Here is a 57,671-nt window from a genome sequence, read left to right on the forward strand (position 1 = left end):
CTGTTCAAGGTCGAGCTGCCCTTCGCCCTGCCCCAGGTCATGGCGGGCCTGAACCAGACCATCATGCTGTCGCTGTCCATGGTGGTAGTTGCCGCACTGGTCGGGGCGGATGGTCTCGGGGTGCCGGTGGTGCGGGCACTCAATTCGGTCAATACCGCGCTCGGCTTCGAGAGCGGACTGGTGATCGTGGTCGTGGCCATCGTGCTCGACCGCATGCTGCGCATCCGGAAGGAATAGAGCGATGGACGACGCCGTCATCTTCGACAAGGTCAATATCGTCTTCGGCGCCCATCCGACCCTGGCGCTGCCGCTGATGGACGAGGGCAAGACGCGCCAGGAAATCCAGCAGGAGACGCGGCAGATCCTGGGCGTGCATGACTGCTCGCTGAGCGTCAAGAAGGGCGAGATCCTGGTGCTGATGGGCCTCTCGGGCTCGGGCAAATCGACCCTGCTGCGGGCGGTGAACGGGCTCAACCCGGTGGTGCGCGGCTCGGTCACCGTCATCGATCAGGGCCGGTCGGTCAATCCGGCCGCCTGTACGCGCGAGGAACTGCTGCAACTGCGGCGCAAGTCGGTGGCCATGGTGTTCCAGCAGTTCGGCCTCCTGCCCTGGCGCAGCGTACTCGACAATGTCGCGCTGGGCCTGGAACTCGATGGGCTGTCGAAATCGCAGCGCGAGGCCAAGGCGCGCGACCAGCTCGAGCTGGTGGGCCTGACCGATTGGGCGGACCGCAATGTGGGTCAGCTGTCGGGCGGCATGCAGCAGCGCGTCGGGCTGGCGCGGGCCTTTGCCACCGAAGCGCCGATCCTGCTGATGGACGAGCCCTTCTCGGCGCTCGATCCGCTGATCCGGTCGCGGCTGCAGGACGAGCTGCTCGAGCTGCAGGCCAAGCTCAAGCGCACCATCATCTTTGTCAGCCATGACCTCGACGAGGCGTTCAAGCTGGGCAATCGCATCGCGCTGATGGAGGGCGGGCGGATCGTGCAATGCGGCACGCCGCAGGAGATCATCGCCAATCCGGCCGATGACTATGTCGAAGATTTCGTGGCCCATATGAACCCGCTCAACGTGCTGCGCGCCATGGACATTATGTCGCCGCCGATCGGCAATGGCGAGAACGCAGTGGCGGCGGACAGTTCGCTGGCCGGGGTGATCGAGCAATTGTCTGCCGGCGCGCCATCGGTCTGCGTGCGCGGGGCAGACGGGCAGCTGGTGGGCAGCATCTTCAACGCCAACGTCGTGTTGGCGCTGCGGCGCAAGCCGGCGCGCGACAATGCCGGCGTGCACTGATCGGCAGCGCTTATTTCAGGTAGCCAGAGCATGACCCTTCCGGATCCGTCCGCCGCACTCGCCGCGCTGTTTGCCCGGCTTGGCATCACGCCCATCATGATCGAGCACCCGCCCGTGCATACGGTGGAGGAGGCCCTGCCCTACTGGTCAGCGCTGGAGGGCATGCATACCAAGAACCTGATGCTCAAGGGCGCCAAGGGCGGGCTGTGGCTGGTCTGCGTGCCGACCGACCGGCGCCTCGACCTCAAGGCGCTGGCGGCGCATCTGGGCGCCAAGAAGTTCTCCTTTGCCAGCGCGGAGACGCTGGATGCGGCTTTGGGCGTGGTCCAGGGCTCGGTGAGCCCACTGGCCCTGACCAACGACAAAGATCACGCTGTGCAGCTGGTGCTGGCCGCCGACATGATGGCGCAGCCCCGCATCACCTGTCACCCGCTGACCAATCTGGCGACGGTGTCGCTGAGCAGCGCCGAGCTGCTGCAGGTGCTGGACGCACTGGGCCACCGGCCGGAAATCGTCGACTTCGATGCGCTGGCGACGCCGGCAGGATGAGGTATCCGGCGGCCGGAGCCGCCGAGCACAGGGATCAGCCCTTGACGCCGGCCGAGAGCATGATGGCCTGGGTGACGCGGCGCTGGAAGATCAGGTACAGCACGGCCACCAGCAAGGCCGCCATCATGGCGCCGGCCAGTTCGCGGGCATATTGCACGCCAAAGGCGTCGTTGACCTGGGTGATGCCGACGGCAACGTTCATCATTTCCGGCTTGGATACGGCGAGGAACGGCCAGAGGAAGTTGTTCCAGGCGCCGATGAAGATGACGATGGACAGGGCAGTGGTGACGCCCCAGTTCATCGGCAGGTAGATGCGGCTGAAGATGCGCCATTCGCTGGCCGAGTCCATCATGGCGGCTTCGCGATATTCCTTGGGCACGGAGTCAAAGAAGTTCTTGTAGACGATGATCACCACGGGGTGGATCAGCTGGGGCAGGATGACGCCCATCCAGGTATTGATCAGCGACAGCTGCGCCATGAGGATGAAGTGGTTGACGATCAGGGCGGTGAGCGGAACCATGAAGCTGGCCAGGATCAGGTACCACAGCACGGTGCGGCCGGGAAAGCGGAGCTGGGACAGGGCATAGGCGGTGAGTGCGCTGGTGGCCAGGGTGATGACCGTGACGCCCAGCGAGGTCACCAGCGAGTTGATGTACCAGCGGCCGATCATGGTGTTGACCATGACATGCCAATAGGCCTCGATCGACCAGGTGCGCGGCAGGAATTCCACGGTGTCGGAAATGACCTGGGATTCCGGCTTGAGCGACGTCACCACGCCCCAATAGATCGGGAAGGCCCAGAGCAGGGCAAAGATCACCGTGATCGCGGTCAGGACCAGGCCGCCGATATCGAGCGACCGGCCGGTACCAAAGCGGGCTGGAGCGGCTGCCGCGGCGCGCGGGGTTTCAAGGACGCTCATTTCTCACCTCGCGCACGCAGGAACTGGAACTGCAGGATGGAAAAGACAATGACGATGACAAACAAAGCCACCGAGATCGCCGCGGCATAGCCGCCCTCGTTCTTCTGGAAGGCCTGGCTGTAGATATATTGCACCAGAACCATGGAGGGGTCGGGACGGCCACCCTGGACGAAGAGATAGACCTGATCGAAGATCTTGAGCTGCAGGATCAGCTGAATGGTCAGCACCAAAGCGGTGACCGGCCAGATCAGAGGCCAGGTGATGCGGCGGAAAATGGTCCAGCGATTGGCATTGTCGAGCGCCGCCGCCTCATAGATATCGGTCGAGATCGAGCGCAGCCCGGACAGGAAGAGCAGGATATTGAAGCCGCAAGTCCACCAGATGGTGACGAAGGCCACGGCCGGCATGAACATCCACTGGGTGCGGAAGACAGGCGTCTTCTCGCCAAATATCCAGGTCAGTGGATATTGCATGATGCCGAACTGCAAGTTGAACATCCAGTTCCAGATCCGGTAGACGACCGAAACCGGCAGGATATATGGCAGGAAGAACATGGCCAGGATGATGCTCTGCTGCCAGCCCTTGAGGCGCGACACCATCATGGCAATGGCCAGTCCGATCAGCGTATTGGGGACCACCGTCAGGGCGACGAAATAGGCGGTGTTGCGCACCGACGTCCAGAAGCGGCGGTCATCGAACATTTCGATGTAGTTTTCCAGCCCGATCCAGCTGCCGGGCCCGATCAGGGGTGCATCGGTGAAGCTGAGATAGACCATCTGCACGGTCGGCCACAGGAACAGCACGCCATAGGTCAGCACGAAGGGAAGAATGAGAAGATAGGCGACCACTACTTCGCGGCGTTGGTTCCTGATCATGGGTGCTCCGACCTTGATTGGGGGTCCGGCGGGGTTGAACCGCCGGACCAGTTGCGGAAGACTTAGTCAGCCTGGTCCTGCAGGTCGGCCTTCATCTCGTCGATGGCTTCCTGCGCACCCATTTCGCCATTCATGGCAGGGGCGATGTAGTTGGCCACGGCGTCGTAGACGGGCGAAGCCACACCGGCCAGGGTCGACTTGGGATCGAACACGGCGGTATCGGCCAGGACCGAATAGGTCGCATTGGGCTGCATGGTCTTGAACTCTTCGCTTTCGCGGGTCGGCGAATAGGCCGGGATATGACCGGCATTGGCCCAGGCGAGCGAGTTCTTGTTCATCCAGGAGATGACTTCGAGCACGGCGGCCTTCTTTTCGGGAGTGACTTCCTTTCCGACATTGGCGGGAATGGCAAAGCCATGCGAGTCAGCCCAGGTCGCGGGATGGTCGTAGAAGGTGGGGATGGCGATGGCGCCCCATTCAAAGCCCAGCTCGCCCTTGGCCGCCAGATCGGTCATGGTGGGGACTTCCCACACGCCATTCATGTGCAGCGCGGCCTGGCCGGAGGTAAACAGGGCCACCGAGCCTTCATATTCGGTCAGGGCTGGCGCGAGGCCGGCTTCGACCCAGCTGGCCATGGTTTCGACGGCCGCAACTGCCTTGGGAATGCTGTCATCGGGCAGGAAAGTGCCGTCTTCGCCGAGGAAGACGCCGTCCTGCTGGCCGAACAGCGAGTAGAAGACGCGCCATGGCGTGCCGTCACCCGAGGTCTGCAGCGAGAGGGCATATTCCGACCCGCCACGGAGCTTTTCGAGCGCGGCGGTGAAGTTGTCGACGCCGTCGAGGCCCATGGGCAGGCCGTCGTCGCCGAGCAGGCCGGCTTCAGCCAGCTTGTCCTTGTTGTAGTAGAGAATGATGGAGTGGATATCGAACGGCACGGCATACTGGATGCCATCGCGCTGACCGGCTTCCCAGTTGGCAGGCGCGAAGGTGTCGGGCCCGAGGCCGACGCTGGCCAGGTCGGCCGGATCGATCGGGGCGAGTGCGCCCGATTCAACGCCAAGCGGCACGCGCGACAGATGATAGGTCATCACGTCTGGGCCTTCGCCAATCGCCGCCGAGGTCTGCACCTTGGTGTAGAAGGGGGTACCCCATTCGAGCGTGGTGGCCTCGATGGTGATCTTGCCGGCATGTTCGGTATTGAACTGCTCGATCAGCGATTTCATGCGGACGCCGTCGCCGCCGCCCAGAAAGTCCCACCAAACCACATTTTCCTGGGCTTGCGCGGCACCGACCGACAGCAGTGCCGTCGACAGCAATGCGATCTTGAAAAGATTCTTCACGTTATCCTCCCTTGGGGTAAACCCCGCCGCCATTCCTTGGGCATAGCCTCCGCTGGCGAAGCAGAAGCGCCATAATCAGAAGCCGATTGCGGCCCTGAACTCCTCCTCAAGCCCGGTCCGAAGACAGGGCTCATACCGGCTCGACCATCAGCCCCCTTGTCAGGCGACGGCGTGATAGGCCTTGCCGGAATCGTCAAAAACCATGGCCGCGTGGCCATCGAGCGCGATGTGCACCGTCTCGCCCGGCTGGATCAGGCTGACGCCCTTGTCCTCGGCCACCAAAGTGGTGCCATCGGGCAGGCGCGTATAGACCAGCGTGCGCTCGCCGAGCCGCTCGACGACGTCGACCACGCCCTGGATGCCGGTGCCATCCTGGCTGATGCGTGCCGCTTCGGCGCGGATGCCGAAGGTCAGGCCCGTCGCGGGCAGCCCGGCAAAGGGCACGGCGGTCTGCACCGGCGGCTGGCCGGCAAAGGTGAAAGACGCCTTGCCGCCCATATCGGCGACGGCGGCGACCGGCACGAAATTCATCGCCGGCGAGCCAACGAAGCTGGCGACAAAGCGGGTGGCTGGACGCGCATAGACTTCCATGGGCGTGCCGATCTGCTCGATCTGGCGGTTGTTCATCACCACGATCCGGGTGGCCAGGGTCATGGCCTCGGTCTGATCATGCGTCACGAAGATCATGGTGGCCTTGATGCGGTGGTGCAGCTGGGCCAGTTCGAGCCGGGTGCGCACGCGCAGGCCAGCATCGAGATTGGACAGCGGCTCGTCTAGCAGGAAGGCCTTGGGATCGCGCACGATGGCGCGGCCGATGGCGACACGCTGGCGCTGCCCGCCGGACAGCTGGGCCGGCTTACGATCGAGCAGGTGTTCGATTTCGAGCATGCGGGCGGCATCGTCCACCCGCTGGGTGATCTCGGCCTTCGGCGTGCCGATATTCTGCAGCCCGAACGACATGTTGTCGCGCACCGTCATATGCGGATAGAGCGCATAGTTCTGGAACACCATGGCGACACCGCGCTCGCTGGGCGGCAGTTGATCAACCCGGCGACCGCCGAGGTGGATCTCGCCCTCGGTGACCTCTTCGAGGCCGGCGATCATGCGCAGCAGGGTCGACTTGCCGCAGCCCGAGGGCCCCAGGAAGACAATGAACTCACCGGACTCGATGTGCATGGACACCTTGTCCAGGACGTTCACCACGCCAAAGGACTTGCTGACCTGTTTCAGGACGATCTCGGACATAAATTTCCTCTCCCGGCGACGTTGATCACGCCACGTGCCGCCGGCTCGGGGTCGGGCCCCGGCCAGCAGTCATTTGTATTATTTTTCAGACGGATCGCTCGGGCAGTCAATCCCATTCAGCATCATAAAAGCGGATAAATATCGCAGAAGCTGCTATTGACGAAATGCCCAAAAATCGCCTGCCCCGTCAGTCGATCGGCGTGGGATCCTGCGCGGCCAGGCGCGCCTTGCGCCGGGCATTGTCAATCTGCTCGTGCGGCAGGGAGGCGGCCGGGAGCGTGGTGATGTCGTGGAAGGTGGCAAAGGGCAGCTTGGGTTCGCGGGCGGCGGTGAGCAGGCCGTTGACCTCCTGCTCGGTATCGGTGACCTGGGTATAGCAGTAGCCAGCGATATGGGGCATGGCGGCGATGGCGGTGAAGATGTCGCGCAGGCGCTCCTCGAACTCCTGCGGATCCGCCACGGTGGAATAGCCGTGCCACTTCTCGCCCTGCTTGGGCAGGTAGCTCAACCCGCCAAACTCGGTCAGCATGACCGGCGCATCACCCAGTTCGCGATCGCCCAGGACGATGCGGCGGCGCGCCGGCCCCATGCCGGTCAGCATGGCCTCGATATCGGCCTGATCATGGAAACGGCTGGTCAGCCCGGCGCCATCGGGGGCGTAATCGTGCACCGACCAGATATCGCTTTCGACCAGTTCCCAGCCGTCATTGGAAATGACGGGGCGGCTGGTGTCGAGCGCCTTGGTCAGATGATAGAGGGCGCTGGCATAATGGGCCTGGTCGGGCCGATCGGCGATCTGGGACACGCCCCAGCTTTCGTTGAGCGGGACCCAGGCGACGATGCAGGGATGGCTCTTGTCGCGCCGGATGGCCGCCATCCACTCCTTGGACAGGCGCTCGATGGCTGAGCTGGAAAAGGCGTAGGCGCTGGGCATTTCTTCCCAGACCAGCAGGCCGAGCACGTCGCACCAATAGAGGAAACGTGGATCCTCGATCTTTTGATGGATGCGCACGCCGTTAAAACCCATCTGCTTGATCAGTTCGACCTCGCGTCGCAGCGCATCCGGGCTTGGCGCGGCCAGGTGAGACTCCGGCCAGTAGTTCTGGCCCAGGATCATGCGCAGATAATAGGGAAGCCCGTTGAGCAGGAAGCGTTGCGCGCCGACGCCGACGCTGCGCAGGCCCAGATAGGTCTGCACCCGATCGGGCCGCTCCCCGCCCAGCACGACCTCGACATCGACGAGGTTGGGCTTTTCGGGCGTCCAGAGCAAGTAATCGCGATGCACGCCGTTCTCGAGCTGGGGCACCGGAATGTCGAAGCCGAGTTCGGCATCGTCGAGCAGCGTGGTCTGCTCGGCCAGCGGCTTGCCGCCGGCGCTGAGCCGGATGGTCACGGTTGTCGCGGCGGTCGGCACGGTATTGAGGCGGATGTCGCAGCGGACGCGGGCATGGGCGAGATCGGGGACGAGGTGAATATCGGTCAAGTACAGGTCAGGGACCACGCTCAGCCAGACCGGCTGCCAGATGCCGCTGGTGCGATGGTACCAGATGGAATGGGGCGCCTCGAGCCAGTCCTGCTTGCCACGCGGCATGCGGACATCCTGCGGCTGGTCCTCGGCGCGGACCACGACGACCTGCTCGCCCTGGCTCAGGGCGTGGGTGACATCCAGTGAGAAGGGGACGTGGCCGCCTTCATGGCTGCCGACGCACTGCCCGTTGACCCAGACCGTGGCGGCGTAATCGACGGCGCCGAAATTGAGCAGCAGCTTTTCGCCCGACTGTAGCGCCGGCGCGGTGAAAGCGCGGCGATACCAGATGACGGGATGAAAGCCGGTTTCGCGCAGGCCGGAGAGTTCGCTTTCGGGTGGGAAAGGCACCAGGATCTGCCGGTCGAAGACTTCCGGCCGCTGCCACCAGTTGCCCGCGACACCGGCATCGGCATCATCATGGGCAAAGCCCCATGAACCGCAAAGATCGATCCAGCCGTCGCGGCGGAATTGCGGATTGGGCGGAAGTGTGGTGTCAGCTTGGGTGATCGGCATCGTTCCTCCGGTTCAGCGCAAGCTCGTTGGTCGAGCTTTTGTCCCGCCTCGCGCCGGACTTGCTAAATTTGTTTAGCAAACTGATACAGGATCACGACCGTGTCAAGGATATCGCAGACCGGGAGGGCACATGAAAAAACGGGTGAAGATGGTGGACGTGGCGCGCGCCGCCAATGTGTCGCGCACCGCCGTGTCGCTGATTCTCAACCAGGTGCCCGGCATGCGCATCGCCGAGGTCACGCGGCAGCGGGTGCTGCAAGTGGCGCGGGAACTGGGCTACGATCCCGGGCCGCGGCTGGACGCGCTGGGACAGGCGCCAAGGCGGCTGTACGGCGTGCTGATCAACGAAATTTCGTCGGCCTATCCGATCGACCTGATCTACGGGCTGCAGGGCTGGGCCAATGCGCAGGGCCTGCAGGTCATCATCCAGGTATCGGATGGCACGCTCGACCGGGAACTCGCAGCACTGGACAATTTCAGCCGGTTCGGCGTCGAGGGCGTCGTCTATGCCAGCAGCTTTTCGGCCATCGCCACGCCGCCCGAGGCGCTCAATGCCTTTCGCCACGTGCTGCTCAACTGCCGGCGCGAGGACAGTTCCGGGCTGGCCGTGCTGCCGGCGGAACGCCATGGCGGCGCCGTGGCAGCGCAGCACCTGCTCGATATCGGCTGCCGGCGCATTGCCACCATTACCGGGGAGCCCTGGCAGTTTGCCAGCAAGGAGCGCCTGGCGGGCTACCACCGCACGCTCAACAAGGCCGGGCTCAACCTGGGCAAGGCCTATGAGCGGACCAGCGACTGGGGGCATGCCAGCGGCTATGATGCTGCACGGGAGCTGTTCGCGCTGGCCGAACCGCCCGATGCCATTTTCGGCCAGAACGACATCATCGTGCGCGGGGTGATGGCGGCGGCGCGGGAGGCCGGGCTGCGGGTGCCGGACGACCTGGCGGTTATCGGTTATGACGACCGCGAATTTGCCAAGGACCTCGAGATCAGCACCGTCACCTTGCCCTATGCGGAGATGGCCGAACGCGCGCTGGGAGAACTCGCCAGCGACCGGGCGCTCGGCGACAAGACGTTGTTCGTCGCGGGGGAACTGATCACACGGGCGACGACGCGACGACTGAATGTCGGCTGAGGGAGACGGCCCCTGCCCCGAAGATGGCGTGTGCGGTGCGGGGAAGTTGCAGATGGAGGCAAGCGCGCGAGCGCGTTCGACGAGCTTTAGCCCTACCCCACGGCGTTACGATCCCGCATTACGAGTGTCGTTCATCCATTGATTTCATTTAATGAGAGATTTGGCTGGGGAACCTGGATTCGAACCAAGATCGACGGAGTCAGAGTCCGCTGTTCTACCATTGAACTATTCCCCAGCAGGCCGTGACCGGCTGGCGCCGGAGACGGATCGTCCGGCGCGGGGTCTGCATAGACAATGCGGCGGGCAATTGCAAGCGGCTGCTCGGCTATTTGCAGCGGCTATTGCCGCGGGCCTGCAAGTGGCGACGGCGGCGTGGGGCGGCAAGGCCTTCACGGGCGGCGTGATGGGGCCGCGCCCGCGTGCCTGGCGGGGCCAGAAGGGCTATTATTGATTGCATCACAATCTGTGATAGACAGTAAAACCGCATCCATCCCGCCCGAAAGACCCCCGATGAGCCGCAATTTTCTGGTCGTTGATCCCGAAGAGAACATGGATGTGCTCAAGGGACTGGCCTCGCCGATCCGGGTCAAGATCCTCAAGCTGCTGCATGTCGAAGGGGCGATGAACGGCAATGACATTGCCGAGCGGCTGAGCCTGCCGCAGTCGACGGTGTCGACCAATATCGGGATCCTCGAAAGCGCCGGACTGATCCGCACCGAAACGCAGCGGGCACGCAAGGGCAACCAGAAGATCTGCCACTCGATGTTCGACGAGGTGATGGTGATGTTCAAGGAAGACATCAAGCCATTGCGGTCGAACACGATCGAAGTCGCCATGCCGCTGGGGCTCTATACCAGTTGCGAAGTCTCGGCGCCGTGCGGGCTGTGCTCGACCGATGGAATCATCGGGCTGCTCGACGTGCCCGACACGTTTCTTGATCCGGACCGGATGAAGGCGGGCCTGCTCTGGTTTACGCGCGGCTTTCTCGAATACCAGTTTCCCAACAATGCCAAGCTCAGCCAGACGCGAATCGAGGCGATGGAATTTTCCATGGAGCTCAGTTCGGAGGTGCCAGGCACCTCGGCGGACTGGCCGAGCGACATCACGCTGTCGGTCAATGGCACGGAAATCGGCACCTGGATGAGCCCGGGGGATTTCGGGGACAAGCGCGGCGTCTATACGCCGGACTGGTGGAAGCTCAAGGGCAGCCAGTATGGCAAGCTCAAGAGCTGGCGGGTGACGACGGACGGCACCTATGTCGACGGGATGAAGATATCCCCGCTATCGCTGGGTGACCTGGACCTTGCCAACCACCATTCGATCCGGCTGCGCATTGCCGTCAAGCCGGATGCCAAGCACCCTGGCGGCATCAATATTTTCGGACGCGGCTTCGGCAATTACGATCAGGAAATCATCATGCGGCTGCAGACCGAGCGCTGAGATTATCGATCATATTCACGGCACCTCCCCTTGCGTGATCCGTTCCGCTTCGTTTACAACGGGGCAACTGATATAAATCAGAAAAACGGGATCACTGGGAGGATAGAGTGAAAGCATCGGTCGTCGCGCATAAGGATTTTACGGTCAGCAAGATCGACGACCGGGTGTATGGGGCGTTTCTCGAACATCTCGGCCGCGCCATCTATGAGGGGATCTACGAGCCGGGCCACCCCACCGCCGATGCCGATGGCATGCGCGGTGACGTGGCCAAGCTGGTCAAGGACCTCAACGTGCCGGTAGTGCGCTATCCGGGCGGCAATTTCGTCTCCGCCTATAACTGGGAAGATGGCGTCGGGCCGCGCGAAGACCGCCCTACCCGGCTCGACCTGGCCTGGCACACGTCGGAGAGCAATGCCGTCGGCGTGCATGAATTTGCCGACTGGTGCGCAACGGTCGGCACGGAGATGATGCTGGCGGTGAACCTGGGGTCGCGCGGCGTCGACGAGGCGCGCAATTTCCTCGAATATTGCAACCATCCCGGCGGCACCTATTGGAGCGACCTGCGCATCAAGAATGGCCGCAAGGAACCGTTCAATGTCAGGATGTGGTGCCTGGGCAATGAAATGGACGGGCCCTGGCAGGTCGGCCACAAGGATGCCCATGAATATGGCAAGCTGGCCGCCAATACGGCGCGGGCCATGCGCATGTTCGATTCCAAGCTCGAACTGATCGTCTGCGGATCATCGAATTCGGATATGGCCAGCTATCCCGACTGGGAGCGCATCGTGCTCGAACATACCTATGAGCATGTCGACCATATCAGCCTGCACATGTATTTCGCCAATCGCGACGACAACACGCCCAACTATCTGGGCCTGGCGGAAAAACTCGACACCTATATCGAGACCGTCGCCGCGACCATCAAGCAGGTGAAGGCCAAGAAGAAGTCCAAGAAGGACGTGTTCATCTCCTTTGACGAATGGAATGTCTGGTACCATTCCAACAAGAAGGACCGGGAAATCCTGGACGGCAATAGCGGCTGGCCGGAAGCGCCGGGCCTGCTGGAAGACATCTACAATTTCGAAGACGTGCTGATGGTGGGGCTGATCCTCAACACCTTCATTCGCCGTTCCGACGTGGTCAAGATTGCCTGCATTGCCCAGCTTGTGAACGTCATCGCCCCGATCATGACGGAAAAGGGCGGCCCGGCCTGGGCGCAGACCATCTATTACCCCTACTATTTCGCCTCGGTCTTCGGTCGCGGCACGGCGCTGCAGCTGCGCACGAGTTCGCCCGGCTACGAGACGCCCCATGCCAAGGACACAGCCTTTGTGGACGTGTCGGGCGTGCATAATGAAGTCGAGGGGACGCTCAGCTTCTTCCTGGTCAACCGCCACAGCAGCGACAGCATCACCACCGAAGTCAGCCTGCAGGGCTTCGGCGCCGGCACGATCATCGATCACCAGGTGATGACCCATACCAACCTAAAGGCCGTCAATACGGCGGGCAAGCAGGACGAAGTGGCACCGCGCAAGGGCGATGGCGCCCGCATCGAGGGCGGCACGCTGACCGTGACCCTGCCGCCCTATTCGTACCAGATGGTGCGCGTGAAGGTTTAGGCGGACCGTCACATCCCATTGGATGTGACACCACCTATTCCGCCAAAATGCTAACAGACTGTCAGCATTGACAGTAACGCAATGCCGTCGGGAGGCGCATCAGCAATGGTGCGCCTCTCTGTTTTGTGTATCACGCTTTCAGATTCACATCACAATGCGCGTTGACATGAGGAGTCACCCCGTTAGTATGATTTTTAACGGCGCCGAATGGTGTCGAATGGAACCCGGGAGGGGTTCTGCCATGGGAGGAAAAGGATATGGATAGACGCAGCTTCATGCTGGGTACCGCCGTCAGTGCCCTTATGCTATCGGCCAAGGGACTGGCTTTTGCACAAGAAGCCCAAGGCGTGGCGCCTGATCTGGCGCAGTTTCCCCGCAACGAAACCCTGATCATCCATAATCCGGAAGGCGTGATCCGCAATCCGGGCTGGTTCAACAACTGGGTGGTGGGTGCCGGTTCGGGCATTTCCAACGGACTGCACCAGCTCACAACCGACACATTCTGGCTGATCGACCCGGATGCGGGCATCGAAGGCGCCAGCGAGAACGCCATCTACAATTCACTGGCCGACGGGTTGTGGGACTATAATGACGACTTCACCGAAATGACGGTGAAGCTCAAGCAGGGCATCTACTGGAGCGACGGCGTCGAATTTACCGCCGACGACGTGGTGTTCACGGTCGAAAAGCACAAGGCAACCCCGGGCCTGTCCCAGAACGGCGCCTATAATGCCCAGGTCGAAACGGTGGAAGCCGTCGACCCCTACACCGTCCACTTTACCCTCAAGGGCCCGAATTCGCGCTTCCATACACTGTTCGCGGTGCGCTGGACCGGCGCCTGGATCATGGCCAAGCACCATTTCGAGGGCGTCGAGGATATCCTGAGCTTCCCCAACGATCCGCCGCTGAGCCTGGGGCCCTATACGCTGCATTCCTACGACCCGAACGGCACCTGGTATATCTGGCAGCGCCGCGAGGACTGGGAGCGCACTGCGCTCGGCATGATCGCCGAGCCCAAGCCCAAATTCATCATCTATCGCAACAATATCAGCCCGGACAATCGCCTGATCGAGATGCGCAATGGCAATCTCGACATGGTCCACGATCTGTCGCCGGAAGCCACGTTCTCGATCATCGAGCAGGATCCGCAGATCCAGGGCTGGTTCCCCGGCTTCCCCTATGCCCATCCCGATCCGACGCTGGTGATGGCCATCTTCAACCTGCAGAAGCCACTGTTCACGGACAAGCGTGTCCGCTGGGCGCTGGCCCTGATGCTCGACGCCCGCGCCATGTCCATGGCCTCCTATCGCGGTGCGGCGACGCTATCAGCGATATCGGTGCCACCGACCGGCACCCATCCGCGGGACTACCATGCTCCCCTGCAGGAGTTCTTGACCAATTACGAGATCACGGCAGGCGGCAATACCGTCAAGCCCTATGATCCCACGATCGGCATGCAGATTGCCGACATGGTTCGGGGCCAGTTCCCGGATGCGCCGACCGACGAAGATGCGGTTCGCAACGCTTTTGGCTATGGCTGGTGGAAGCAGGACCTGGTGACGGCGGAAGCACTGCTGATCGAAGCCGGCTTCAGCAAGAACGGCAATCAGTGGATGATGCCGGACGGGCAGCCGTTCAGCTTCTCGGTGATGGTGCCCACCGACGGCGTGGTCAACCGGCTCGGGGCGATCATCGCCCAGACCTGGGCGCAGAACGGCATCGGCGCGGAAGTGGAAGCGGCCTCGGACACCTGGGACCGCCAGCGTATCGGCAATTACGACGTCAATATATCGTGGGCCGTGGAAACCTGGGGCGGTCACCCCGACCTCAGCTTCTTCCTCGACAGCTACCATTCGGAATATATCCAGCCGCTGGGCACATCCCAGCCGGACCGCAACTGGATGCGCTGGCAGGATCCGCGGCTCGACGAGATCATCGAGAAGATCCGCGCCAGCGACTTCAATGATCCGAAGGGCATCGAGTATGGCCATGAATTCGTCAAGCTCCACCTCGAGGAGATGCCGAACATCCCGATCATGTCCTACAACGTGTTCTCGGTACAATCGAACCGGTTCTGGACGGGCTGGCCCAATGCCGACAACCCCTATGCCAATCCGGTGACCAACTGGTCGAACGGACGGTACATCTTCACCCAGATCAGCCCTGTCGAAGGGGCTGTGTAAGCGTCCTCCCGGGCGGCCCGGCTACGGCCGGGCTGCTTCGGGTGGGAATCGTGGGGAGTGATGGGCGGCGCCGCGGGAACCCCGGTGCAGCGGCTGGGAGTTCGTATGCATAGTTATTTATGGTTTTTCGGAAAGCGGGTGCTGCAATTGTTCGCAGTCGTCTTCTGCGGCATCTCGGCCACCTTCCTGGTGACGCATCTGTCACCGATCGACCCGGTCGAGCAGGTATTGGGGCGACTTTCGGCCCGATCGAACCTGTCCCCCGAAGCCATTGCGGCGACACGCGCCGCGCTGACGGAAATGTATGGCACCGGGCAGCCCATGCTGCAGCAATACTTCAACTTCTGGGCGCGGCTGCTGCGGGGCGATCTTGGTCCGTCACTGCTGGCCTTCCCGACCCCGGCCATGGATCTGGTGACACGGGCGATGCCCTGGACGCTGGGCCTGCTGGTCACCTCGACACTGATCACCTTTGTCGTCGGCAATTTGCTGGGCGCGCTGGCCGGCTACAATCCGGACAACCGGTTCTTCAAGGCCTTCGGGCTGATCGCCATGGCGGTGCAGCCGATCCCCTATTACATCGTCGCCTTCATCCTGCTGATCGTGTTCGGCTTCCTCTGGCCGGTGCTGCCGATTTCGGGCGGCTTTGCCATGGATGTGCGGCCTGCCCCCACCTGGCAATTCGCCGGCTCAATCCTGGCGCATTCGATCCTGCCGGCGCTATCGCTGGTGCTGGTCGGCTTTGGCGGCTGGTTCCTGGGCATGCGGGCGCTGGTCAGCAATGTCGTCAATGATGACTATGTCACCTATGCCGAGCTGGCCGGCGTCGCGCCACGGACCATTGTGGGCGCCTATGTGATCCGCAACGCACTGGTGCCGCAGCTGACCGCTTTGGCCATGGCGCTGGGCGGCGTGTTTTCGGGCACTGTCATCACCGAGCAGGTCTTCAACTATCCCGGTATCGGCTCGCTGCTGATCGACGCGGTGAACTATGGCGACTATTCGCTGGTGCTGGCGGTATCGACCGTGTCGATCACCGCGGTGGCCTTCTCCATCTTCATCATCGACATGCTGCACCCGCTGCTCGATCCACGCGTACGAGCGGAGTAGGCCCATGTTCAGCGTTATCCGCGATCTCACGCGCTACAATATCGAGTTCACCATCGGCATGATCCTGGTCAGCCTGGTGGTGGTGTTTGCCGGCATGAGCTTTTTCTCGCCGGTCGACCCGACCCTGATCTATATGGCCATTCCGGACCAGCCGCCCTCGGGGCAATACTGGTTCGGCACCAATTCGCGCGGCCAGGACCTGTTCTGGCAATTGTCGGCCGCGTTCCGCAACAGCCTGATCTTCGGCATTACCGTGGCGGTGCTGAGCCGCATCATCTCGATCACCGTCGGGTTGCTCAGTGGCTATGTCGGCGGCTGGGTCGACCGGGCGCTGATGTTCATCAACGACATCTTCGTGGCCGTGCCGATCTTTCCGATCCTGGTGCTGTTCTATTTCGTGCTGCGCAACGACATGGACAGCTTCACCTTGGCCTTGATCATGGCCTGCTTCGGCTGGCCATTCGATGCGCGGCTGATCCGCTCGGTGGCGCTGGGCCTCAAACAGCGCGAGTTCACCCGGCACGCCACCTTTGCCGGCATGAGCACGCCGAAAATCCTGCTCGAAGAGCACCTGCCCTATGTGATGCCGATCATCTTTGCCACCTTCATGAACAACATGCTGTGGTCGATCGGGCTTGAGGTGACGCTGGCCGTGCTGGGCTTCACCAATCTGAACAATCCCACCATCGGGACCGTGCTGTACTGGGCCATTTCGCACTCGGCGATCGTGGTGGGCGTGTGGTGGTGGATCGTCATCCCGGTGATCCTGATCGTCATGACGTTCCTGGGCCTGTTCCTGCTGGCGGTCAGCATGAACGAATATATCGACCCCCGAAGCCGGCTGCGGAGGATGGGCGCATGACCCAGGACAGAAACGACATTCTGACGGTCGACGGGCTCAAGGCCTATTACCAGATGGACTATTTCGGCGTGCATCGCGAGGTGCGGGCGGTCGACGACATCACCATGACGGTGCGGCGCAACGAGGTCTATGGCATTGCCGGCGAGAGCTCCTCGGGCAAGACCAGCTTCATCAAGGTGCTGGCGGCGGCGATACGGCCGCCGATGCGGATCGTGGCCGGCACAGCCAAATATGACTTCAAGGGCAAGTCCTTTGACGTGGCGGACGCCACCGAGGCGCAGATCGAGGCGGTGCGCTGGAAGCATCTGAGCTACATCATGCAGGGCTCGATGAGCGTGCTCAACCCGGTGCGGCGCATCGGCAAGACCTTCGAGGACTTTGCCAAGCGACCGCTGGGGCTGAGCGGGACGGCCTATAAAGAGCGGGTGCAAAACCATCTCGAGCGGCTCAAGCTGCCGGCCGATGTGCTGAGCGCCTATCCGCATGAGCTCAGCGGGGGCATGCGGCAGCGCGTGACCATCGGGCTGGCCACGGTGTGCCACCCCGAATTCGTCATTGCCGACGAGCCGACCACGGCGCTCGACGTGGTGGTGCAAAAGGAAGTGCTCGGGCTGATCCGGGAGATCCAGCAGGACATGGGATCGTCCGTGGTTTTCGTCACTCATGACATGAGCGTGCACGCCAATATGGCCGACCGGGTGGGCATAATCTATGCCGGGCGGCTGGTGGAGGAAGGGCCGACGCGGGACATGTTCTTCGCCCCCAAGCATCCCTATACCGCCCATCTGGTGGCCAGCCTGCCGCGCATCGGCGATACCACGCAGCGCCCGGCGCTGGAGGGACGGCCGCCGAGCCTGGCCGAGCCGCCCGCGGGCTGCCGGTTTCACCCGCGCTGCCCGCTGGCGATCGATAAATGCAAGACCGACGTGCCGCCGCTGGAAACCGTGGCGCCCGACCACCGCACGGCCTGCTGGCGCTGGCGGGATGTCGAGCCGCTGGTGGCGCCGCAGCGGGTCAGCGAGGTGATGGCATGACGCCGCTATTGGAAGTGCGCAACGTGTCCAAGCGCTTTGCCATGGGCGGGGTGTTCGGGCGCAAGGTGGTCGATGCGGTGCAGGATGCCAGCCTGACGCTGAGCGCGGAAAAGCCGGAGATCTTCACCATCATTGGCGAGAGCGGCTCGGGCAAGACGACGCTGGCGCGGATGATCCTGGGGCTGGAACTGCCGACGAGCGGCGAGATCAGCTTTGCCGGCAAGACGGTGAGCCATCGGGTCGGGCGGCAGGAGCGGCTCGACTTCATGGCCAAGGTGCAGCCGGTGTTCCAGAACCCGTTCGAGGCGTTCAACCCGCTCAAGCGGATCGACCGGTATCTGGAATCCACCGCGCGGCAGTTTCTCAAGCTCAAACAGCAGGATGACCTCGATGGCGCGATGGATGGGGCGCTGCAGAAGGTCGGGCTGAGCCTGGCCGAGGTCAAGGGCCGCTATCCGAACGAAATGAGCGGCGGGCAGCTGCAGCGGGCGGCGATCGCGCGGGCGCTGATCCCCAATCCGCCGCTGCTGGTGGCCGACGAACCGGTCAGCATGGTGGATGCCAGCCTGCGCATGAGCATCGTCAACCTGCTGCGCGAGCTGCGCGACAGCCTGGGCGTCTCGGTGATCTACATCACCCATGACCTGGCGACGGCCTATTACATTTCCAACCGGCTGATCATCATGCAGCGCGGGCGGATCGTCGAAATGGGCGATGCGCGCACGGTGCTGGACAATCCCGAACACCCCTATTCGCGGCTGCTCAAGGCCAGCGTGCTGAGCACCGAGGATGCGGGGGCGGGCAAGCTGGCCACCGATCCGGGCATGGTGGCGCTGGCCAGCGATGCGATGGGGCGGCCGGGCAGACTGGTGGACCGGGCGGATGGACGGATGGTGCGGGTCTATGAGGGTGTGTGATGAGTAAAGCGATCTATCGCGATCCGATCGAGGACGGCGCGGCGGACCCCACGGTGATCCGGCGCGAGGGCACGGACGAATGGTGGATGTTCTATACCAACCGGCGGGCCAATGCGGGCGGACCGGGCTTCAGCTGGATCCATGGCTCGCCCATCGGGGTGGCGGTGTCGCGCGATGACGGCGCGAGCTGGACGTATCGCGGCACGGTGGCGGGGCTGGACGATCCGAAGGACGTCGGCCAGCTCAATACGCATTGGGCGCCCGAGGTGATCTGGGCCGAGGGGCAGTACCACATGTTCCTGAGCTATATTACCGGGGTGCCGGACGGCTGGAAGGTACCGCGGACCATCTTGCAGTTCACCAGCCCGGATCTGGAAACCTGGACGCGGGTGGGACCGCTGGCGTTATCGAGCGACAATGTCATCGATGCCTGCGTGTTGCGTAGCCCGGATGGGCTGTGGCGGCTGTGGTACAAGGACGAGGGCCAGGGCTCGAGCACGTGGAGCGCCACCAGCACCGATATGCTCAACTGGACGCTCGAAGGGCTGGTGCTGCCGGGATCGCCCGACGCCCCGCCGCATGAGGGGCCCAATGTGTTCCAGATGGGCGGCTGGTACTGGCTGATCGTCGATGAATGGCGCGGCCAGGGAGTCTATCGCTCGGATGATACGATCAACTGGGTGCGGCAGGGGCTGATCGGCGATCAGCCCGGCGCCGCGCCCGACGACACGCGCTTCATGCGTCATGCCGATGTGGTAGTGGCCGGCAACCACGGGGCGCTCTACTATTTTACCCATCCCGAATGGGACGAGCTGGGCCAGCCCAAGGGGCCGCCCGATGCCGCGGCGCGGCGCACGGCGGTGCATCAGGGGCGGCTGACGGTGGTCGATGGGGTGCTGGTGCTGCATCGGGACGTGGCGGCGGATGTGGGATTGCTCAAGGCGTCCTGAACGAGCCTTCGTGCTGCCGTTCGAGCAGGATGGTGGGCGCGTCCTTATAGGTGCTGCGCGCATATTCGCGATAGCCGAGGGCGGCGGCGAGGCGCAGCGAGGGCGCGTTGGCGGGGTCGATGAGGCAGACGGTGCGCGTCAGCCCCTGCCCTTCCGCCCAATCAAGCAGACCGATCAGGGCTTCACGGGCCAGGCCGCGGCCATGCCAGGCAGGCAGCAGGACCCAGCCGGCCTCGGGGGCGCCACCCAAAGCCGGCTCAATGGCTCGCTGAAAATCGGCCAGGCCAAATTCGCCGACCAGGGCGCCGGTGGCCCGGTCGGTGGCCAAGAGATAGCCGTAACCGCAGAGTGACCAGAGGCCGGCATAGCGCAGCAGACGCGCCCAGACTTCCTCGGGCGTGCTCGGCCGACCGCCGATGAAGCGGACGACCGTCGGATCGGCCCAGAGGGCGCAACAGGCGCCAAAATCGTCAGCCGTATGGGGGCGCAGGATCAGGCGATCGGTGGTGATGACCGGCGCGACGCCCATCAGCCGACGGCGACGGCCGTGCGGGGCATGTCGGAGAGGATTTCGGCGACGCCATTGCGGATGATGACGATTTCCTCGAGGCGCAGGCCGAAGCGGCCCTGCAGGTAGATGCCGGGCTCGATGGAGAAGACCATGCCCTCCTCCAGCACGGTGTCTGAGCTGGCGGTGATATAGGGCGTTTCGTGGATGTCGATGCCCAGGCCATGGCCGGTGCGGTGCATGAAATTGGGGCCATAGCCGGCGGCGGTGATGATGTCGCGGGCGGCCTTGTCGACAGCGCTGGCCGGGGCGCCGGGGACGGCCGCGGCAATGGCGGCCTCGACGGCGCGGTCGAGGATGGAATGGATCTGGCCAAAGCCCTCGGGGGCGGCGCCGAAATAGCCGACGCGGGTCATGTCGGAGGGATAGCCGGCAATGCGGCCGCCGGTATCGATCAGCACGGCGTCATCGGCTTTGAGCTGGGTCTCGCCGGTGTGGTGATGCGGGAAGGCGCCATTGGGGCCGAAGCAGACACTGGTGAATTCGGGCGTGGCACCGTTGGCCTTGTAGAAATCGCGAATGACAGTGGCGACCTCGCGCTCGGTAATGCCGGGCCGCAGAGCGGCAAAGCCGGCTGCCATGGCGGCGTCGTTGAGCACGGCGCTGGCCTTGAGAGCGCGGTATTCGGCCTGGTCCTTGCGCGAGCGCAGATAGCCAACCGTGTCATTGGTGAAGCGGCGGCTGGCGCCGGGCAGCGTATCGAGGACCAGGAGAGCAAAATCGGCGCGCATGGTTTCGTCGAGCACGATGGATGGCGCGCTGCGGTCAATGCCGGTGGCGGCCAGAATCTCGTCGAGCGCGGCGGCAGGACCATCGGCATCGGCCCAGGGGAAGAAGGGCAGATCGGTATGCTGGCGGGCGCTGTCGACATTGAGCGCGGGCATGAGGAAGCCGGCGAAGGTCGCCGAGACCATGAGCAGAACCGGGCGCTCGTCACCGTGGGGGGCGAGATCGGCCAGGTAGAGCATGTGGCTCGAGGGGCCGATGACGACCAGATCGGTATCGGTGGCGGCCATGCGGGCACGCAAAGCGGCAAGGCGGGCGGTGAGGATCGGGGTCATGGGGGGTCTCGAGCTAGTCACTAACAAAAAGGATCGGAGCCGCGCCAAAAGGCTAAGGCGCGGCTCCAAGCTAGGGTGTCTTGGGGACCACCTTAGCTGTCTGGGTATCTTCACCCGCCAAGGGGAGAAGGTGGATCGAGCGTCTGGGACGTCCGGGCCATTCGGCCATAGGCCTCATGGCCTAGTGACCTCCAATCGCTCCACCGGAGCGATTGACCCGTTGGGACGGTCCCTAGTCCTTGGTCACAAGGCGGTAGTAGACGAAGTCGGACGTCGCGCCGTTGACATAGCCTTCGACATTGTTGGCCATGGCAATGGTCAGGGCCGCCTGGAACATGATGACGATCGGGGAGGAAGCCTGGGCTTCCTTCTGGATCTCGATATACATGTCGTCGCGCTTGGCCTGGTCGGCTTCGGCCAGGGCTGCGGTGACCTTGTCGTTCAGTTCCTGGGGCACGGCCCAGGCGTTACGCCAAGTAGTGGTGGCCGTGTAGTTCTCGTCGGAATTGTCCGAATTGTAGGCGAAGGCCTTGGCGTTGGAGTGCGGGTCCATGAAGTCCGGGCCCCAATAGAGCAGCATGGCCTGGTGGGTGCGCTCGCGATACTTGGTGATCACCTGGGCGCCGGTGCCGGGCAGGATCTCGAAATTGATGCCGGCTTCGGCAAAACCGGCCTGCAGCGACTGGGCGATATCGGTGAACGGGGTCGAGTTGATCACGTCGAGGGTGACATTGATCGGGGTCTCGATACCCGCGTCAGCCAGGATCTGCTTGGCCTTTTCAACGTCATAGGTGAAGGGCGTCTCGTCATAGGAGCCGGGGAAGCCCTTGGGCCAGAAGGCCTGGTGCTTTTCCATCTGGCCCTTGAGGAAAGACTGGGTCATGCCGTCATAGTCGACGAGATAACGGGCAGCTTCCCAGACGGCCGGCGGCGTCAGCGATTCCGTCTTCTGGTTGAAGGAGAGGAAGTGCACGGCCGCCTGCGGATAGGTCTCGACCTTGACTGCGTCGGTGCTGAGGCTGGTGATCTGGTCGGGCGTCAGGTTCTTGGCAATGTCGACGTCGCCCGAGGTCAGCAGCAGCTGCTGGGTGGCGGCTTCGGCAACGTGACGGATGATGATCGACTTCATGGAGGGGGCGCCACGGAAATAGTTTTCGTTGGCGGTCAGGCGGACGATTTCGGCCGGACGGTAATCTTCCATCACGAAGGGACCGGAGCCCGCCGAATGGGTGTTGAGCCAGGCATTGCCCAGGTCGCCTTCGACCTCGTTTTCCATGACGAGGACTTCATCGACGATGGAAGCCGGGCGCGAAGCCAGCACGTTGAGCACGAAGGCAGAGGAGAAATCGCCCTCATACTTCACGACCACCTTGCCATCGGCAATGGTGACCATGTCGGCCATGTTCTCGGGGGTCCAGCCGAGCTGGGCGAGAATGAAGGCCGGGGTCAGGTTGAGGGTGATGACGCGGTTGAAGGAGAACACCACGTCTTCCGGGCGCACCGGATTGCCCGAGGCGAAGCTGGCGTCGCGCAGGGTGAAGGTGATGGTCTTGGCCGCATCGTCGGCGACCCACTCGGCGGCGAGGCCGGGGGCCAGCACGGTGGTGTCCTCGGCTTCATAGCCCACCAGGCGGTCATAGACGTTGGTGTTGATTTCACCCGAGGTGAATTCATAGGCCTGGGCGGGATCGAGGGCGACGATATCGTCGATATTCTGAGCCACGACCAGCGCATCGGCGGGGGTGGCGGCGAAGGCGGCAACACTGCTCAAGGGCAGCGCCAGCGCCGTCGCCAGCAAGGCAGCACGGAAGAGTTTCATCTGCGTTTTCTCCTGTTGGCGGCGACTTGAGGGATTGGTTCAGACGAACCTCCCCTGCCCGCAAGGCGCCTATTTGACGAGTTTCTTCTTTTTGATCGGCATGATGCCGATTTTTGCAACCGTCTCGGCCTGGCGGGTGGGCCGGGCCGAGGAACGGAAGAGCGCGAGCGTGCCTGTCCAGAGCAGGCGCGCGGGTTTGTCGGTATGGTTGGACCAGGAATGGGGGCGGTTGCCGCGGAAGTGGAGGCTGTCGCCGGCGCTCATGATCATCTCGTCGCCATCGAGCCGCTGGGTGATGGCGCCTTCGAGCACGTAGAGAATTTCCTCGCCCTCATGGGCCACTGTTTCGGAGCGATAGCCCGGCGGCACGAGCATGATGAAGCTCGAGAGCATGTTGCCGGGAAAATCGGTGCCCAGGCGCTCATAGATGATGGAGGAGCCATCGAGCGAAAACTGGCCGCGCTCGCCGGCGCGGGTCAGCGCCGTCTTGGTGCTGGGGGCGGAGACGAAATAGTCGATGCCGACGCCAAGCGCCCGGGCGATCTGGGCCAGCGTGCCCAGCGACGGGGTGGCATGATCGCGCTCGACCTGGCTGAGATAACCGACAGAGACCTCGGCCGACTTGCCGAGGGCCTCGAGCGTCAGATGCAGCTGGCGACGACGGGCACGGATCAGCGCCCCTACCTTGGGGCGCCCCTCGCTCTGCGGTCTCTGCTGGGCTGCGTCTGTCATCAGGCCACCATAATTTTTTTGATATAAGCAAAGTTTTCTGTATGGTGAAAGCGAAATGTGAAGGCGCTGACGATCTGCAGATGATTCAATCTGCGGGCGTAGTTCCTTGTTTTCCCAAGGGGAAATTGCCTTGAGCGTCACGTCGCAAAGTACCAGTGCAGAGGATAGCGGTTTTGTCACGCGCCGTCGCTGGCGGCGGCGTGTGACGGCCATTGCCGGCTTCGTGGCGACAGTTTTCCTCACCTTTCTGGGCCTCTTAGCCATTACCTTCTTCATCGGCCGCGTGATCCCGATCGATCCGGTGCTGGCGGTGGTCGGCGACCGGGCGAGCAATGAGGTCTATGCGGCGGCGCGCACGGCCATGGGGCTGGACCAGCCCCTGCCCGTGCAGTTCTTCCACTATGTGGTCAATGTGTTCTCCGGCGATCTGGGCCAATCGGTCAGCACCGGGCGCTCGGTGGTGGAGGACCTCAGTCGCTTCTTCCCGGCGACGCTGGAAATGGCGACGATCGGCATCATCATCGGCGTGACGCTGGGCGTACCGCTGGGGGTGATCGCGGCGAGCCGGCAGGGCTCGGTGATCGACCAGATCATCCGCGTGGTTGGGCTATTGGGCTATTCCATGCCCGCCTTCTGGCTAGGACTGGTGGGTTTGGCGCTGTTTTATGCGCGGCTGCGCTGGGTCGGCGGGCCGGGGCGGCTGGACATTTTCTATGACGGGCTGGTGAGCCCCGTCACCGGCATGCTGCTGATCGACAGCCTGCTGGCGGGCGAAGTGGACATTTTCTGGAATGCGGTGACGCATCTGATCCTGCCCGCTTCGGTGCTGGGCTTTTTCAGCCTGGCCTATATTGCGCGGATGACGCGCAGCTTCATGCTCGACCAGCTCAGCCAGGAATTCGTGACCACAGCGCGGGTCAAGGGCGTGCCCGAGCGGGTGGTGATCTGGCGGCATGCGTTCAACCCCATCCGCGTTCCCCTCATCACGGTGATCGGCCTCTCCTATGCCGGCCTGCTCGAAGGCTCGGTGATGATCGAGACGGTGTTCTCCTGGCCCGGCATCGGCAATTACCTGACCACGGCTTTGCTCAATGCCGACATGAATGCGGTGCTGGGCTCGACGCTGGTGATCGGCGCGGTGTTCATCTTCATCAACAAGTTTTCGGACGTGCTCTATCGCGTCCTCGACCCGAGGGCCCGCTGATGAGCACACGTGACTGGCTGCTGGAAGATTCGCCGCATTCGCGGTGGCAGGCCAATGCGGGGCGCGCCTATCGGGTGTTTACCGCGCTGCTGCGCAATCCCCTGTCGGTGCTGGGCGGGATCATCATCCTGGTGCTGATCCTGACAGCAGTGTTTGCGCCCTGGATCGCCCCCTATTCCGCCACCGGCCAGGACCTGGCCAACCGGCTGGCGCCGCCCTCGGGCACGCATCTCATGGGCGCGGACGAGCTGGGGCGCGATATCTTTTCGCGGGTGATCTGGGGCAGCCAGATCACCCTGACCATTGTGGGCCTCGTAGCGCTGATCTCGGCGCCGCTCGGCCTGCTGGTTGGCGCGGTGGCCGGCTATTTCGGCGGCTGGACCGACCGGCTGCTGATGGGCTTTACCGATATCTTTTTGTCCATGCCCAAGCTGATCCTGGCTTTGGCCTTCGTGGCGGCGCTGGGACCGGGCATCAACAATGCCATCATCGCCATCGCCATCACCGCCTGGCCGGCCTATGCGCGCATTGCCCGGGCCGAGACGCTGACGATCCGCAATAGCGAATTCATCGCTGCGGTGCAGCTGCAGGGCGCCTCGCCGCTGCGCGTGATCGTGGGGCATGTGCTGCCGCTGTGCACTAGTTCGATGATCATCCGCGTGACGCTGGACATGGCCGGCGTGATCCTGACCGCGGCCGGCCTGGGCTTTATTGGGCTGGGCGCCCAGCCGCCGCTGCCCGAATGGGGCGCGATGATTTCGCGCGGGCGGACCTTCATCCTCGACCAGTGGTGGGTGGCGACCATGCCGGGCTTTGCCATCATCATTGTCAGCCTGGGCTTCTGCTTCCTCGGCGACGGGCTGCGCGACGTGCTGGACCCCAAGAACGAGGGCAAGTGATGACGGCTCCGGTGCAAGCTGCAGTACCCCCACCCTCGGTCCCTCCCCACAAGGGGGAGGGAGGCGCAAAGCCCATGCTGTCCGTGCAAAACCTGCGCGTCAGTTTTCCGACCCATCGCGGCCGCGTCGAGGTGGTCAAGGGGATTTCGTTCGAGCTCGGCCGCGAGCGGCTTGGCATTGTCGGCGAGAGCGGCTCGGGCAAGTCGATGACCGGGCGGGCGATCCTGAAACTGATCCGCAAACCCGGTCTGGTGACGGCCGACCGGCTGGAATTCGACGGCGTGGACCTGCGCGCCCAGAGCGAAAAGCAGATGCGGGCCATTCGCGGCGCGCGCATTTCCATGGTGATGCAGGACCCGAAGTTCTCGCTCAATCCGGTGATGACAGTGGGCGAGCAGATCGCCGAAGCGCTGGTGACGCATGAGAAACTGCCACGGCGGGATGTCGAGGCGCGCATCCTGGCCATGCTGGACTCGGTGCGGATCGATGATCCCAAGCGGGTGGCCAAGCTTTATCCGCATGAAGTGTCGGGCGGGATGGGGCAAAGGGTGATGATCGCGATGATGCTGATCCCCGAGCCGGAGCTGCTGATCGCGGACGAGCCGACCTCGGCGCTCGATGTCAGCGTGCAGGCGCAGGTGCTTGATATCATTGACGATCTGGTGACAAGAAAGGGCATGGGGCTGATCCTGATCAGCCATGACCTCAACCTCGTCAGCCGGTATTGCGACCGCATCCTGGTGATGAATGCCGGCGAAGTGGTGGAGGAATGCGCGGCGGGGCAGCTGGAGCAGGCCAGGCATCCCTATACGCGGGGCCTCCTGGCAGCGATGCCGACCATCAACGAAAACCGGGATGAGCTGCCGGTGCTCGACCGCAGCCAATGGGCGGGCACATGAGCGCGATCACGCTGGAAGATCTCAGCATTTCCTATGGCGACACCACGGTGGTGCATGGGATCAATCTCGACATTGCCGAGGGCGAGAGCTTTGCCCTGGTGGGCGAGAGCGGCTCGGGCAAGTCGACCATATTGCGGGCCATAGCCGGGCTGGCGCCGGACTGGACTGGGGCGATCTCGGTGCTGGGCCAGGCGCGCAGCCATGGCGTCGACCGGGCCGTGGCGCGGCAGGTGCAGATGGTGTTCCAGGACCCCTATGGGTCGCTGCATCCGCGCAAGACCATCGACGCGACGCTGAGCGAACCGCTGGCCATCCATGGCATCGGCAATCGCGACAAGCGGGTGGAAGAGGTGCTGGCGCAGGTGGGGCTGGACCGGCGCTTCCGTTTCCGCTTTCCGCACCAACTGTCGGGCGGGCAGCGCCAGCGCGTTGCGATTGCCAGGGCGCTGATGCTGGAGCCCAAAGTGCTGCTGCTCGATGAACCGACTTCGGCGCTGGACGTCTCGGTGCAGGCGGAAATCCTCAACCTGCTCAAGCGGCTGCGGCGGGAACAGGGCCTGACCTATCTGCTGGTGACGCATAACCTGCCGGTGGTGAGCTTTTTGTGCGACCGGCTGGCGGTGATGCGGCAGGGCCGGATCGTCGAGGTGGCCGATGTGAGCCTGCTCAAGGCGGAGACGCTGGTGGAGCCCTATTCGCGCGAACTGCTGGCGGCGACCGAGGGGCGCAAGCCTGCCTGATATTTGCCCCGCCTAGAATTTTTCAGACCAAGGACTGACTTCATGACTGACCATTCCCAAGCCATTGCCACCTTTGACGCCGCCATTGCCCAGGCCAAGGGCGTCGAGCAGGCGTTTGCGGCGCTGCAGGCGCTGACCGAGGCGACAGTGGGCACCAAGCTCTTTACCTATATGAGCGTGGACATGCAGGCCGAGCTGGCGCGGCGGGCCTATACCAGCGATCCCACCAATTACCCGGCTTCGGGCACCAAGCCGATCCGCTATGACAGCTGGTTCGACGTGGTGCACAAGGAACACCGCTATTTCGTCGCCAATACCATCGCCGATATCGCCAAGGTGTTCCCGGACTATGAGCTGATCGACTCGCTGGGCTGCCAGAGCGTGGTCAATATGCCGGTGGTGATCGGCGGCGTGCTGATCGGCACGGTCAACATGCTGGACGTGGATGGCTATTATACGCCCGAGCGGGTGCAGATCATCCACGATGTGCTGGCGGTGCCGGCCAAGCTGGCGGCGCTCGTCGCGGCGCGCTAGAGCGTCCCACAGACTGAAACGGCGAACCCGCGGCGCTGGCTGCGGGTTTTTCGTTTTGAGAGTTGTGACCGGCGCCCCGCTTGCCAAACGACCGCCGGGCGATCAGTCTGGACGCAGAGGACGCGGGTCGGTGCCCGTCTGCGGGGATAGTCAGTGATGATCAGAGGCAAGGGTATGGTCGAGACCGGCGGGGCAATCACGGCGTCGTCGCCGGGGCTGATGAGCCGGCGGGCGTTCATGGCCGGTAGTGCGGCCCTAGGCGCCCTGGCGCTGGCGGGCTGTGTCTCCGGCGGCATGAGCCTGGCGGAAGCGCAGCGGGTCTATGGGCCGCTCCCGGATGAGCGTTTCCCGGTCCCGGCCGTCAATCTCAAAAAGGTCGATCCGAAATATCTCCGGCGGACCGTGCGGTACCCGACCGAAGAAGCGGTGGGCACCATCATCGTCGATCCGCGGCACTATTACGTCTACCGCATCGAAGAAGACGGGAATGCCACCCGCTATGGCGCCAATGTCGGTCGCGCCGGCTTTTTGTGGAGCGGCGAGGCCTATATCGGCCGCAAGGCGGAATGGCCGATCTGGACGCCGCCGAAGGAAATGATCCTCCGCCAACCCGAGGCGGCGCCCTATGCCAACGGCATGAAGCCGGGCCTCGACAATCCGCTGGGTGCCCGCACACTCTATCTCTACCAGGATGGCGTCTATACGCTGTTCACGATCTACAGCACCATCATGCCCGAGACGATCGGCAAGGGCATTTCGAGCGGCTGTGTCGGCCTGCTCACGCAGGACATGATCGACCTCTATGACAAGACGCCGGTCGACACAAAGGTCCTGGTGCTGAAGGCCTAGCGTAGCCGCGGCAGCCTACCGCCCCCTACCCCGCCTGGGCCATCAGGCTGGCATTGCCGCCGGCGGCGGTGGTGTCGATGCAGACATGGCGTTCGAGCAGCAGGCGGCCGGCCTCATCGGCGCTGGTCAGCAGCGGGAGCAACGCGCCCTGGCGCTGGCTGAGGGCCAGTCGGATTGGGCGCAGCTCGGCATCGGCCGCGAAGGAAAAAACGGCGTCGAAGCTGTCGCTCTGCGCCAGGGCATCGAGATCGAGCTGGGCCAGCAGCGCGGTGCAGCCGAGGCTGGCGGCGAGGACGGCTTGTTGCTGCTGATCGGCCGGGGTCGGGCCCAGGCAGAGCACGCGGCCGCGCGGGGCGGTGTGCATGATATTGCTCTCGCCGGTCGGGCCCGGCAGGACCAGGGGCGCGCTGTCGCCGTGGACCGGCGCCAGGGTGAAGCGCGGCACGTAGTGGGGGCCGCCGGCCTTGGGACCGGTGCCCGAGAAGCCCTCGCCACCAAAGGGCTGCGAGCCGACCACGGCGCCGATCTGATTACGGTTGATATAGATATTGCCGGCACGGACGGCGCGGGAGACGGCGCGGACCCGCGAGGAAATGCGGGTGTGCATGCCAAAGGTCAGGCCATAGCCGGCGGCATTGATATCGGCGATGACGCGGTCGATCTGATCGGCCTTGAAGGTGGCGATATGCAGTACGGGGCCGAATATCTCTTCTTTGAGCTCGCCGATGCCGGAGATGCGCAGCACGGCTGGGGCGACGAAGGTGCCGTTGGCCGGCGCCTGCAGCTGGTGCACCAGCTTACCGGCCTGGGCATAGCCATCGATATGCGCCTGGATCCTGGCGCGAGCGGGTTCGTCGATGATCGGGCCGATATCGGTGGAAAGCTGCCAGGGATTGCCGAGAGTGAGCTCGTCCATGGCGCCCTTGAGCATCTCGATGGTGCGCTCGGCAGCGTCTTCCTGCAGGTAGAGGATGCGCAAAGCCGAGCAGCGCTGGCCCGCGGACTGGAAGGCGGAGGCCAGGATATCGCGCACCGCCTGTTCGGGCAAAGCGGTAGAATCGACGATCATGGCATTAAGGCCGCCGGTCTCGGCAATGAGCGGCGCGGTGGGGGCCAGGTTTGCCGCCATGGCCTGATCGATGCGGCGAGCGGTGGGGAGCGAGCCGGTGAAGACCACGCCGGCGACGGCCGGGTTGCTGGTGAGGGCGGTGCCGATCTCGCCGGCGCCGGGCAATAACTGGATAGCGTCGGTTACAATGCCGGCCTCGTGCATCAGCTGGACGGCGCGGAAGGCGATCAGCGGCGTCTGCGGCGCCGGCTTGGCCAGGACGGGATTGCCGGCGACCAGGGCGGCGGCGATCTGGCCGGTGAAGATGGCCAGCGGGAAATTCCAGGGCGAGATGGCGGCGATAGGGCCGCGCGCGGCGGCCAGCGGCTGGCGCTCGGCCTCGTCGGCATAATAGCGCAGGAAATCGACGGCTTCGCGGACTTCGGACACCGCATCGGCCCAGGACTTGCCGGCCTCGCGAGCCAGCAGGGCAAAGAGCTCGGCGCTATGGGCCTCGTAGAGGTCGGCGGTGGCACGGAGCGCTGCGGTGCGGGTGGCGACGGGCGTCTGCGGCCAGGATGAGGCCGTGGCGGCGGCGATGGCGGCGGTCACGTCATCGAGGGTCGCATGGGTGACGGTGCCGATTGTGTCGGTGGGATCGGCGGGATTGGCGAGCGGGGTGGCAAGGCCCTTCCCGGCCGACTGCGCCAGCAGCGGCGTTGCCTGCCACTGCGTGGTGGCGAAAGCGTCGCGTGCGGTCTGCATGGAAGGGAAAGCGACGGGGTCGGTGAGGTCGAGGCCGGCGGAGTTGCGGCGCGGGGCGAAGATGGCCAGCGGCGCGGGAATGGCGGGGTTGGGGATGGCGTCGCCCAAAGCCAGGACCCGGGCGATGGGGTCTTCGGCGACCACGGATGCCGGGATGTCTTCATCGGCAATCTGGTAGACGAAGGAGCCATTGGCGCCGTTTTCGAGCAGCCGGCGGACCAAATAGGCCAGCAGGTCCTTGTGCGCGCCGACCGGGGCATAGATGCGGGTGCGGGTGCCGGCAGAGGTGCGCAGCACATCCTGCAGGCGCTCGCCCATGCCATGCAGGCGCTGGAATTCGAAGCTGTCCATGTCGCGCCCGGCGGCTTCGGCCAGATGCAGCACCGCGGCAGCGGTGTGGGCATTGTGGGTGGCGAACTGAGGATAGATATTGGCGGCGCCGAACAGGCGCCGGGCAGCCGCGATATAGCTGATGTCGGTGGATGCCTTGCGGGTAAAGACGGGATAGTCGGGAACACCCAGCACCTGGGCGCGCTTGATTTCAGCATCCCAATAGGCGCCCTTGACCAGGCGCACCATGATGGTGCGATCCAGCGATTTCGCCGTGGCGTCGAGCCAGTCGATCAGCGGCAGGACGCGCTTGCCATAGGCTTGGACGACGACCCCGAAGCCGTCCCAGCCGGCCAGTTCGGGCGCGGCGAGGACTTCGGCGATGATGTCGAGCGACAGATCAAGCCGGTCGGCTTCCTCGGCATCGATGTTGAAACCCATATTGGCGTTTTTGGCGGCGACGGCCAATTGCCGAGTCAGATCAACCAGTTCGGCCATGACGCGGTCGCGCTGCGCGAACTCGTAGCGCGGGTGCAAAGCCGAGAGCTTGACGGAAATGCCGGGGTTGTCGCGGACGACGGCCGAGGTGGCGTGGGGCGCGAGGCTAGCAATGGCGCTGGCATAGGCGTCAAAATAGCGCGCGGCATCGGCACTGGTGCGGGCAGCCTCGCCGAGCATGTCGTAGGAATAGGTATAGCCGTTGGCTTCCTGCTTGCGGGCGCGGGTGACGGCCTCGTCAATGCTGCGGCCAAAGACGAACTGGCTGCCCAGCAGGCGCATGGCCTGGCCCACGGCGGAGCGGATCACCGGTTCGCCCAGGCGGGCGACGGCGCGGTGGAAGGCCGATTTTGGCGCGACTTCGGGATCGCCCAGCACTTCGGCGGTGAGGCTGAGCGCCAGCGAGGAGAAGTTGACCAGGTGATTGGACGAGGCGCCGAAATGGCCGGTCCAGTCGGAGCCGCCGACCTTGTCGTGGATCAGGGCATCGACGGTGTCGGCGTCAGGCACGCGCAGCAGGGCTTCGGCCAGCGACATCAGGGCCACGCCCTCGTCGGTGGCCAGGCCATATTCGGACAGGAAGCTTTCCATCAGACCCAGGCGATTGCCCTTGCGCACGGTGGTGACCAAGGCCTCGGCGCGCGCCGAGATGGCGTTGCGCGCCGCCTCATCCAGTCCGGTATCGGCGATCAACTGGCCGACCAACGTGGTCTCGTCGGCGAGGTAGCGGGCTCGCAGGGCCTGGCGGGCGGCGGCCGTCGCGGCGACGGGATCGGCGGATGCGGTATCGGACATGGCGGCTTCCTGTTGCTGGTGCGTCGCCCTGCCCTGTCGCATGCGGGTGACCGGGGTGCTGCACACCGGCAGGATCATGCCAGAAGTCCAGAAGGCGTTTCGCCTGATTGTGTGGCCAAATGCTCCGCTCTAGCGTAGAATAGCGGCACTGGACAGGACAAACGCCCATGAAAACCGTCAGCTACGAGACTTTGGACCAGATCGACCGACACATCCTCGATATCCTGGCGCAGGATGGGAGGATCAGCGTGGCCGAACTGAGCCGGCGGGTGCATCTGAGCAAGACACCGTGCCAGACCCGGATCGCGCGGCTGGAAAAGGCCGGCTATATCCTGGGCTATCGCGCGGTGATTGACCCGCGGCGGCTGGGCCTGCCGCATGTGGCCTTTGTCGAGGTCAAGCTGAGCGACACGCGTAAGGCGGCGCTGGCGGCCTTCAACAAGGCGGTGCGGGCAATTCCGGAGGTCGAACAGGCGCATATGATCGCCTCGAGCTTTGACTATCTGCTCAAGGTGCGGACCAAGGACATTGCCGGCTATCGCGAGGTGCTGGGGGAGCGCATCTCGGCGCTGCCGCATGTGGCCCATACGTCAACGCATGTGTCGATGGAGGCGGTGAAGGGCGACGAGGAGTGAGGGTGGCCGGACTAATCAGGCGCGGCGCTGACCGGCACTAAAGACAGTCGGGGACGCGTATTGATCCTGCATGGCCTGGTCGCGGTTGCGGCGCAGCATGACATTGGCGCGCAGAATGGCGACGCGGTTCCGGCGCTGGGTGGCGGCGGCGGATTGCTCGAGGCAGAGAAAATGATAGCGCTTGAACTGGGCCAAAGCGGCCGGCGCATCGCCCATGGCCTCCAGGATCTCGGCCAGTTTGCCGGCAGCGCTGACCTGCTGATCGAGCCGCCTGGCCGCCTCGGCCCGCCCAAGAGCGTCGACGATGGTCTGGCGGGCCTCCTCCAGGCGACCGACATGCAGCTGAACATCGCCCAGCGTGAGCAGATAGTGCAGATGCTGGCTGAGGCCGGGCTGATCGAGCAGTTCGGCCCACTGATCCAGCACGAGGAGTGCCGCTTCGCCGTTGCCCTGCAGCGCCAGTGCCCTGGCATTGACGCCAAGAGCCAGGCGCAAGGTCCAGAAATCGTCGCCGCGCTGGGCATGCTGGATGGCCGCCGCGCTGAATTCAATGGCGGCTGCCCGTTCGCGGTCAGCTTCAGCGTGGTCGGCCCGACTTGACGCCTGTTCGGCAAGCATGGCGTGGCACATGCCCAAATTGAGCAGGTAGTAAGCCGAGCCGGCGGTATTGGCCTGACGGCCGGCAACGGCAACTGCCTGCTCCAGCAGGTCAACCGCCGGCTCGGGCTGCTGGCGGGCGAGCAGGACCAGGCCCTGCGCGTTGAGAACGAAGGCCAGCATGGACTCGTTGTCCTCCATACTGGCGGCCTGCAACGCTCTCGAAACGCAGTCCTGCGCCTCGTCGGCAAAATCGAGCTCGAGATAAAGCATGGCGGCGACCGACATGGCGCGCGCTGTTTCGAGCTGATTGCCCCGCCTTTGCCAAAGCCACTTGGCGCCGATGGCGCATTCGAGCCCCTGCTCGGCATCACCCAGGCGATGGCAGCTCCAGGCCATTTCGCACAGGGTAGCAGCCATCAGGTCCACATTGTCAGCGGCTTGGGCAGCGCTGTAGACGGTGCGAAAGGCGCCCAGGGCGGCATCGAAGCGCCCGGCACGCAGCAATTGCGTACCGCGGATAAAATCTTCCGGCAGGGCTAGGGGAGCAGACATCGGCACTCGTGGTGTTGGTGGACGTCACCCTAGCGCAATTGTCTGGTCAAACTCCTAATAACGGAAGTTAATATCGCGATAAGCTGCGCCCTTATTGCGCGCCTGGAGAATGATAGCGTGCCGACAGGGCGCGGCACGGGCTCAATCCTGCGGCGGCGACCAGAGCGGGGCTTCGCGCGCCAGCGGGGCCATGGTCTTGATGTCGTCGCCGCGGCGCAGGGCGATATTCATGCGGAAGCTGTTGCCGATGCGCTCGGAGCGCTCGATGAACAGGGCGGCGATATCGGGCGGGCAGAGGTCGGTGGCGGTGCGGCGGAACAAAGCCAGCCAGCGCTGGAAATGGGCGTCCGAGAGCTCGGGAATGGCCAGGTGCTTGGGCATGGGGCGGCCGGCATAGCGGCCGGTGCCCAGCAGCATGGAACTCCAGAAATCGGCAATGGTGGCCAGGTGATGCGGCCAGGCCTCGGGGGCGATGACGCGGTTAAAGACCGGGCCGATCAGCGGGTCACGCCGGGCATCGTCATAGAAGGCGTTGACCACGGCGGCGATCATGGCTTCGTCGAGTCCAGCCGGGGTTTCCCAGCCGACGCGCTGGTGCTGCGTGCCGACGGGCGGGCGCGGATTGTCGGTCATGGGGTCAGGCCTCGCGAATGACGTAGCTGCAGCGACGGCCGCCCGAGACGATATGCTCGGTACGGGTAACCTCGGCCGTGGGGCCGAGGACGGCACGAAAGACCTCGAGCTCGGCGCGGCAGAAGCCCTGGCAGGCGGTGGCGGCGGCGCAGATGGGGCAGTGGTTTTCCAGCAGCAGCAGCGAGCCATCGTCCTGCTGGTGCCATTCGGCCATATAGCCCTCTTGGCTGCGCAGGTCGGCGAGGCAGGCGACGCGGTCGCTCAGGACGGTGGCATCGGCCATGGCGGCTTCATAGGCGGTGCGCGTGGCGGCTTCGCGAGTGGCGATGACGCTATCGAGGGCGCCCTCGCCCAGCGTGGTGCGGACAATGTCGAGCAGCTGCACGGTGAGCGCGGCATGGGTATCGGGGAAACGGGCCTGGGCGGCGGCGGTCAGCGCCCAGAGCTGGGTCGGCCGGCCGACGCCGCGCGCCTCGCTGGTGGCGATGACGAGACCGGTCTCGGCCAGGCGGGCCAACTGCTGGCGGGCTGCCTCCCCGGAGGTACCCAGGGCCGTGCCGATGGCCGACGCCGACAGCGTGCCATGCATCTTGAGCAGCATGAGCACACGCTCGGCCGGGTTGCGGGGCGACCAGGCCGAATTGTCCAAGGAGCGGCTTGACATATCAGACGCAAGGGTTTTCAAAGTCATGACTTGGAATTTAACCGGCATGACCGCCAAACGCAAGTGTGGCGCCGTGCCCAACGCTGGAGAACCCTGATGGCTTTCGAACTCCCCGCTTTGCCCTATGCCACTTCCGCCCTCACCGACCGCGGCATGGGCCAGGAAACCCTGGAACTGCATCACGGCAAGCACCACCAGGCCTATGTGACGGCGCTGAACGGTTTCGTCGAGAAGAACCCAGATCTACAGGGCAAGTCGCTCGAAGAGATCGTGCTGTTTGCCAAGGACAAGCCGGACCTGGCGCCGGTGTTCAACAATGCCGGGCAGCACTGGAACCACATCCACTTCTGGAATGCGCTGTCGCCAAAGGGCGGCCAGCTGGGCGGCAAGCTCGAAGCCAAGATCGTCGCGGATTTCGGCTCGGTCGCAGCCTTCAAGGACGCGTTCAAGACGGCGGCGACCACGCAGTTCGGCTCGGGCTGGGCCTGGCTGGTGCTGGGTACGGACGGCAAGCTCAAGACGGCCAAGACGCCCAATGGCAGCAATCCGCTCGCCACCGGCGAGGGCAAGCCGCTGCTCGGGCTCGACGTGTGGGAGCACAGCTATTATCTCGATTTCCGCAATCGCCGGCCGGACTATGTGAGCAATTTCCTCGATACGCTGGCCAATTATGACTTCGCCGAAGCCAATCTGGGCTAGGCCAATCGACGTTGCCGGCGCTGCTCCAGGGAGCGGCGCCCGCAGGTCCACTAGATCAGGCTGGTCATGGACCCCGGCGCGGGCCTAGATTGCTGCAGGTGCGCAAGGCCATGGCCAGCACCCCACACGATACTCCGCCCGCTGTCGCGACAGTCCGGAGAAGGAATATGACTACACTCATGGCCGATTTTGACCTTCCCGACAGCATGAAGCTGCGCCCGCCCCGCCACCCGCTGGTGGGCAATGCCGAATTTCGCGCCGCCATGGCGGCCATGGCCGCCACTGTCAGCGTGGTGACGGCACAGCGCGGCGACGAGCGCATCGGGCGCACCGTGACCTCGATGCTGTCGCTGGCGATGGATCCGCCGACCATTCTGGTGTCGATCGACATCATGAGCCGGCTGGCCGATATCATCGCCAAGACCAATGGCTTTTCGCTGGTTATGCTGGCCGATGACCAGCAGGCGGTGGGCAATGCCTTTGCCGGCGGCCTGCCGGCAGCCGAGCGGTTCAGCGTGGGCGACTGGTCGAGCTGGCCGTCGGGGCATCCAATGCTGGCCGGCGCGGTGACGGCGCTGGACTGCGAGGTGATCGGGGCCATCGAGACGGGCACGCATGTGCTGTTTGCCGGGGCCATCATCGAGGCCGAGACCATTACCAGCCGCTCACCCCTGCTCTGGCAGCGGCACCATTATCACCGACTGGGCGGGCTCGACTGAGGGTCCGATTGCTGGCAGGCTGCACAAAAGCTTGCCGATAATGCCGCTTCGGCGCGGCGATGAGAGGTTCCGGGATCGCCCGGAAAGAGCGCGTGCCAAAATTCTACTTTCACTACCGCACCGATGACGAACTGATCGAGGACAAGACCGGGAGCGAGCTGCCGGACCTGGAAGCAGCCGAGCACAATGCCGCGGCTTTGGCCAAGGCGATCGTCGAACGCGCCGCCAGCAAGGGCGACGATACGCGGGTGCCGCGCTCGATCGAGATTACCGACGCGGCGGGCGAGGAAGTGCTCTATCTGGTATTCTGGGCCGGTCCGAAGCTGGGTGAAGACCCGGGGTCAGCCATGGACCCCGGCACGACGGTGCATTGACGGCAGACAGTAAATCAGGCGTGGCCGGTGACCGTGACGATCAGCACGAGGGATGCGGCCAGACCGGCATAGGCGAGAAACTTTGTGGTGTAGGTCAGAAACTTGGGCATGTTGGACATGTGAGGTTCCTACTCGCATCGCATGCCTAACACTACCACAGTGGTCGTGTATTGCAAGCGATGCCGATGGCCGCCAAACGGGCCCGGGAGAAACGCTTTGCTCGAATTGACGGCAAATCGGGAAAAACCACGCCGTTCTCATGCCCGAGCCGGCCCAAGCGCAACTTCATTCCAGAACCTTACCGGAGCCTTAATGCCGACACGGCGTCATCGGGGTTTGGTTTTGGCCTGATATTGGCCAAAGGCATGGCAGACAGGGGCGCGGACGGGCCCTAGAGTGGACGCGAAGCTGAGGAGTCGCCGGATGAATGTGGTACTAGCCAATCGCCCTGTCCTGCTGGAACGCGCCGCGGCGCTGGCAAGCGAGGACGCCGGCTTTGCCCAGTTCTTCCGGGCGGCCGTGCTGGCCACCGACAGCGAGGACCTGTCGCGGCAGGCGCCGGACCGGTTCGAGGCCATCCTGCGGCAGTCCTACGCGCATCTGCAGGCCTATGACGGCGCCGGCAGCCGCCTGAGCGTGACGCCGCCGGCCCAGCCGGGCGATCCGCTGGTGCTCGACATTGTCTCGCCGGACATGCCCTTCATTGTCGATAGCGCGCTGGCCGCGCTGCGGGCTGCCGGCGGCACGGTGCGGCTGTTTGCCCATCCGGTGGTGCGGCAGGCCAATGGGCAGGCGCTCAGCGTGCTGCATATCCACAGCGACCCGGTCAGCGACGTGCCGGCGCTGGTAGCGGAAATCGACAGCACGATGGGGGACGTGGCCCGGGCCGTGCAGGGCTGGCAGCCCATGCTGGAGCGGCTGCGCCGCAGCATTGCCGAGCTGGGCCGGCTCAAAGCCAGCCAGATCGATGAATCGCTGCGCTTTCTCGACTGGCTGGCCGAGCACAATTTTACGTTCCTGGGGATGCGGGAATATCGCATTGCCGGCGACGCGCTGGTGCCGGTGGCCGGCAGCGGGCTGGGCATGCTGACCGACCCCGAGGTCAAGGTGCTGCGCAGCGGGCCGACCTTTGTGGAATCAACGCCGCAGCACGCCGCCTTCATCGCTTCGGCCGAACCGCTGCTGGTGACCAAGGCCAATGTGCGGGCGCGGGTTCACCGGCGCCAGCACATGGATTATGTGGGCATCAAGATCTATGACGGCGCCGACCAGGCGGTGGGCGAGCTGCGCATTGTGGGCCTGTTCACGGCGCAGGCGCTGGCGACGCCGCATACCGACGTGCCGATCATAAGGCGCAAGATTGCCGAGGTGATGCGCAAATCGGGCGTGGACCCGATCGGCCATGACGGCCGTGCGCTGCTGAGCGCGCTCGACTCCTATCCGCGCGACGAGTTGTTCCAGATCGGCGTCGACCAGCTGTTCGAATTCGCCACCGCCATTGCCGCACTTTACGACCGGCCGCGCGTGCGGGTGCTGCCGCGCATCGATCGGTTCGACAATTTCGTCTCCATCCTGGTCTATGTGCCGCGCGACCGCTATGACGGCGCCGCCCGCGAGCGCATCACGGCCTATCTGGCCGAGGTCTATGACGGCCGCGTCTCGGCCTTTTATCCGCACTTCCCCGAGGGGGAACTGGTGCGGGTGCATGCCATTATCGGCCGGGTGGGCGGGAAAACGCCACAGCCCAGCCGCCATGAGCTCGAAGCCCGGGTCGATGCGCTGACCAGCAATTTCGGCGACCTGCTGATGGCCACGGCCGAGGATCCGGCGACAATCAGCGACTACCGCATGGCGTTTTCGGCGGCCTACCAGTCGCGCAATTCTGCCGAGGTCGCGCATGGCGATATCGCCGTGTTGCGGGAACTGGGCGACAGCACCCGGGTCGCGATCAAGCTGCGCGAGCGCGTGGGGGGCGACGGGGCGCTGGGGCTCAAATTCTACCACCGCGAGCACGCCATTCCGCTGAGTGACCGGGTGCCGATGATCGAGGCCTTCGGCTTCCGCGTGATCGACGAGCGCACCTATACGATCAACCCGCGTGACGGGGTGACGCGCTATCTGCATGACATGGTGCTGGCGACCGCCGATGGCAGTTTTTTTGACATTGCGACCAATGGCAAGGCCGTGGAAGACGGCCTGCTGGCGGTGTGGGACGGGAAGGCCGAGAGCGACCAGCTCAATACGCTGGTGAGCCGAACCGCGCTGGGATGGACCGATGCCGCTCTGCTGCGGGCGCTGTCGCGCTATCTGCGACAGATCGGGATTTCCTATTCGCAGCGCTATATCGCCCAGGTGCTTGTGAACCAGCCGGCGGCGGCCGAAGGGCTGGTCGCCCTGTTCAATGCGCTGCACGATCCGGCCGAGAGTGACCGCGCGGCCAAGGCCGATGCGGCAAGGGCACGGATCGAAGCGGCGCTGGATGCCATGACCTCGCTGGACGAGGACACCATCGTGCGCCGCTACCTCAACCTGATGGAAGCGGCGGTGCGCAGCAATGCGTTCCAGCGCGATGGGCAGGGCAATCGCCTGCCGGCACTGGCGATCAAGTTCGACAGCGGCAGGGTGGACGGCATGGTGGCGCCGCGGCCCTATCGCGAGATTTCGGTCTATTCGCCGCGGGTCGAAGGCATCCATATGCGCTTTGGCGCGATTGCCCGCGGCGGGCTGCGCTGGTCGGACCGGCCGGAGGATTTCCGCACCGAGGTGCTGGGCCTGGTCAAGGCGCAGCAGGTCAAGAATGCCGTGATCGTGCCGGTCGGCGCCAAGGGCGGTTTCGTGCCCAAGCGCCTGGTGGCGGGGATGCCGCGCGAGGCGTTCCAGGCTGAGGGCGTGGCCAGCTACAAGATCTTTGTGGGGGCACTGCTCGACGTCACCGACAACCTGGTCGAGGGTGCCGTGGTGCCGCCGCGCGACATGGTGCGGTGCGATGGCGACGACCCCTATCTGGTGGTGGCCGCCGACAAGGGCACGGCGACCTTCTCGGACACGGCCAATGGCATTGCCACCGGCCGGGGCTACTGGCTGGGCGACGCCTTCGCCTCGGGCGGCTCGGCCGGCTATGATCACAAGAAGATGGGCATCACCGCGCGCGGCGGCTGGGAGGCGGTAAAGCGCCACTTCCGCGAAATGGACCGCGACATCCAGACCGAGCCCTTCACCGTGGCCGGCGTCGGCGACATGAGCGGTGACGTGTTCGGCAATGGTATGCTGCTCAGCCCGCAGACGCGGCTGGTAGCGGCCTTCGACCACCGCGACATCTTCATCGATCCGACGCCCGACGCGTCCACGAGCCTGGCGGAGCGGCTGCGGCTGTTCGCCCTGCCCCGCTCGAGCTGGCAGGATTACAATACGGCGCTGATTTCGCGCGGCGGCGGGGTGTTTTCGCGCAGCCTCAAAGCCATTCCGCTGACGCCCGAGATGAAGACCCTGCTTGGCCTGACCGTGGACAGCGCCACGCCGAGCGCAGTGATGACGGCGATCTTGAAGGCCGATGTCGACCTGCTGTGGTTCGGCGGCATCGGCACCTATATCCGCTCGGCGCTCGAAACCAATGCCGAGGTGGGCGACCGCGCCAATGACGGCATCCGCATCACCGGCACGGAAGTGCGCGCCAAGGTGGTGGGCGAAGGCGCCAATCTGGGGGTAACGCAGCGCGGGCGCGTGGACTATGCGCTCAAGGGCGGGCGCATCAATACCGACGCCATCGACAATTCGGCCGGGGTGAATTCGAGCGATCTCGAGGTCAATATCAAGATCGCGGTGGCGCCGCTGCTGGCCGACGGCACGCTGGATATCACGGCGCGCAATGCGTTCCTCGTGACCATGACCGACGAGGTGGCCGCGCTCTGCCTGCGCAACAACTATCTGCAGGGACTGGCGATCTCGCTGGCCGAGCGGGCGGGCCTGGCCGAACTGCCCGACCATCGCGAGCTGATCGCGGGGCTCGAAGTACGCGGCCTGCTGGACCGGACGGTGGAATTTTTGCCCAGCGAGACGGTGCTGGACACGCGCGCCACGACCGGCAAGGGACTGGTGCGGCCGGAGCTGGCAGTGATCCTGGCTTATGCCAAGCTGGTGCTCTATGCCGACCTGCTGGACGGGCATGACATGGACGACGTCTATCTGGCGGGTGAGCTCTATCGCTATTTCCCCGATACGCTGCACCGGGTTTATCCCGAGGCGGTGACACGGCACCGGCTGAAGCGCGAAGTCATCGCCACCGTGCTGGCCAATGCCATGATCAATCGCGGCGGCCCGGCCTTTGTCAGCGAGCTGACGGCGGCGACCAGCGCCAGCCCGGGGGAAGTGGCGCTGGCCTATGCCGCCACGCGCGACGCCTATGGGCTGACCGATCTCAATGCCGCGATCGACACGCTGGATACCGCGGTGGATGGCGCAGTGCAGCTAGGGCTTTATGCCGAGGTCATGGCACTGCTGCGGCAGGAGAGCCTGTGGTTCCTGCGCAATGCCGATGTGACGCAGGGGCTGAGCGGGCTGGTGGCCCGGCACGGGGCCGGCGTCACCGCCCTGCGCGCGATGATCGCCCATACCCTGCCCGCCTCGCTGGCCGAAGGTGTCGCGGCGACAGCGCAGGCGCTGGTGGACAAGGGCGTGCCCGAGACCATAGCGGAGCGCATCGCCGAGCTGCCGGTGCTGGGCTATGCCAGCGATATCGTGCTGGTGAGCGAGCGGGCCGGCGTTGCCGTGGGCGATGGCGCGGCGGCGTTTTTCGGGGTGTTCGAGGCGTTCTGGCTCTGGCCGGTGATCGCCCAGAGCCGGGCCCTGCTGCTCAACGACCGGTTCGACCGCATGGCGCTGGACCGGGCGCTGGCCAATCTCATGCGGGCGCAGCGCGACCTGACGGCCGATGTGCTCAAGGCCGCAGGCGCCACGGTGACCGCCAAGCTGGCGGACTGGCAGGCGCGGAACGCAGCGGGGATCGCGCGGACGGCCACGGCAGTGGCCGAACTGACGCAGGGCTCGCTGACCGTGTCGCGGCTGACGGTGGCGGCCGGGTTGATGGCCGATCTGGCGCAGGAATAGCCCGGACTCGCCCTGCCCCATCATGCCGGGGCGGGGCCGGCCTGGCCCTTCACGGCTTGCGAACAAAAGCAGAATAGACTCTTTTGGACCGGCAACCCAAAGGTGCCGATTCGTGCTTGCCAGCCCCCATTATCTTGACGTGCTCAACCCGGAGCAGCGCCGCGCCGTCGAGCATGGCACGGGCGAGGCGGCGCCCGGTCCGCTGCTGGTGATTGCCGGCGCCGGATCGGGCAAGACAAATACGCTGGCGCATCGGGTGGCGCATCTGATCGTGCAGGGCGCCGACCCCAGACGCATCCTGCTGATGACGTTTTCGCGGCGGGCGGCCATCGAGATGAGCCGGCGGGTGGAGCGCATTGCGGGCCAGGTGCTGGGCACCAGCGCCGGGACGGTGACTGACGCGCTGAGCTGGGCCGGGACCTTTCATGGCATCGGCGCGCGGCTGCTGCGCGAGCATTCCAGCCAGATCGGGTTGGACCCGGCCTTTACCATCCATGACCGCGAGGATTCGGCCGACCTGATGAACCTGGTGCGGCATGAGCTCAAACTCTCCGAGGCCAAGAGCCGCTTTCCCACCAAGGGCACGTGCCTTTCCATCTATTCGCGAGTGGTCAATGCGCAGGACGAGCTGGACGCGGTGCTCAAGGCCAGCTTTCCTTGGTGCGCCATGTGGGGTGCGGAGTTGCGCGAACTGTTCAGTGGCTATGTTGCGGCCAAGCAGAGCCAGAACGTGCTCGATTACGACGACCTGCTGCTCTACTGGGCCGGGATGATGGCCGAGCCGGCCATGGCGGCCGAGGTGGCGGCGCGCTTCGACCATGTCCTGGTCGATGAATATCAGGACACCAACAAGCTGCAATCCTCGGTGCTGCTGGCGCTGCGGCCGCAGGGGCATGGGCTGACGGTGGTAGGCGACGATGCGCAATCGATCTATTCGTTTCGGGCCGCGACGGTGCGCAATATCCTCGACTTTCCCGATGCCTTCACGCCGCCGGCCGCCATCGTGACGCTGGACCGCAATTACCGATCGACGCAGCCGATCTTGAGCGCGGCCAATGCGGTGATCGAGCTGGCCAGCGAGCGCTTTACCAAAAACCTGTGGACCGAGCGGCAGTCGGACGCCAAGCCGCTGCTGGTGACGGTGCGCGACGAGGCAGACCAGGCGCGCTATGTGGTGCACAAGGTGCTCGAGGCCCGCGAGGCCGGCATGACGCTCAAGAGCCAGGCGGTGCTGTTCCGCACATCGAGCCATGCCGGGCCGCTCGAAATCGAGCTGACGCGGCGCAATATCCCTTTCGTCAAATTCGGCGGGCTCAAATTCCTCGACGCGGCCCATATCAAGGACCTGCTGGCGGTGCTGCGCTGGGCGGAAAATCCGCGCGACCGGGTGGCGGGCTTTCGCGTGCTGCAATTGCTGCCAGGTGTCGGACCGGGCACGGCCGGACGGGTGCTGGACGCCATGGCCAGCGGGCCGGACCCGATCTGGGCGCTGGGGGAAATCCCGGTGCCGCCGCGGGCCGGCGAAAGCTGGGCTGGACTGGTTGAATTGATGAGGCGGCTGGCGCGGCGCGATGCCGGCTGGCCGGTGGAACTGGGCTATGCGCGGCTCTGGTATGAGCCGCTGCTGGAGCAGGCCTATGACGACGCCATGGTGCGGGTGCAGGACATTATCCAGCTCGAGCAGATCGCCGGGGGCTATCCGAGCCGCGAGCGCTTCCTGACCGAGCTGACGCTGGATCCGCCGGACGCCACCAGCGATCAGGCGGGCGTGCCGCTGCTGGACGAGGATTATCTCATCCTCTCGACCATCCATTCGGCCAAGGGGCAGGAATGGAAGGCGGTGCATGTGCTCAATGTGGTGGATGGCTGCATGCCGTCGGACCTGGGCACCGGCTCGACGCATGAACTGGAGGAGGAGCGGCGGCTGCTTTATGTGGCGATGACGCGGGCGCGCGACGAACTCAACCTGATCGTGCCGCAGCGGTTTTTCGTGACGCAGCAGGCCAAGCATGGCGACCGGCACCTTTATGCGCAGCGCAGCCGGTTCATTCCGCGCGCCATGGTGGGGCTGTTCGAGGATATATTGTGGCCGCCGGTGAGCCCGGCGCATATCGAGGGCCTGTCGCCGGCGCCGGTGCGGATGGATATTTCGGCGCAGATGCGGGGCATGTGGAAGTGACCCCATGCCAAAGTCGGATTGTGTAGCGGCCCGGGATGGGGAGAGTGAGGGCGTCCTTCTTCCATACAAAGAGCCGCTCATGACCACCCTTTCCGACTGGCTTGCTGCCCAGAATGTTGATCAAGGCCTGGCCTCGGTGATGACCACGATGGCGGCGGCGAGCGTCGAGATTGCCGGCGTGCTGCGGCAGGCGGCGATTACCGGGCAGACCGGGCTGGCCGGGCAGACCAATGTGCAGGGCGAGGACCAGAAGGCCCTCGACGTGATCTCAAACCACATTGTTTTGAATCACATAGGGCAGAACCCGCACATCTCGATTCTGATCTCCGAGGAACTGGACGAGCCGGTTCATCTGCAGAATCAGGGCGCCTATCTGGTGGCGACCGATCCGCTCGATGGCTCGTCGAACCTGGACGTCAATGTCACGGTGGGGACGATCTTTTCCATTCTCGATGCGCGCAAGGGGCTGCTGCAGCCCGGATCGGCGCAGCTGGGCGCGGGATACGCGGCCTATGGGCCGGCAACGAGCTTTGTCATTACCTTTGGGCCGGTAGCGGCGGCGTTCACGCTGGATGAGACCGGCGTGTTCGTGCTGACGACGGCGCAGCTCGGCGTGCCGGCCGCCTCGGCCGAATATGCCATTAACACGGCGCGGGAGCGGCTGTGGGACAGGGCAACCAAGGGCTATGTCGCCGAGAATGTGGCCGGGGAAACCGGGCCGGCCGGCAAGCGCTACAATATGCGCTGGGTCGGCTCGATGGTGGCCGATGTGCACCGGATTTTGATGCGGGGCGGGATATTCATGTATCCGCTCGACAGCGAGAACGCGGCCAAGGGCGGAAGGCTGCGCCTGCTCTATGAGGGCAATCCGATGGCGCTGCTGGTGCAGGCGGCGGGCGGCGCATCGACCACCGGGCAGCAGAGCGTGCTCGATGTGGTGCCCAGCGATATCCACCAGCGGGTGCCGGTCGTGCTGGGCTCGGCGGACGAGGTAAAACGGGTCGAGGCCTGGTACGCGAAGGGCTGAGGCGGTTTTCCAACGACAGGCAAATTGCAACGTTCTTGTTGGGACGCTATAGCTCGGTCCAGTTGAGGTGCCGGCCCCTGTGCGCCGGCCGGGAGCCATGATGACCGACGCGAGCCATACCCTGCCCAAGACCAATTCCAGCCCCTGGTCGAGCCGGCCGTTTCACCGGCAATATCTGATGCGGCAGGCCAATAACCTGTTCGACTTCTTCGAGGGGCCCTCGCTCAACCCCAAGGGCGGGTTCTTCGAGCTCGACGATGACGGCATGCCGCTCAATGAAGACAATGCGGTGCGGCAGATCCATGTCACCACGCGCATGGTGCACTGCGCCGCCATTGGCAGCCTGATCGGCCGCCCCGGCTCGGGCGAACTGCTCGACCATGGCATGGCCTATATCTGGGACAAGCATCGCGATGCCAAGCATGGCGGCTATGTCTGGGGCGTCGACGACAATGGCGTCACCGATGGCTCCAAGCAGGCCTATGGCCATGCCTTCGTGCTGCTGGCCGCGTCGAGCGCCAAGCTGGTGGGGCATCCCCTGGCGGACCAGATGATTGCCGACGTCACGGCAGTGATCAATGCGCGGTTCTGGGACGAGAACGTCGGCGCAATGCGCGACGAATATAGCCAGGACTGGGCGACGCTTTTGCCCTATCGCGGGCAGAACGCCAATATGCACATGACCGAAGCGCTGATGGCCGCCTTCGAGGCGACCGGTGACCGCGCCTATCTGAGCAAGGCCGAGCGGATTGCCGAGCTGATCATTGCCAAGCATGCGGTCCAGCTCGGGCACCGGGTGGCCGAGCATTTCGACGCCAACTGGGCGCTCGACAAGCATTATGAGGGCAATGAGATGTTCCGGCCCTCGGGCACGACGCCCGGGCACTGGCTGGAATGGTCGCGGCTGCTGATGCAGCTGTGGATCCTGGGCGACAAACGGCTGAGCTGGCTGACCGATGCGGCGCGGAACCTGTTCCGCCAGTCGATCGAGCTGGGCTGGGATCACCAGCATGGCGGCTTTTTCTATACGCTGGACTGGGACAACAAGCCGATCATGCGCGAGAAGCTGTGGTGGCCGGTGAGCGAAGCGATCGGCGCTGCGGCGTTCCTGAGCGCCTATGACCGGGACGACTATTTCCAGATCTGGTACCGCAAGCTCTGGGACTATGCAGAGAACCACGTCATCGACCATGCGCGCGGCGGCTGGATGAGCGAGCTGACCGAGGATCTGACTCCGACCTCGCGGCTGTTTGTCGGCAAGCCGGACATCTATCACGCGCTGCAGGCCTGCCTGATCCCGCTCTATCCGGCGACGGGGAGCCTGACCGCGGCGATCATCGCGGCCGACCACACGGTCAAGCAGCACCACTAGGCAGCAGCAGTCGGTTGCCACGGTCAGGCGCGGCGCGTACATCAACGGCACAGCTGAGAGGCCCTGCCATGTCGCGTCCTGACCGCCTGCCTGCCCAATTGCCGCGCCATCTGGTGGAGCGCGCCGTTGCCGCCGCGCTGGAGGAAGATCTGGGCCTGGCGGGGGATCTCACCAGCCAGGCGACACTGACCCCGACAGCGCAGGCGACTGCGAGTCTATCGGCGCGCGAAGGCGGCGTGATTGCCGGGCTGGACCTGGCGGCGGCGGCGTTCCGGCTGGTGGGCGACGGGGTGGTGTTCACGCCGCTGGTGGCCGATGGCGACAGCATTGGCGTCGGTGGCGTGGTGGCGACGGTGACGGGCCCTGCCCGGCTGGTGATGTCGGCCGAACGGGTGGCGCTGAACTTCCTCAACCACCTCAGCGGCATCGCGACGCTGACGCGGACCTATGTGGATGCCGTGGCCGGAACGGGCGCGCAGATCTGCGATACACGCAAGACGACGCCGGGCCTGCGGGCCTTCGAGAAGTATGCGGTGCGCTGCGGCGGCGGCGCCAATCACCGCTATGCGCTCGATGATGCCATCCTGATCAAGGACAACCATATCGCCGTGGCGGGGAGCGTGGCGGCTGCCTATTCTGCAGCCGCAGCCTTTGCCGGGCACCTGGTGGCGATCGAGATCGAGGTACAGAACCTGGCCGAGCTGGAAGAGGCGCTAGCGGCCGGCGCCCGTGTCATCCTGCTCGACAATATGGACAATGACCTGCTGCGCCAGGCGGTGGCGATCAATGCCGGGCGGGCCAGGCTCGAGGCCTCGGGCGGGGTGCGGCTGGAGCGGGTGCGCTCGATCGGGGAAACCGGCGTGGATTATATCTCGACCAGCCAGATCACCATGGCGGCCCAGCCGCTCGATCTGGGGCTCGATGTCGAGTTCGAGCAGCCAGCATGACCCAAGTGCAGGCGCTAACCGCGCTGGCGCTGGAGGCGGCCATAGCGGCGGCGCAGGCGATCCTGGCGGTCTATGCCCGGCCGATCAATGCCGTGGCCAAGGGCGATGGCTCGCCGGTGACCGAAGCCGACCAGGCGGCCGAGGCGATCATCCTGCAATACCTTGCGCCCAGCGGCATTCCGGTGCTGGCCGAGGAAAGCGTGGCGGCGGGGATCATCCCAGACCTGGGCGCACGCTATTTCGTCGTCGATCCGCTCGACGGCACCAAGGAATTCATCAAGCGCAATGGCGAGTTCACCGTCAATATTGCGCTGGTCGAGCATGGAGTGCCGGTGATGGGGGTGGTGCTGGCGCCGGTCAGCGGCGAGGCCTTTGTCGGCGATGCGCGCGGCGCCTCTGTCTGCGACACGGCCTCGGGCAGCGTCCGCAATACGCAGTCCATCACGGTCTCGAACCGGCCGGCCCTGCGCGTCGTCGCTAGCCGCTCGCATGGTCATGCCGCCCTGGCGCAACTTTGCGCCGCGCTCGACATCAGGAGCGATGTATCGGTGGGCTCGTCGCTGAAATTCTGCCTGCTGGCGCGCGGCGATGCCGAGCTTTACCCCCGCTTTACCCCGACCTGTGACTGGGACACCGCTGCCGGCCAGGCAGTGCTAGAAGCCGCAGGCGGGGCGGTGCTGACGCTGGACGGGGAACGCCTGCGCTATGGCACAGGCCGGCCGGGCTTTCTCAATCCCTATTTCGTAGCCGCCGCCAATCTGGCGCTGGCGCAGCGGGCGGCCAGGGAAATGGCCGGTATTCTGGGCTGAAGCGCGAGCCATGCAACCTGGTCTTAACTGATCTGAGCAAACAGCTGCGCCGTAGAACTTGCACGATTCACGGCTGACATATAATGAACCGGCATATATCGGCTCGGCATATGCCCTCGGAGCGCGTGCATGAACGTCAGAACACTGTGCCTTTCCGTCCTCTATGAGGGCGAATCCACCGGTTATGAAATTCGGCGCCAATGCGTCGAAGGCGAGTGCTCATACTTCATCGAGGCGAGCTTTGGCTCGATCTATCCTGCCCTGGCCAAGCTGGAAGAAGACAAGCTGGTCACCAGCCGCACCGAGCAGCAGGACGGCAAGCCGGCCAAGAAAATCTATTCGATCACCGAGGCGGGTCGCGAGGAATTTGCGCAGCAGCTGGCACAGCCGCTGGGCAATGACATGTTCCGCAGCCCCTTCCTGCTGTTTGCCCGCTTCGCCCATATTCTGCCGCGCGAGCTGGTAGAGGCGCGGGCCAATGAATTCCTGCAGGAGCGGGTCGACAAACTCAAGCATCTCGAAGAGGCAACGGCCAAGCGTAGCTGCAATGCAGCAGACGATTGGGTCATCAATTACGGACGTGCCATTATGGCGCTTGCTGAACAGCACATGCGCACCCATATGCACGAACTGATCACATTAGCGCGAGCCGAAGCGGCTAAAGACGCGGCTGAGTAAAGGGGCGACTTCTCTATGCGTGCATTATTTTCTTACGGTATTGCCTTGGTGATCCTGCTTTTTGCAGGCGTGTGGCTGGCTACGGGTACCCTGGTCATGGGTGGCAGCGGCCCCGGCGAGGGCGAAAAGCCCATCATTTCCATTATCGAGGGCGAGGAGCACGGGCCGATCGCCACGCAACTGGCCAATGCCGGCGTGCTGGCGCAGCATGAGCCCAGCACCGAGCTCGATCCGCACATGACCATCGCACAGCGCACCGAAGGCGAACATGGGGCCGATGCCGCCCTGCAGTCAGTTCGGACCTCCACCTATGTGGCGCAGCCGTTCAGCATCGAAGTGCCGCTGCGCGGCCGCACCCAGGCCAAGGCCTCCGTTGGCGCCGTGGCGGAGACCTCGGGCGTAGTCGACACGGTGCACGTGACCAAGGGTGATAATGTGGCGGCGGGCGACCTGCTGTGCACGCTTGACCAGGGCACGCGCGCTGCTGCCGTGGCCCAGGCCAAGGCCGGCATGGCGCAGGCAGAGGCGTCGCTGCAGCAGGCGCAGGCCGATTTCGACACCAATGCCGAACTGCGCGGCAAGGGCCTGGCGGCCGCCAATACCGCCCGCAGCGTCGAAGTCGCGCTGAGCTCGGCCAAGGCCGGCGTAACCTCGGCTGAGGCATCCCTCGAAAATGCCCAGGCCGAGCTCGACCGTACCGAAATCAAGGCCAAGGTGTCCGGCGTGGTGCAGGCGCCGCTGGCCGATGCCGGCGCGATGCTGGCCCAGGGTGCGCCCTGCGCCACCATCGTGCAGCTCGACCCCATGCTGTTCATCGGCCAGGTGCCGGAAGTGCGCATTGGCTTGGCCAAGCTGGGCCTGCCGGCCAAGATCACCACGATCACCGACCAGTCGGTCGACGGCAAGGTGACGTTCATCGCGTCAACAGCGGATACGGCCACACGGTCGTTCCCGGTGGAAATCGAAGTGCCCAATGCCAATGGCACCATTCGTGACGGCATCACTGCAACCGCCGTGGTCACTATGGGCTCCGCCCCGGCGCATCTGCTGCCGCAATCGAGCCTGACCCTCGACGCTGACGGCGTGCTGGGCGTGCAGGCCGTGGTCGACGGCGCGGTCAGCTTCATGCCGGTGCAGATCGCCAGCGATACTCGCGAGGGTGTGTGGGTTCTCGGACTGCCAGTATCGGTCGACATCATCACCGTCGGCCAGGAGTATGTCGTAGACGGCCAGGCGGTCGACGCCACCAATGTAACAGCGAGCTAAGCCATGCTGGATTTCATCGAACGCATCCTGCGGATGCCGCGTGTCGTGCTGACGGTCATGGTGCTGCTGCTCGGGGCAGGCTTCATGGCCTACAATACCCTCCCCAAGGAAAGCTTCCCGGCGATCGACATCCCGTATTTCTACGTGTCGGTCAGCCAGACCGGCGTGTCGCCACGCGATGCCGAGCAATTGCTGGCCAAGCCGATCGAGGACCGGATCAAGGAAATCGACGGGCTGGAGAACTATTCCTCCACCTCGACCACCGGCCATACCTCGGTTTTCCTCGAATTCAACGTCAGTGCGGACAAGGACAAGGCCCTGTCGGACGTACGGGCGGCACTGGACGGTGTCGCGTCCGAACTGCCGGACGATGCCACCGAGCCGACCGTTTCGGAAATCTCGTTCACCGACACCCCGGTCATTTCGGTTGCCGTCTATGGCACAGTGCCCGAGCGCGAGCTGGTGCGTCGTGCCAACGATCTCATGGACGAGCTCGAGACAATGCCCGACGTCCAGAGCGTCACCCTGTCGGGGTCGCGCGATGAAGTGCTCGAGGTCACGATCGATCTCAACCGGCTCGAAGCCTATGACCTGACCGCCAGCCAGCTGTTCGACGCCCTGGCCAAGAACAATATGGTGGTGCCCGGCGGTACGCTCGACACGGGCCAGGGCTCGTTCAACGTCAAGGTCCCCGGTCTGATCCAGAACGCCCAGGACGTCTATTCCCTGCCGCTCAAGACGGTGGGCGATACGGTCGTGACCTTTGGCGATGTGGCCACAGTCACAAGGACATTCGAAGACGCCACCGAATATGCCCAGGTGAACGGCCAGCCGGCCATTACGCTGGGCGTGTCCAAAAAGCTCGGCACCAACGTCATCGACGTCTCCGACGAGGTCCGCCGGATCACGAGCCAGTTCACCGCTGACTGGCCACAGGCCATCGAGACCAGCTTCCTGATCGATCAGGCCGACACGACCAAAGGCATGTTCCGCTCGCTCGAGGCCGCCGTGCTGACCGCCGTGGCGCTGGTGCTGATCACCTGTATCGCCACGTTGGGCTGGCGCGCCGCCATCATGATCGGCATGTCGATCCCGATCTCGTTCATGATCGCGTTCCTCGTGATCCAGATGCTGGGCATGACCATCAACATGATGATCATGTTCGGCCTGGTGCTGGCGGTGGGCGTGCTGGTGGACGACCCGATCGTGGTCGTGGAATATGCCGAGCGCAAGCTGCAGGAGGGCGTGCCCAAGCGGGAAGCCTTCATCATGGCGGCGCGCAAGATGTTCGTGCCGGTGGTTTCGGCCACCTTCACGACACTGGGCGCCTTTGTGCCGCTGCTGTTCTGGCCCGGCATTATCGGCAAGTTCATGAGCTACCTGCCAACGGTGGTGATCGTGGTGATGATCGCGTCGCTGGTTTCGGCGCTGATCTTCATGCCCATCATCGGCGCCTTCATCGCCTCGACCCATGTCGACGAGAAGGAAAAGGAAGCCGCCGACATCGTGATGTATGCCGACAAGTTCGACCCCCAGAAGGTCCGCGGCGTCACGGGCGTCTATGTGCGGACGATGGAGCATCTGATCCACCAGCCGGTCATCACGCTGGCGGTTGGTTTCGGCATCGTGGTCATGATGTTTGCTGCCTATATGATGAACCCGACGGGCACCGAGGCCTTCCCGGCTTCCGAACCTGAATTCGGCACGGTCAACGTCATCACCAGGGGCAATTACTCGCCCGTGGAAATTCGCGACATGCTGATCGAGGTGCAGACCGAGATCCTCCAGGTCGAAGGCATCCAGGACGTGATCATGAGCTTTGGCGGTGGCACGGGCGGCAGTGCGCCACCCGACACCATCGGCTCGTTCAACCTGCAGCTGATGCCCTATGCCGAGCGCGTCAAGGCAGCCGAGATCTTCGAGAATATCCGCACCCGCGTGGCTGATATCTCGGGGCTGGAAGTGCAGATTGCCGCCCAGGAGAATGGTCCGCCAGCCGGCAAGGCCATCAACCTGCGCGTCGAGGGCACGGTCTATGACGACATTGCGCCGGCCGTGGCCAAGCTGCGTGACTATATCGAAAACGATCTTGGCAACACGATCGACGTCGAAGACGGGCGCCCTGCCCCCGGCATCGACTGGGAGATCACCATCGACCGCGAGGCTGCAGCCAAGTACGGCATCGGCGTGCGTGAGCTGAGCCCCTATGTCCAGCTGGTAACCTCAGGCGTGAAACTGGGTACCTACCGCCCCGATGACGGCGGCGACGAGCTCGATATCCGGGTCCGTCTGCCGCAGAGCGAGCGCACCTTTGACGCGCTCGACTCCCTGCGGGTCGTGACCAGCCAGGGCCTGGTGCCGGTTGGCAACTTCATCGACCGCACGGCCGTGCCCAAGGTCGGCAACATCGCCCGGCGCAATGGCGTCTATGCTATGACGGTGGCGGCCAATCTGGAAGAGGGCTTTGCCTCGCAGGACAAGATCGAGCAGATCAAGGCCTGGCAGGCCGAGCAGGAATGGCCGGCCAGCGTCGAGATCGTCTATGGCGGCGCCGCCGAACAGGTGGACGATACCAATGCCTTCATCGTCTCGGCCTTCGGCGCGGCGATGTTCCTGATCTTCCTGATCCTGCTGCTCGAATATAACAGCTTCTATCAGGTGCTGGTGACGCTCTCGACGGTGATCATGTCACTGGCCGGTGTGCTGCTGGGCATGCTGGTCACCGGGATGAGTTTCTCGGCGATCATGACAGGTCTGGGTATCGTGGCTTTGGCGGGTATCGTGGTGAAGAACGGCATCGTGCTGATCGACACCTATAACCACTATAACCGCGACGAGCATGTCGAGCCGGTCAAGGCCATGCTGATCACCATCAGCCAGCGGGTACGCCCGGTGCTGCTGACAGCCATGGTGACGGGCCTGGGCGTGATCCCGATGGCGATGAATATCGAGTTCGACTTCATCCGCCGCGAGATCGTGGTGGGCGGCATTGCCGGCTCGTGGTTCATCCATCTCAGCGCCGCGCTGGTCTCGGGCCTGTTCGTCTCCACAGCGCTGACCCTGGTCATGGTGCCGGTCATGGTGGTGGCGCCGACGGTGATGGGCGGGCAGATCAAGTGGCTGGCCGGGCAGTTCATGCGCCTCGTGCGCTTCCTGACCGGTCGCGGTGGCCAGCCCGCAATGGCGGTGCCGGCCGGGTTCGACGGCATGGCCGTGGAAATCCCCGCCGATGCCGATGGCGCCAAGCGCTATATCGTCAGCCCCGATGCCGGACTGGTGGAAAAGGAAGAAAAGGGCGTGACCGTGGTCAGCCGCCCCGAAGCCGCCGAATAGAACTTGCCTCCAAAGCAAGAAAGGCCCGCAGCGATGCGGGCCTTTTTTTGTTGTAGCACCTAGACTTGCCAAATTAGCTGAAATAGCTATTTTAAGGATTAGCTATTTTAGCTGACAGGAGACCGCACGTGGCCAACATCACCGCGACAGATGCCAAGAACAAGTTTGGCCAAGTGCTCGAAATGGCGCAGGCAGAACCGGTTCGCATCCAGAAGAACGGGCGCGACGTCGCGGTTGTGATGTCGCCCGAGCAATATGCAGCGCTGGTTGTCCAAAGTGGTGCGCCAAAGGTTCGGCCCGTGGTGGAGACATTGATGGCGCGAAGCATTGAGCGACGGAAATCGCTGTACGAAGCGCTCGCCAAGTAACGCCTCATGCACAGCTATCTGACGCTGGATGAAGTACTGCGCATGCATGCGATACTGCTGGAGGCCTTTGGTGGCGCGCCGGGCGTCCGTGATGCAGGACTGGTTGAGTCCGCACTGCTTCGCCCGCAGACCGGCTATTATGCGGACCTGATCGAGGAAGCGGCGGCGCTCTGGGAGAGCATGGCGATGAACCATGGATTCATCGATGGCAACAAGCGCGTTGCGTTTGCCAGCGTCGAACTGTTCCTGCAGATGAATGGGGTGGACATTGCCGCAGGCAACGAAGAGCTTGAGCACTTCATTTACAGCAATCTCGAAGCCGGCACGTTCAGTAAGGACGTACTGGAAGCGTGGCTACACGCGCATGTGGAGCCGCTTACCTGACACCTGGCTGCTGAAACTTGATGTCGCCCCCCGCCCTATTCGGCGGCGGGCTTGCCGCGCTTGACGAAGCCGTCGGGGTCGTTGGCGGTTTGCAGCAGCTTTTCCTCGGCCTCGGTGGCTTCGCGCTGGCGGTTCCACATCTGGGCGTAGAGGCCTTCCTTGGCCAGCAGGTCGAGATGGTTGCCGCGCTCGGCGACCACGCCTTCGCGCAGCACCAGAATCTCGTCGGCATTGACCACGGTGGAGAGGCGGTGGGCGATGACCACGGTGGTGCGGTTCTGCGAGACCACGTCGAGGGCCGACTGGATGTCGCGCTCGGTCTTGGTGTCGAGGGCCGAGGTTGCCTCGTCCAGGATGAGGATGGACGGCGCCTTGAGGATGGTCCGGGCAATGGCGACGCGCTGCTTTTCGCCGCCGGAAAGCTTGAGGCCGCGCTCGCCCACGGGGGTGTCATAGGCCTTGGGCAGGGTTTCGATGAAGGGGCCGACCTGGGCCATGGCCGCGGCCGCACGGACTTCCTCGGCCGAGGCGCCGGGACGGCCATATTCGATATTGTAGCCGATGGTGTCGTTGAACAGCACGGTATCCTGGGGAACCATGCCGATGGCCGAGCGCAGGCTTTCCTGGGTGACGTCGCGCAGATCCTGGCCATCGATGGTGATGGCACCGCCGGTGACGTCGTAGAAGCGATAGAGCAGGCGCGAGATGGTGGACTTGCCGGCGCCGGTGGGGCCGACAATGGCCACGGTCTTGCCGGCCGGAACCTCAAAGCTCACGCCCTTGAGGATGGCGCGATCGGGATCGTAGGAGAAGGTGACATTGTCGAAACGGATGACCGGACCGGTAATGACCAGGGGCTTTGCCGTCGGCTTGTCTTCGATCTCGGGGTTCTGGTCGAGCAGCTTGAACATCTCTTCGATGTCCGTCAGGCCCTGGCGCAGTTCGCGATAGACGAAGCCGATGAAGTTGAGGGGGCGGTAGATCTGCATCAGGAAGGTGTTGAGCAGGACGAAATCGCCCAGCGTCAACCGGCCGGCCAGCACGCCATTGATGGCCATGATGGCGATGACGAGGAAGCCGCCGTAGAAGATCAGCGCCTGGCCGAAGTTGAGGAAGCCCAAAGAGGTCCAGATGCGGATGGCGGAGCGCTCATAGCCAGCCATCGAGGCGTCGTAACGATCGGCCTCCATCTTCTCGTTGGCGAAATACTTCACCGTCTCGAAGTTGAGCAGGCTGTCGATGGCCTTGCCATTGGCGTCGGTATCGGACTCGTTCATGTCGCGGCGAATGGCGATGCGCCAGTTGGAGGCCTTGACCGTGAAATAGAGGTAGGCCCAGATCGTCACCACCAGCACGCCGAGATAACTGAAGCCGAACATCCAGACGAAGATGATCGCGGTGATGATGAATTCGACGATGGTGGGCAGGATATTGAGCATCGTGAAGCGCACGATGGTCTCGATGCCCTTGGTACCGCGCTCGATGACGCGGCTGAGGCCGCCGGTACGGCGGGCGAGATGGAAGCGCAGCGACAGGCGATGCAGGTGGTGGAAGGTGCGCAGCGCCAGCTTGCGCACGGCGTTCTGGCCGACGCTGGCAAACAGCACGTCGCGCAGCTGCTGGAAGCCGGCATCGACGATATTGCCGACGACATAGGCGATCACCAGCACGATGGGAACGGCGAGGCCGAGGATAACGGCGCCATTGGGCGCCGAGCCATCGAGGCTGTCGATAATGCCCTTATAGGCAAAGGGAATGAGGGTGGTGGCGACCTTGCTCAGCAGCAGCGCGGCGATGGCCAGGAGCACACGCAGGCGCAGATCGGGCCGGTCGTCCGGCCACATATAGGTCCACAGATTGGCAATAGTGGCCAAGACGGAAGCGTCGTCCGCGTTGACGGACGGCTTCTTGTCAGCATTGTCGGATGACATCAGGCGGGTTCCGCTTCCAATTGGGGGATGGCCGGGGCGAGGCCCGCCAGCATGCCGGAATAGGCCGAGCCCAGGGCAGCCAGACGATCATGCTGGACTATATAGCAATTGCGGGTGCCACGGGGCTTGCGCTCGATCAGGCCGGCATCAAGCAGCACCTTGATGTGCTGGCTGACGGTGGACTGGGCCAGGGTCAGCGATTCCGTCACATCGGCGCAACAACACTCGCCGCGCTCCTGCCGGGAAATGATGCGCAGGATGTTGAGGCGCACCGGGTGGCCGAGCGCCCGCATGATGGTGGCAATATCGTCGTCTTGCATGGCGTGCACTGAGTTTATCGGCATATTGCGATATATGGGAGCATAAGCCGAAATAATCAATGGCCCGCCGCATGGCGGGCCATGTTGTACTCAGTTGCCTGTGCCTTCGGGGAGATTGAAGACCTGTCCGGGATAGATCCGGTCGGGATTGCGGATCTGGCCGGTATTGGCTTCGTAGATGGTGGTGTACTTGATGCCCTCGCCATAGACGCGGCGGGCGATGGTCCAGAGATTGTCACCACGACGGATGATGGCCTTGCCGGCGGCAAAGCGCTGGTCATCGACATTGCCGACTGACACCGCGACCATGGTGGGCACCTCGGCCTCGGCCACGGCAGGCGCAGCGGGAGCGTCCGCTGGCGGCGCAGCGGCCTCGGCGACCGCGACGGGCGTCTCGGGCGCCGGCAGGTCGATGGAGAAATCGACTTCCGCGCGGGCGATCACGTCGCTGCTGCCGGTTGGCAGCATATCGACGCGCACGCGCTGATTGGCCTTGTTGAGCACCTTGCCGACCTCGATCAGCCAGCGACCGCCCTCGACCGCCGCGTCGGCGATGAACACGTCATCGACATAGAGCCGGATCGTGGTGCCGTCGGCGCCGCTGCCGGCGAAGAAGGAGCGGTCACCCTCGACCTCGACCGCATCGATGGTCGGCAAGCCGGCATCGGCAGCAAGCGGGGCAGCTGGCGCGGCCGGGGCAGCCGGATCGGCGGCAGCGACAGCCATGGCGGGCTCGACCGGCTGTGGGGCTGGCTGCGGCGCTGGCTGTGGTGCTGCGGCTGCGGCGGCAGCGACTGGCTCCGCCACAGGCTCGGACGGCGCGGCTG

49 protein-coding genes and 1 tRNA gene (2 of these 50 running past the window's edge) are annotated in these 57,671 nt (G+C 64.2%); 33 read left to right on the forward strand and 17 right to left on the reverse strand.

What is annotated here, in order from left to right; translation table 11 throughout:
- The 3 genes in view from choW to GDR53_RS01735 are tightly spaced (at most 30 nt apart) and all read left to right on the forward strand, a layout consistent with a single transcriptional unit that may run on beyond the window.
- Positions 1–237: the final stretch of a choline ABC transporter permease subunit gene (gene choW / locus GDR53_RS01725; protein ID WP_193336400.1), read on the forward strand. The gene continues 597 nt to the left of window position 1, outside the view; only the last 237 of its 834 coding nucleotides appear in the window; the start codon falls outside the window, past its left edge; it ends in the stop codon at positions 235–237.
- A gap of 4 nt (positions 238–241) precedes the next feature.
- Positions 242–1,291, forward strand: coding sequence for a choline ABC transporter ATP-binding protein (gene choV / locus GDR53_RS01730; RefSeq protein ID WP_193336401.1), 1,050 nt, complete (start codon positions 242–244; stop codon positions 1,289–1,291).
- 30 nt (positions 1,292–1,321) lie between these two features.
- Positions 1,322–1,840, forward strand: a complete 519-nt coding sequence (locus GDR53_RS01735; protein ID WP_193336402.1) for a prolyl-tRNA synthetase associated domain-containing protein — start codon at positions 1,322–1,324, stop codon at positions 1,838–1,840.
- A gap of 34 nt (positions 1,841–1,874) precedes the next feature.
- On the opposite strand, the gene GDR53_RS01740 is transcribed toward GDR53_RS01735, so the two are convergent.
- The 5 genes from GDR53_RS01740 to GDR53_RS01760 all read right to left on the reverse strand — a co-directional run bounded on the left by GDR53_RS01740 (position 1,875) and on the right by GDR53_RS01760 (position 8,260).
- Positions 1,875–2,759: a carbohydrate ABC transporter permease gene (locus tag GDR53_RS01740; RefSeq protein ID WP_193336403.1), complete on the reverse strand. Its 885-nt coding sequence runs from the start codon at positions 2,757–2,759 to the stop codon at positions 1,875–1,877.
- Positions 2,756–3,634 (reverse strand): carbohydrate ABC transporter permease, encoded by an 879-nt coding sequence (locus GDR53_RS01745; protein ID WP_193336404.1) that lies wholly within the window; start codon positions 3,632–3,634, stop codon positions 2,756–2,758. Before GDR53_RS01745 ends, GDR53_RS01740 begins: the two co-directional genes overlap by 4 nt.
- A 62-nt stretch (positions 3,635–3,696) precedes the next feature.
- The gene (locus GDR53_RS01750; RefSeq protein ID WP_193336405.1) at positions 3,697–4,974 is read right to left on the reverse strand and encodes an extracellular solute-binding protein; all 1,278 of its coding nucleotides are present in this window, start codon (positions 4,972–4,974) and stop codon (positions 3,697–3,699) included.
- A gap of 159 nt (positions 4,975–5,133) precedes the next feature.
- Positions 5,134–6,219, reverse strand: coding sequence for an ABC transporter ATP-binding protein (locus GDR53_RS01755; protein ID WP_193336406.1), 1,086 nt, complete (start codon positions 6,217–6,219; stop codon positions 5,134–5,136).
- 187 nt (positions 6,220–6,406) lie between these two features.
- Entirely contained in the window at positions 6,407–8,260 is a 1,854-nt protein-coding gene (locus GDR53_RS01760) for a glycoside hydrolase family 2 protein (RefSeq protein WP_193336407.1), read from the reverse strand.
- A gap of 130 nt (positions 8,261–8,390) precedes the next feature.
- Between GDR53_RS01760 and GDR53_RS01765 the strand changes: the two genes are divergently transcribed.
- A complete protein-coding gene (locus GDR53_RS01765) occupies positions 8,391–9,395 on the forward strand; it encodes a LacI family DNA-binding transcriptional regulator (protein WP_193336408.1) in 1,005 nt (334 codons plus the stop codon).
- Positions 9,396–9,556: 161 nt separating this feature from the next.
- Here GDR53_RS01765 and GDR53_RS01770 read toward each other — a convergent pair.
- A tRNA-Gln gene (locus GDR53_RS01770) sits at positions 9,557–9,630 on the reverse strand.
- A 275-nt stretch (positions 9,631–9,905) separates the two neighbouring features.
- Here GDR53_RS01770 and GDR53_RS01775 point away from each other — a divergent pair.
- The 8 genes from GDR53_RS01775 (at position 9,906) to GDR53_RS01810 (ending at position 19,510) form a co-directional block, all read left to right on the forward strand.
- Positions 9,906–10,835 carry an ArsR/SmtB family transcription factor gene (locus tag GDR53_RS01775; RefSeq protein WP_193336409.1) on the forward strand — a complete coding sequence of 310 codons (930 nt, stop codon included), beginning with the start codon at positions 9,906–9,908 and terminating at the stop codon, positions 10,833–10,835.
- Positions 10,836–10,942: 107 nt separating this feature from the next.
- On the forward strand, positions 10,943–12,454 hold the full coding sequence (gene arfA / locus GDR53_RS01780; protein ID WP_193336410.1) for an arabinosylfuranosidase ArfA: 1,512 nt from the start codon (positions 10,943–10,945) through the stop codon (positions 12,452–12,454).
- A gap of 257 nt (positions 12,455–12,711) precedes the next feature.
- The gene (locus tag GDR53_RS01785; protein ID WP_232846698.1) at positions 12,712–14,637 is read left to right on the forward strand and encodes an ABC transporter substrate-binding protein; all 1,926 of its coding nucleotides are present in this window, start codon (positions 12,712–12,714) and stop codon (positions 14,635–14,637) included.
- Positions 14,638–14,742: 105 nt separating this feature from the next.
- Positions 14,743–15,747 (forward strand): ABC transporter permease, encoded by a 1,005-nt coding sequence (locus GDR53_RS01790; protein ID WP_193336411.1) that lies wholly within the window; start codon positions 14,743–14,745, stop codon positions 15,745–15,747.
- Between the two features lie 4 nt (positions 15,748–15,751).
- Entirely contained in the window at positions 15,752–16,609 is an 858-nt protein-coding gene (locus tag GDR53_RS01795) for an ABC transporter permease (protein WP_193336412.1), read from the forward strand.
- Positions 16,606–17,643 (forward strand): ABC transporter ATP-binding protein, encoded by a 1,038-nt coding sequence (locus GDR53_RS01800; protein ID WP_193336413.1) that lies wholly within the window; start codon positions 16,606–16,608, stop codon positions 17,641–17,643. The genes GDR53_RS01795 and GDR53_RS01800 overlap by 4 nt, the downstream gene beginning before the upstream one ends.
- On the forward strand, positions 17,640–18,560 hold the full coding sequence (locus tag GDR53_RS01805) for an ABC transporter ATP-binding protein (protein WP_193336414.1): 921 nt from the start codon (positions 17,640–17,642) through the stop codon (positions 18,558–18,560). The genes GDR53_RS01800 and GDR53_RS01805 overlap by 4 nt, the downstream gene beginning before the upstream one ends.
- Entirely contained in the window at positions 18,560–19,510 is a 951-nt protein-coding gene (locus GDR53_RS01810; protein ID WP_193336415.1) for a family 43 glycosylhydrolase, read from the forward strand. The genes GDR53_RS01805 and GDR53_RS01810 overlap by 1 nt, the downstream gene beginning before the upstream one ends.
- Here the strand turns inward: GDR53_RS01810 and GDR53_RS01815 are convergent.
- The 4 genes from GDR53_RS01815 to GDR53_RS01830 all read right to left on the reverse strand — a co-directional run bounded on the left by GDR53_RS01815 (position 19,497) and on the right by GDR53_RS01830 (position 23,690).
- Positions 19,497–20,039 (reverse strand): GNAT family N-acetyltransferase, encoded by a 543-nt coding sequence (locus GDR53_RS01815; protein WP_193336416.1) that lies wholly within the window; start codon positions 20,037–20,039, stop codon positions 19,497–19,499. The genes GDR53_RS01810 and GDR53_RS01815 overlap by 14 nt on opposite strands.
- Complete coding sequence (locus GDR53_RS01820; protein ID WP_193336417.1) at positions 20,039–21,139, reverse strand: M24 family metallopeptidase; 1,101 nt, start codon at positions 21,137–21,139, stop codon at positions 20,039–20,041. Before GDR53_RS01820 ends, GDR53_RS01815 begins: the two co-directional genes overlap by 1 nt.
- Positions 21,140–21,371: 232 nt before the next feature.
- On the reverse strand, positions 21,372–22,958 hold the full coding sequence (locus tag GDR53_RS01825; protein ID WP_193336418.1) for an ABC transporter substrate-binding protein: 1,587 nt from the start codon (positions 22,956–22,958) through the stop codon (positions 21,372–21,374).
- A 69-nt stretch (positions 22,959–23,027) separates the two neighbouring features.
- Positions 23,028–23,690, reverse strand: a complete 663-nt coding sequence (locus GDR53_RS01830; protein ID WP_193336419.1) for a helix-turn-helix domain-containing protein — start codon at positions 23,688–23,690, stop codon at positions 23,028–23,030.
- A 202-nt stretch (positions 23,691–23,892) separates the two neighbouring features.
- Between GDR53_RS01830 and GDR53_RS01835 the strand changes: the two genes are divergently transcribed.
- From GDR53_RS01835 to GDR53_RS01860, 6 genes are all read left to right on the forward strand, one after another.
- The gene (locus tag GDR53_RS01835) at positions 23,893–24,894 is read left to right on the forward strand and encodes an ABC transporter permease (protein ID WP_232846778.1); all 1,002 of its coding nucleotides are present in this window, start codon (positions 23,893–23,895) and stop codon (positions 24,892–24,894) included.
- Positions 24,894–25,793 carry an ABC transporter permease gene (locus GDR53_RS01840; RefSeq protein ID WP_193336420.1) on the forward strand — a complete coding sequence of 300 codons (900 nt, stop codon included), beginning with the start codon at positions 24,894–24,896 and terminating at the stop codon, positions 25,791–25,793. The genes GDR53_RS01835 and GDR53_RS01840 overlap by 1 nt, the downstream gene beginning before the upstream one ends.
- Positions 25,794–25,867: 74 nt before the next feature.
- Positions 25,868–26,692 carry an ABC transporter ATP-binding protein gene (locus GDR53_RS01845; RefSeq protein ID WP_193336421.1) on the forward strand — a complete coding sequence of 275 codons (825 nt, stop codon included), beginning with the start codon at positions 25,868–25,870 and terminating at the stop codon, positions 26,690–26,692.
- Positions 26,689–27,432 (forward strand): ABC transporter ATP-binding protein, encoded by a 744-nt coding sequence (locus GDR53_RS01850; protein ID WP_193336422.1) that lies wholly within the window; start codon positions 26,689–26,691, stop codon positions 27,430–27,432. Before GDR53_RS01845 ends, GDR53_RS01850 begins: the two co-directional genes overlap by 4 nt.
- Before the next feature lie 42 nt (positions 27,433–27,474).
- Complete coding sequence (locus GDR53_RS01855; protein ID WP_193336423.1) at positions 27,475–27,966, forward strand: GAF domain-containing protein; 492 nt, start codon at positions 27,475–27,477, stop codon at positions 27,964–27,966.
- A gap of 156 nt (positions 27,967–28,122) precedes the next feature.
- Positions 28,123–28,815, forward strand: coding sequence for a L,D-transpeptidase (locus GDR53_RS01860; RefSeq protein WP_193336424.1), 693 nt, complete (start codon positions 28,123–28,125; stop codon positions 28,813–28,815).
- A 25-nt stretch (positions 28,816–28,840) separates the two neighbouring features.
- On the opposite strand, the gene putA is transcribed toward GDR53_RS01860, so the two are convergent.
- Entirely contained in the window at positions 28,841–32,251 is a 3,411-nt protein-coding gene (gene putA, locus GDR53_RS01865) for a bifunctional proline dehydrogenase/L-glutamate gamma-semialdehyde dehydrogenase PutA (RefSeq protein ID WP_193336425.1), read from the reverse strand.
- 167 nt (positions 32,252–32,418) lie between these two features.
- Here putA and GDR53_RS01870 point away from each other — a divergent pair, with 167 nt between their 5' ends.
- Positions 32,419–32,886: an Lrp/AsnC family transcriptional regulator gene (locus tag GDR53_RS01870; protein ID WP_193336426.1), complete on the forward strand. Its 468-nt coding sequence runs from the start codon at positions 32,419–32,421 to the stop codon at positions 32,884–32,886.
- Positions 32,887–32,901: 15 nt separating this feature from the next.
- On the opposite strand, the gene GDR53_RS01875 is transcribed toward GDR53_RS01870, so the two are convergent.
- The 3 genes from GDR53_RS01875 to GDR53_RS01885 all read right to left on the reverse strand — a co-directional run bounded on the left by GDR53_RS01875 (position 32,902) and on the right by GDR53_RS01885 (position 35,335).
- Entirely contained in the window at positions 32,902–34,038 is a 1,137-nt protein-coding gene (locus GDR53_RS01875) for a tetratricopeptide repeat protein (RefSeq protein ID WP_193336427.1), read from the reverse strand.
- A gap of 141 nt (positions 34,039–34,179) precedes the next feature.
- Entirely contained in the window at positions 34,180–34,671 is a 492-nt protein-coding gene (locus GDR53_RS01880) for a group III truncated hemoglobin (RefSeq protein WP_408639778.1), read from the reverse strand.
- A 4-nt stretch (positions 34,672–34,675) separates the two neighbouring features.
- A complete protein-coding gene (locus GDR53_RS01885) occupies positions 34,676–35,335 on the reverse strand; it encodes a helix-turn-helix transcriptional regulator (protein WP_193336428.1) in 660 nt (219 codons plus the stop codon).
- A gap of 96 nt (positions 35,336–35,431) precedes the next feature.
- Between GDR53_RS01885 and GDR53_RS01890 the strand changes: the two genes are divergently transcribed.
- From GDR53_RS01890 to GDR53_RS01955, 14 genes are all read left to right on the forward strand, one after another.
- Positions 35,432–36,034: a superoxide dismutase gene (locus tag GDR53_RS01890; RefSeq protein WP_193336429.1), complete on the forward strand. Its 603-nt coding sequence runs from the start codon at positions 35,432–35,434 to the stop codon at positions 36,032–36,034.
- Between the two features lie 167 nt (positions 36,035–36,201).
- Positions 36,202–36,753, forward strand: a complete 552-nt coding sequence (locus tag GDR53_RS01895) for a flavin reductase family protein (protein ID WP_193336430.1) — start codon at positions 36,202–36,204, stop codon at positions 36,751–36,753.
- Positions 36,754–36,845: 92 nt separating this feature from the next.
- Positions 36,846–37,127 (forward strand): DUF6894 family protein, encoded by a 282-nt coding sequence (locus GDR53_RS01900; RefSeq protein ID WP_193336431.1) that lies wholly within the window; start codon positions 36,846–36,848, stop codon positions 37,125–37,127.
- Between the two features lie 423 nt (positions 37,128–37,550).
- A complete protein-coding gene (locus tag GDR53_RS01905) occupies positions 37,551–42,230 on the forward strand; it encodes an NAD-glutamate dehydrogenase (protein WP_193336432.1) in 4,680 nt (1,559 codons plus the stop codon).
- A gap of 112 nt (positions 42,231–42,342) precedes the next feature.
- The gene (locus tag GDR53_RS01910; RefSeq protein WP_232846699.1) at positions 42,343–44,409 is read left to right on the forward strand and encodes an ATP-dependent helicase; all 2,067 of its coding nucleotides are present in this window, start codon (positions 42,343–42,345) and stop codon (positions 44,407–44,409) included.
- 79 nt (positions 44,410–44,488) lie between these two features.
- Positions 44,489–45,436, forward strand: a complete 948-nt coding sequence (locus GDR53_RS01915; protein WP_193336434.1) for a class 1 fructose-bisphosphatase — start codon at positions 44,489–44,491, stop codon at positions 45,434–45,436.
- A 100-nt stretch (positions 45,437–45,536) separates the two neighbouring features.
- On the forward strand, positions 45,537–46,808 hold the full coding sequence (locus GDR53_RS01920; protein WP_193336435.1) for an AGE family epimerase/isomerase: 1,272 nt from the start codon (positions 45,537–45,539) through the stop codon (positions 46,806–46,808).
- Between the two features lie 68 nt (positions 46,809–46,876).
- Positions 46,877–47,755 carry a carboxylating nicotinate-nucleotide diphosphorylase gene (nadC, locus tag GDR53_RS01925; RefSeq protein ID WP_193336436.1) on the forward strand — a complete coding sequence of 293 codons (879 nt, stop codon included), beginning with the start codon at positions 46,877–46,879 and terminating at the stop codon, positions 47,753–47,755.
- Positions 47,752–48,564 carry a 3'(2'),5'-bisphosphate nucleotidase CysQ gene (gene cysQ, locus GDR53_RS01930; RefSeq protein WP_193336437.1) on the forward strand — a complete coding sequence of 271 codons (813 nt, stop codon included), beginning with the start codon at positions 47,752–47,754 and terminating at the stop codon, positions 48,562–48,564. The genes nadC and cysQ overlap by 4 nt, the downstream gene beginning before the upstream one ends.
- A 129-nt stretch (positions 48,565–48,693) precedes the next feature.
- Positions 48,694–49,242 (forward strand): PadR family transcriptional regulator, encoded by a 549-nt coding sequence (locus GDR53_RS01935; RefSeq protein WP_193336438.1) that lies wholly within the window; start codon positions 48,694–48,696, stop codon positions 49,240–49,242.
- 48 nt (positions 49,243–49,290) lie between these two features.
- Positions 49,291–50,508, forward strand: coding sequence for an efflux RND transporter periplasmic adaptor subunit (locus GDR53_RS01940; protein ID WP_193336439.1), 1,218 nt, complete (start codon positions 49,291–49,293; stop codon positions 50,506–50,508).
- A gap of 3 nt (positions 50,509–50,511) precedes the next feature.
- Positions 50,512–53,841, forward strand: a complete 3,330-nt coding sequence (locus GDR53_RS01945; protein WP_193336440.1) for an efflux RND transporter permease subunit — start codon at positions 50,512–50,514, stop codon at positions 53,839–53,841.
- Between the two features lie 128 nt (positions 53,842–53,969).
- Entirely contained in the window at positions 53,970–54,209 is a 240-nt protein-coding gene (locus GDR53_RS01950; protein ID WP_193336441.1) for a type II toxin-antitoxin system Phd/YefM family antitoxin, read from the forward strand.
- Positions 54,210–54,215: 6 nt separating this feature from the next.
- Positions 54,216–54,593 carry a type II toxin-antitoxin system death-on-curing family toxin gene (locus tag GDR53_RS01955; RefSeq protein WP_193336442.1) on the forward strand — a complete coding sequence of 126 codons (378 nt, stop codon included), beginning with the start codon at positions 54,216–54,218 and terminating at the stop codon, positions 54,591–54,593.
- Between the two features lie 35 nt (positions 54,594–54,628).
- On the opposite strand, the gene GDR53_RS01960 is transcribed toward GDR53_RS01955, so the two are convergent.
- From GDR53_RS01960 to GDR53_RS01970, 3 genes are all read right to left on the reverse strand, one after another.
- Positions 54,629–56,524, reverse strand: a complete 1,896-nt coding sequence (locus GDR53_RS01960; protein ID WP_193336443.1) for an ABCB family ABC transporter ATP-binding protein/permease — start codon at positions 56,522–56,524, stop codon at positions 54,629–54,631.
- Complete coding sequence (locus tag GDR53_RS01965) at positions 56,524–56,844, reverse strand: ArsR/SmtB family transcription factor (protein WP_232846700.1); 321 nt, start codon at positions 56,842–56,844, stop codon at positions 56,524–56,526. The genes GDR53_RS01960 and GDR53_RS01965 overlap by 1 nt, the downstream gene beginning before the upstream one ends.
- A gap of 90 nt (positions 56,845–56,934) precedes the next feature.
- Positions 56,935–57,671, reverse strand: the final stretch of a protein-coding gene (locus GDR53_RS01970; RefSeq protein WP_193336445.1) for a LysM peptidoglycan-binding domain-containing protein. 808 nt of this gene lie beyond the right edge of the window; the window shows 737 of its 1,545 coding nt (coding positions 809–1,545); its start codon lies off the right edge, out of view — the gene reads right to left on this strand; its stop codon occupies positions 56,935–56,937.

It is taken from the genome of Devosia beringensis, assembly GCF_014926585.1.
Lineage (GTDB): Bacteria > Pseudomonadota > Alphaproteobacteria > Rhizobiales > Devosiaceae > Devosia > Devosia beringensis.

Bases quoted from the DNA above. Each gene is read 5' to 3' on its own strand.
- choV (WP_193336401.1), top strand. From the start codon at position 242: ATGGACGACGCCGTCATCTTCGACAAGGTCAATATCGTCTTCGGCGCC.
- GDR53_RS01735 (WP_193336402.1), top strand. From the start codon at position 1,322: ATGACCCTTCCGGATCCGTCCGCCGCACTCGCCGCGCTGTTTGCCCGG.
- GDR53_RS01740 (WP_193336403.1), bottom strand. From the start codon at position 2,759: ATGAGCGTCCTTGAAACCCCGCGCGCCGCGGCAGCCGCTCCAGCCCGC.
- GDR53_RS01745 (WP_193336404.1), bottom strand. From the start codon at position 3,634: ATGATCAGGAACCAACGCCGCGAAGTAGTGGTCGCCTATCTTCTCATT.
- GDR53_RS01755 (WP_193336406.1), bottom strand. From the start codon at position 6,219: ATGTCCGAGATCGTCCTGAAACAGGTCAGCAAGTCCTTTGGCGTGGTG.
- GDR53_RS01760 (WP_193336407.1), bottom strand. From the start codon at position 8,260: ATGCCGATCACCCAAGCTGACACCACACTTCCGCCCAATCCGCAATTC.
- GDR53_RS01765 (WP_193336408.1), top strand. From the start codon at position 8,391: ATGAAAAAACGGGTGAAGATGGTGGACGTGGCGCGCGCCGCCAATGTG.
- GDR53_RS01775 (WP_193336409.1), top strand. From the start codon at position 9,906: ATGAGCCGCAATTTTCTGGTCGTTGATCCCGAAGAGAACATGGATGTG.
- GDR53_RS01785 (WP_232846698.1), top strand. From the start codon at position 12,712: ATGGATAGACGCAGCTTCATGCTGGGTACCGCCGTCAGTGCCCTTATG.
- GDR53_RS01790 (WP_193336411.1), top strand. From the start codon at position 14,743: ATGCATAGTTATTTATGGTTTTTCGGAAAGCGGGTGCTGCAATTGTTC.
- GDR53_RS01795 (WP_193336412.1), top strand. From the start codon at position 15,752: ATGTTCAGCGTTATCCGCGATCTCACGCGCTACAATATCGAGTTCACC.
- GDR53_RS01800 (WP_193336413.1), top strand. From the start codon at position 16,606: ATGACCCAGGACAGAAACGACATTCTGACGGTCGACGGGCTCAAGGCC.
- GDR53_RS01805 (WP_193336414.1), top strand. From the start codon at position 17,640: ATGACGCCGCTATTGGAAGTGCGCAACGTGTCCAAGCGCTTTGCCATG.
- GDR53_RS01810 (WP_193336415.1), top strand. From the start codon at position 18,560: ATGAGTAAAGCGATCTATCGCGATCCGATCGAGGACGGCGCGGCGGAC.
- GDR53_RS01815 (WP_193336416.1), bottom strand. From the start codon at position 20,039: ATGGGCGTCGCGCCGGTCATCACCACCGATCGCCTGATCCTGCGCCCC.
- GDR53_RS01820 (WP_193336417.1), bottom strand. From the start codon at position 21,139: ATGACCCCGATCCTCACCGCCCGCCTTGCCGCTTTGCGTGCCCGCATG.
- GDR53_RS01825 (WP_193336418.1), bottom strand. From the start codon at position 22,958: ATGAAACTCTTCCGTGCTGCCTTGCTGGCGACGGCGCTGGCGCTGCCC.
- GDR53_RS01830 (WP_193336419.1), bottom strand. From the start codon at position 23,690: ATGACAGACGCAGCCCAGCAGAGACCGCAGAGCGAGGGGCGCCCCAAG.
- GDR53_RS01840 (WP_193336420.1), top strand. From the start codon at position 24,894: ATGAGCACACGTGACTGGCTGCTGGAAGATTCGCCGCATTCGCGGTGG.
- GDR53_RS01845 (WP_193336421.1), top strand. From the start codon at position 25,868: ATGCTGTCCGTGCAAAACCTGCGCGTCAGTTTTCCGACCCATCGCGGC.
- GDR53_RS01850 (WP_193336422.1), top strand. From the start codon at position 26,689: ATGAGCGCGATCACGCTGGAAGATCTCAGCATTTCCTATGGCGACACC.
- GDR53_RS01855 (WP_193336423.1), top strand. From the start codon at position 27,475: ATGACTGACCATTCCCAAGCCATTGCCACCTTTGACGCCGCCATTGCC.
- GDR53_RS01860 (WP_193336424.1), top strand. From the start codon at position 28,123: ATGATCAGAGGCAAGGGTATGGTCGAGACCGGCGGGGCAATCACGGCG.
- putA (WP_193336425.1), bottom strand. From the start codon at position 32,251: ATGTCCGATACCGCATCCGCCGATCCCGTCGCCGCGACGGCCGCCGCC.
- GDR53_RS01870 (WP_193336426.1), top strand. From the start codon at position 32,419: ATGAAAACCGTCAGCTACGAGACTTTGGACCAGATCGACCGACACATC.
- GDR53_RS01875 (WP_193336427.1), bottom strand. From the start codon at position 34,038: ATGTCTGCTCCCCTAGCCCTGCCGGAAGATTTTATCCGCGGTACGCAA.
- GDR53_RS01880 (WP_408639778.1), bottom strand. From the start codon at position 34,671: ATGACCGACAATCCGCGCCCGCCCGTCGGCACGCAGCACCAGCGCGTC.
- GDR53_RS01885 (WP_193336428.1), bottom strand. From the start codon at position 35,335: ATGTCAAGCCGCTCCTTGGACAATTCGGCCTGGTCGCCCCGCAACCCG.
- GDR53_RS01890 (WP_193336429.1), top strand. From the start codon at position 35,432: ATGGCTTTCGAACTCCCCGCTTTGCCCTATGCCACTTCCGCCCTCACC.
- GDR53_RS01895 (WP_193336430.1), top strand. From the start codon at position 36,202: ATGACTACACTCATGGCCGATTTTGACCTTCCCGACAGCATGAAGCTG.
- GDR53_RS01905 (WP_193336432.1), top strand. From the start codon at position 37,551: ATGAATGTGGTACTAGCCAATCGCCCTGTCCTGCTGGAACGCGCCGCG.
- GDR53_RS01915 (WP_193336434.1), top strand. From the start codon at position 44,489: ATGACCACCCTTTCCGACTGGCTTGCTGCCCAGAATGTTGATCAAGGC.
- GDR53_RS01920 (WP_193336435.1), top strand. From the start codon at position 45,537: ATGACCGACGCGAGCCATACCCTGCCCAAGACCAATTCCAGCCCCTGG.
- nadC (WP_193336436.1), top strand. From the start codon at position 46,877: ATGTCGCGTCCTGACCGCCTGCCTGCCCAATTGCCGCGCCATCTGGTG.
- cysQ (WP_193336437.1), top strand. From the start codon at position 47,752: ATGACCCAAGTGCAGGCGCTAACCGCGCTGGCGCTGGAGGCGGCCATA.
- GDR53_RS01935 (WP_193336438.1), top strand. From the start codon at position 48,694: ATGAACGTCAGAACACTGTGCCTTTCCGTCCTCTATGAGGGCGAATCC.
- GDR53_RS01945 (WP_193336440.1), top strand. From the start codon at position 50,512: ATGCTGGATTTCATCGAACGCATCCTGCGGATGCCGCGTGTCGTGCTG.
- GDR53_RS01955 (WP_193336442.1), top strand. From the start codon at position 54,216: ATGCACAGCTATCTGACGCTGGATGAAGTACTGCGCATGCATGCGATA.
- GDR53_RS01960 (WP_193336443.1), bottom strand. From the start codon at position 56,524: ATGTCATCCGACAATGCTGACAAGAAGCCGTCCGTCAACGCGGACGAC.
- GDR53_RS01965 (WP_232846700.1), bottom strand. From the start codon at position 56,844: ATGCAAGACGACGATATTGCCACCATCATGCGGGCGCTCGGCCACCCG.